Source organism: Cupriavidus sp. 10L43_2 (genome assembly GCF_056395265.1).
The window spans coordinates 227786-272715 of sequence record NZ_JBFTJE010000007.1 but is presented as its reverse complement, the minus strand read 5'-3'; the positions used below and the strand labels follow the sequence as shown (position 1 = coordinate 272715).

Genomic DNA, 44930 nt, shown 5'->3' with positions numbered 1-44930 from the left:
TGGATAGCGCTGGTGTCGAGAGACGCATCGAACCCTATCCTCAAGTGGTTCATGTCCCCATTCCACGTCTTCTTCTTTATTGGCCGTCTTGTCCACCGCGCCACAAGCAAAGTGCCACTCTGGCCCGCCGATGTCGAAGCCGCCTGCCGAATCATGCCAGGCGATCCGTACGTGCGTGATTCGAGCACGAATCCAGAGGGGTATCGCTGAAGACGTTCACAAGCGGCTGATTCAAGGGATGTCGAAGCAAGAATGGCGGCGTTCAGCACCGAAGACACAGAGTAAGGACTTTGCGAAATGAGTGGCAATGACTACAAGGCGGACAAAGAGATGAAGACTGACGAGACAAGACGCGATCCGAACGCGAGCGGGATTCAGGAGCGGGCGTCAGACGAGCGGCTGGCGAAGAAATCCGGCACAGCGTTTCGCATCGTCGCGCTTCTCTTCGCTGTGATGTCGGCGTGGTGGGGGGTGAAGAACTTTATGGATGCTGCGCGAACGATGTCGGGAGGGTGACGGGTATCACGGCACATGCCGTCGTTCCTCAATGCGAACGGTTCCTTCAACTGTCAAAGGAAGCAGCATGCCAAATGCAATCTATGTGGGTGACGACACCAGCCATGGCGGCAAGGTGCTCACGGGCTCGTCACGTGTTTCGTTTAACGGACGCCCTGTCGCGCGTCAGTCCGACAGGGTTTCCTGCCCTCGCTGCGGCGAGAATGCCATCGCGGAAGGCAACGGGAAGATGCTGGACGGCAACCTGCCGCTTGCCTTTCATGGGCACAAGACGCTGTGCGGCGCGATACTGCTTTCGTCCAGCGGGGCGATAGGAAGCCGCTGATGGCCTACGATCTGCGGCGCATTGCGCCTGAGCGCGAGGTCCGACCGCTCAAGCCTGCGTGGCTTCCCTGGCTGTTCCTGCTTGCCATGATCGGTGGCGGCGGTGCCTTGGTTGCCCTCCGCCTCTGGCCGGAGGGCGAGCCCACGCAAACGCTCTGGTTCTGGACTTGCGTTGCAGCGTTCCCGGTTATCGTGTGGGCGATGCTGTTCTTCAGCTATCTCGGGGTGCTGCAGACCCAGCGGACGCGCGCCGAAGACCCCGCGGCGCGGCGTGACTATCAGGACGCGGTGTGCCGCAAAGCCGGGGTCCCGCTGCACGTCCTGGGCGCCGGCTTCCTCTTTTCCGCGCAGGCGCACGAGAACACCGTCGCGGCGGTAGTGGAGCGGGCGCTGGAGCTCGCGCCGCGAAGCCGCTTTGCGGGCGATGGCGAGGCCATCGTCGCGCGCTGGATCGAGCCGGCCGGTTACGCGTGGCGGGCCGGCGATGACCAGGCTGATGTAGCGCGGCACCGCGACCTGTTGCCATACGTGTTCGGCTCGCTGCAGCGGCAGATTGCCCCGGAGGTCCGCGCGTTGCCTGAGCGTACCCGGCTGGTCATTCAGGTTTGCGTCGAGGCGCAGCTTGCGACTGCGGAAGTCGAAACCATCTGGCACGACACATGGCACACGCAAGGGCTCGGGGAGGCCGTGCGAACCGAGTTCAACGCAGGCGTTCCGGACCTGATCGCGGTCGACGGCTGGCTCGACGGCGCGCCCGATTTCGCGACGGACGCCGTCCACCTCCTTTGCGTGGTGCAACTGAATCCACTGCTCCACCCGCCGCCGGTTGCCGGCGCGGCGGAAGCCGGCGCCATCCTGATGTTCGCCGCCTCGCCGTTGGTTGCTCAGAAGCGGCTAGTGAGCCAGACCCTGCTCTACCGGCCGGAACGGCACGATGACAAGGATTTGGGACAGGGGCTCCGTCAGGTACTGCTGTGGAGCCGTTCGGACGGTGTCGACGTCAGGGACCAGTGGATGTCCGGTGGCTCGGCGGCGCCCATGCAGCGGGGATTGGCGGCCCATCTCGATCGCCAAGGGGTGGGTGTGCTCATGACGCCCGAACTGAAAGGCCAACATGACGTCGATCTTCGCATCGGGTCAGCGGGCGCGGCTGCGCCATGGTTATGCGTGGCCCTTGCCTCGGCTCACGCGCTGGCCTCCGGGCAGAAGCAATTGCTGAGCATCGCCGAGGCTGACGCCATGACGCTCGCGGTGGTTGGCCCACGAACTTGAGACCGGTTTCCTTATGCGATTGAATTACACGCTGGTTGCTCTTTTTGCATTGCTCGTCGCTGCCGGACTGTTCGTGCTTGGGAAAGGCGAGGTCCTGGGTCTGACGACTTCGGCGCAGCGGTTGCTTGCCATCTGCGGCCTCGTGATCTTTTTTCTGCTTGCGGCCCTTGCACATGTCACGCTGGTCAGGCGCGCTAGCCGGAAGGCTGCGATGCACGATATCGGCTCGGCTGAGCTCGGCCCGCCACCTGAGGATGTTGCGCCGGTTGGCGAGCCATTGAGCCGCTTGCGCAGTGAACTGCAGGCGATCCATGGCCGACGTTGGCGGTACCGTCAGCCCTGGCTGCTGGTGACCGGCGATGACACGACGATCGGTCGACTGCTGCCTGCACTGGTTGAGACCGGATGGATGTTCACGCAGGACGCCGTGCTGCTGTGGAGCAAGGTCGACAAGGACGGGCGTCCCGACGCGGCGTGGCTCAAACAACTGTCGACGTTACGCCGCCATCGACCGGTCGATGCGGTTGTGCTGACTATCGACGGCACTGCGGACCCGACTGCGCTACGCCTTGGCGCCCATGCGTACCGTGCCACCTTGATCCGTATCGCCGAGACACTACGCTGGTCCGCTCCGGTGTACCTGCTCGATGTCGCCCAGGACTGTGCCCATTCCCCGGTCAGCGGCTGCGACCTGGCAGCACCAGCAAACACAGCCGCCATCAGCCAGGCGCTCCAATCCCTGCGCAACCAGCTCTCGGATCGCAGCGTCGCACAACTGATCCACGACAACCGCGATCGCCACATGGGCGAACTGTCCGCCCGCCTCGACACCCGCGCCGAGATCCTTGCCGACTGGCTGGGCGGATTAGCGACCGGTCAGCGGCGGCGCATCCCGCTGCGCGGCATCATGTTCGCCTCCTATCCGAACGCCGATGCAGCCGAGGGTCCCGGCATCGAACTGCCGCTCTGGCAACACCTCGCCGAAACCGCCCGGCGGCATCCCGGCAGGCGTATCGGCTGGCACCCGGTCACGGTTTGCACCGTCGCGGTCCTGACGGCCATTGGCCTGTGGAGCGCCGGCATGCTGGTGTCCGGCGTGCAGAACGGGCGGGACGCGCACGCCGCACAGCGGGCCGTCGACAACCTCCGCTCGGCGCCCGACACGGCCGCCAGCCTGCGTGCGCTGCTTGTCCTGCAACGGCAGATCGAACGCTACGAACACCGCGCCAAGCATCACGCCGCACTGACGACACGTTTCGGCCTGAATCGCGATGCGACGATCCTCGAAGCGCTGTGGAAGCCCTACTCGCACGCCGCTCGCCAGTTGCTCACCCTGCCCGTGGAGCAGAATCTGGAAGCTTCGCTCGCCGACCTTGCGCAGATGCGCACGGACACGCTGGACGAACTGACCAGCCAGCGAGCACTGGATGGTCAGCAAGCACTCAAGGCCTATCTGATGCTGGCCCAAACCGATCGGGCCGAGCCGGGCTTCCTCGCCCCGCAGTTGGTGCGACACTGGTCCACCGATGCGCGGCTCACGCCGGGCGAACGGGACGATCTCGCCGAACGCCTGCTCGGGTTCTACGCCACGCAACTACCTGCCAAGCCGGACTGGCGCATCGATCCCCAGCCGGAACTGGTGAATGGCGCGCGTCAGACGCTGCTGGCGGTCATCGGGGAGCGCAACGCCGAAAGCACGATCTACCAGGGCATCCTGGACGCCTTCGGCACCCACAACGGCAACCGGTATCCTGACCAGACCCTGGCGTCGTTGACAACAGGCACTGATCCGCGCGGACTGGTCCGCACGACGGCCGTCGTGCCGGGCATCTTCACCCGACAGGCGTACGAGGGCCATATCGCCCCCGCCATCGCGGCCGCTGCCAGACGCACGGAGATTGCCCGCGATTGGGTGTTGACCGACAGCAAGCCGCAGGACGCCGAGCAGCCGGCGGGCCGCTCGGCCGATGCCCTGCAGGCCGCCCTGACCGCACAGTATTTCGCGGACTACGCAGAACACTGGCAGGGCTTCATGAACAGCCTGCAATGGGCGCCGGCGCCAACGCTTCCCGCCGCCATCGACCAACTCAAGCTGATGGCCGACGCACGCCAGTCGCCGGTGATCGCGCTGATGACATCGCTCGAATACCAGGGCGGCGCTGGCGCGCGCAAGCATTCCCTGTCGGACACGCTGGTGGCCAAGGCGCAGGATCTGCTCGGCAAGAAGGCGGCAGGCCCCGAGGCCGCCAGACCGGAGCCGGCGGGGCCGCTCCGCGCCGCCTTTGGCCCGGTCCTCCGGCTGATGGCGCAGGCGTCAGGCCAAAGCGCCAATGACGACCTGAGCCTGCAACGCTTCCTCGACCGCGCCACCGCGCTCCGGCTACGGCTGCAGCAGATCAGCCACAGCGCCGATGCCGATGCGCAGGCCCGGCAAATGGCGCAGGCGCTGTTCCAGGGCAAAGGCTCGGAACTGGCCGATACCCAGTCCTACGCGCAGCTGATGGCCGCCAGCCTTGGCAGCCAATGGGCGGGTATGGGGGAGGCGCTGTTCGTGCAGCCCATCGCCCAGGCCACGCAGACCGTGCTGCAGCCCGCCCAGGCGAGCCTGAACGATGCCTGGCGGCAAGGCATCGCGATGGCGTGGGGACGATCGTTCGCCGGGCGCTATCCGTTCGCCGACAGCGCCAACGATGCCTCGCTGCCGGAACTGACGCGCTTCCTGCGCCCGCAGACCGGGCTGATCGGCACGTTCCTCGGTACGCAGTTGGCGGGTGTGCTGGCGTTGCAGGGGGATCAATGGATCCCTACGGCTGGCAGAGGAGATGCCGGCGGGCAGTCCGCTCTAGCCTTCGATCCGGCCTTCCTCAAGGCAATCAATACCCTGCAGCGCGTTGCGGCGCATATGCTGGTGGACGGTGAGCCTGCGTATCGCTTCGAGATCAAGCCCATCCCGTCCCCGGGGCTCACCGACACCTTGCTGACCCTCGATAGCCAGACGCTGCATTACTACAACCAGCAGGAGCGCTGGCAGGCCATGCGCTGGCCGGCCAATCTCGCGCAGGAGCCGGGCACCCGGCTGCAATGGCAAGCCGAACGCGCGGGCACCAACAAGCACTATGAGTTCGGGGGCCGCTGGGGTTGGTTGCGGATGCTGGAGCGTGCGCAGATCGAGCCGCTGGACAGCGCGACCTATCAGCTGACCTGGCAAGGGATACCGGATACCCGCCCGGCCGGATTGCACGACCCCGCCGCGTCCGATCCGGACAGCCTGACGCCACGCGCAGCGAAGCAACCGCCGCCTGCCGACATGGTCTATCCGCTGCGCTATCTGATGCGTACGGAAGTCGGCCAGGGGCCGCTGGAGATGCTGGCGCTGCGCGACTTCGTCATGCCGTCGCGCATCTTCATGGGACGGCAGTGACCATCGGGGCCCGCAACGTAATCTCCAGCTTCTCCCGATGCCGCGCCACCGCCGCCTGCACGATGGGGATGAGCCCTTCGCCCCCATCCGTCGCGTCCACGTGTGCCAGCAGTGCGCGCCGCATGCGCGGCTCCCAGAAGCGCTTCAGGTGGCTGGCGATGTCGGCCAGCGCCTCGTCGCGGTCCGGCATGGCTTCGAAGAAGCCGCCGATCTGGTTAGCCATCTTGATCAGGTTGTCGATGTGCATGACAGGTCTAAGCCATCCGTAGTCGATGTGGATGCGCGTAGGCGACCAGGCCGCCCGCGCGCACGAATCCCGCCAGCGTGACGCCGGCCGTCCCGGCCAGGCGCACCGCCAGCGCGGTGGGGCCGGACACCGCTGCCAGCACCCCCGCCCCGATGGCGGCCGTCTTCAGCACCATCTCATAGCTCGCGCGGCTGGTCACGATGACCGCGCCGCGCCCGATATCCTCGTCCGAACGGGCCAGGGCGCCCGCCAGCTTGTCCAGCGCGTTGTGCCGGCCCACGTCCTCGCGCACCAGCGATACCTCGCCATCGGCGCGCAGCCAGCCCGCCGCGTGCGTGGCGCCGGTGTCGCGCAGCAGGGCCTGACGGCGCTGCAACTGGGCGAAGGCGGCGTGCAGCACGGCCGGGTCGAAGGACGCCTCGCTCTGCACCGCGTGCGGCGCCCGCATGACCTCGTCGAGCGATTCGGTGCCGCACAGCCCGCAGCCCGTACGGCCGGCCAGCGCGCGGCGCCGCGCCTTCAACGCCACGAAGGCCTCGCTGGCGATCTCGATCTCCACGGCCACGCCGTTCGGGCGCGTGACCACCTCGATGCCGTAGATGTCGCGCGGCGCCGCCACGATGCCCTCGCTCAGGCTGAAGCCCAGCGCGAAGTCCTCCAGATCGGCCGGCGTGGCCAGCATCACCGCGTGCGAGACGCCGTTGTACTCCAGCGCCACGGGCACTTCCTCGGCGATATGGTCGATCTCGGCTGTCGCCGCCATCGCTTCCCCGCCGCGCCAGCGCGTCACCGCCATCGACTGCTGGGTCGCTGGGAATTCCCCCGCCTCATCCGGCGCGGTCTCGTGTGGCGGCATGCAGCGCTTCATCGCCCTACTCCGCCGACGCCTGCACCGGCTCGCTGGCCGCGCGCAGGTGCGCCAGCTGCTCGCGGTTGAACGCCTCGTACTCGCGCTGCCAGGACGACGGCTGCGCCACCGGCATCACCTGCACCGCCGTCACCTTGTACTCGGGGCAGTTGGTGGCCCAGTCCGAGTTGTCCGTGGTGATCACGTTGGCGCCGGACTCGGGGAAGTGGAACGTGGTGTACACCACGCCCGGCTGCATCCGCTCGCTGACGATGGCGCGCAGCACCGTCTCGCCCGCGCGGCTCTGCACGCCCACCCAGTCGTCGTCCTTGATGCCACGCTCCTCGGCATCGTGCGGATGGATCTCCAGCCGGTCCTCGTCGTGCCAGTGCACGTTGTGGGTGCGCCGCGTCTGGGCGCCCACGTTGTATTGCGACAGGATGCGCCCCGTGGTCAGGATCAGCGGGTATTTGCGATTGACGCGCTCGTCGGTCGCCACGTACTTGGTGATGATGAACTTGCCCTTGCCGCGCACGAAGGCATCGACGTGCATGGTCGGCGTGCCGGTCGGCGCGTCGGCGTTGCACGGCCACTGGATGCTGCCCAGCGCGTCGAGCTTCTGGTAGCTCACGCCCGAGAAGGTCGGCGTGAGCCGCGCGATCTCGTCCATGATCTCGGACGGATGGTTGTAGTGCATCGGGTAGCCMAGCGCRTTGGCCAGCAGGATGGTGGCCTCCCAGTCRGCATAACCGCCCTTCGGGGGCATGACCTTGCGCACGCGCGAGATACGGCGCTCCGCGTTGGTGAACGTGCCGTCCTTCTCCAGGAACGACGAACCCGGCAGGAACACGTGGGCGTACTTGGCGGTCTCGTTCAGGAAGATGTCCTGCACGACGATGCATTCCATCGACGACAGCGCCTCGGACACGTGTTGCGTGTTCGGGTCCGACTGCACGATGTCCTCGCCCTGGCAGTACAGCCCCTTGAACGAACCGGTCAGCGCCGCCTCGAACATGTTCGGGATGCGCAGGCCCGGCTCCGGGTTGATCTCGACATTCCAGGCGGCCTCGAAGGCGCCGCGCACCGTCGAATCGGACACATGGCGATAGCCCGGCAGTTCATGCGGGAAGGAGCCGATGTCGCACGAACCCTGCACGTTGTTCTGCCCGCGCAGCGGGTTCACGCCCACGCCTTCGCGGCCGATGTTGCCGGTGGCCATGGCGAGGTTGGCGATGCCCATCACCGTGGTCGAGCCCTGCGCGTGCTCGGTCACGCCGAGCCCGTAGTAGATCGCCGCATTGCCGCCCGTGGCGTAGAGGCGGGCAGCGCCGCGCAGCGTCCCGGCCGGGACGCCGGTCACGGCTTCCATGGCCTCGGGCGAGTTCTCGGGCAGCGCCACGAAGTCGCGCCACTGCTGGAACGCGCGATCCTCGCAACGCTCGGCGATGAACGCCTCGGCCAGCAGCCCTTCGGTGACGATGACGTGCGCCATCGACGTGACCAGCGCCACGTTGGTGCCCGGGCGCAGTTGCAGGTGGAAGTCGGCGCGGATGTGCGGCGAATCGACCAGATCGATGCGGCGCGGATCGGCCACGATCAGCCTGGCGCCGGCGCGCAGGCGCTTCTTCATGCGCGAGGCGAACACCGGGTGGCCGTCGGTCGGATTGGCGCCGATGACCATGATCACATCAGCCTTGGCCACCGAGCGGAAGGTCTGCGTGCCGGCGGACTCGCCCAGCGTGGTCTTCAGGCCATAGCCGGTGGGCGAGTGGCAAACCCGGGCGCAGGTATCGACGTTGTTATTGCCGAAGGCCGCGCGCACGAGCTTCTGCACCAGATAGCCTTCCTCGTTGGTGCAGCGCGACGAGACGATACCGCCGATCGAATCCTTGCCGTGCTCGGCCTGGATACGCTTGAACTGCGAGGCCGCGTAGCCGATGGCTTCCTCCCACGACACTTCGCGCCACGGGTCGGTGATCTTCGCCCGGATCATCGGCTTGAGGATGCGGTCCTTGTGCGTGGCGTATCCCCAGGCGAAGCGGCCCTTCACGCAGGCGTGGCCCTCGTTGGCCTGGCCGTCCTTGTACGGCACCATGCGCACGACCTCGTTGCCCTTCATCTCGGCCTTGAACGAGCAGCCCACGCCGCAATAGGCGCAGGTGGTCACGGTGCTGTGCGATGCCTGCCCCAGCTTGATGACCGACGTCTCGGTCAGCGTGGCCGTCGGGCAGGCCTGCACGCAGGCGCCGCAGGACACGCAGTCAGACTCCATGAACGACTGGCTCGTGCCGGCCGCCACGCGGGACTCGAAGCCGCGCCCGCTGATGGTCAGCGCGAAGGTGCCCTGGGTTTCCTCGCAGGCGCGCACGCAGCGGTTGCAGACGATGCACTTCGAGGCATCGTAGGTGAAATACGGGTTCGATTCGTCCTTGGTCAGCGCCGTGTGCGTAGCCACCGGCACCGCGCTGGCGCCGTCGTTGTAGCGCACCTCGCGCAGGCCGACCACACCGGCCATGTCCTGCAATTCGCAGTTGCCGTTGGTCGGGCAGGTCAGGCAGTCGAGCGGATGATCGGAAATATAGAGTTCCATCACGCCGCGCCGCAGGTCGCCGAGCTTGTCGCTCTGGGTGCGGACCTTCATGCCCGCCTCCACCGGCGTGGTGCACGAGGCCGGGTAGCCGCGCCGTCCCTCGATCTCCACCAGGCAGAGCCGGCACGAGCCGAAGGACTTCAGCGAATCGGTGGCGCACAGCTTGGGTACGCCCACACCGGCCTCGGCCGCCGCCCGCATCACCGAGGTGCCGGCCGGCACCGTGACGGCCACGCCGTCAATTTCCAGCGTCACCTGCGTCTCGGACAGGCTGGCCGGGGTTCCAAAATCGAAATCGTCGCGTGCGTTCAAGGGATGTCTCCCGTCAAACTTCGTAGGGCTGCGCGCCCCTGAGGGGCGCGTCGTTCTTTGATCCGGCTCAGGCGGCCTTGGCGGACTTCGGCGCGAGGCCGAAATCCTCCGGAAACTCGTTCAGCGCGGAAAGCACCGGGTACGGCGTCATGCCACCCATCGCGCAAAGCGAGCCGTTGAGCATGGTGTCGCAGAGGTCGCGCACCAGCGCCACCTGTTTCACCGGCTGCTCGCCGGCAATGATCCGGTCGATGACCTCCACGCCGCGCGTGGAGCCGATGCGGCACGGCGTGCACTTGCCGCAGGACTCGATCGCGCAGAACTCCATGGCGTAGCGGGCCATTTTGGCCATGTCCACGGTCTCGTCGAACACGACAATGCCGCCGTGGCCGACCACCGCGCCGAAGACGGCGAAGGCCTCGTAGTCCATCGGCGTGTCGAAGCGCGACTCGGGCAGGTAGGCGCCCAGCGGCCCGCCGACCTGCACCGCGCGGATGGCCCGGCCGCTGCGCGTGCCGCCGCCGTAGTCCACCAGCAGTTCACGCAGCGTGATGCCGAACGCCTTCTCCACCAGCCCGCCTTGCAGGACGTTGCCGGCCAGCTGGAACGGCAGCGTGCCGCGCGAGCGGCCCATGCCGAAGTCCCGGTAGAACGTGGCGCCGCGCGCCAGGATCACCGGCACCGTGGCCAGCGAGATCACGTTGTTGATGACGGTGGGCTTGCCGAACAGCCCTTCGATGGCCGGCAGCGGCGGCTTGGCGCGCACCACGCCGCGCTTGCCCTCCAGGCTCTCCAGCAGCGCCGTTTCCTCGCCGCAGACATAGGCGCCAGCGCCCTTGCGCACTTCCAGATGGAAGCGCCGGCCGCTGCCGCGAATGTCATCGCCCAGCCAGCCGGCCCGCGTGGCCAGGGCGATGGCCGCCTCGGTCACGGCAATCGCGTGCGGGTATTCGGAGCGGGTATAGATATAGCCGCGCTCGGCGCCGACGGCGAGGCCGGCGATCGTCATGCCTTCGATCAGCATGAACGGATCGTCCTCCATGACCATGCGGTCGGAGAAGGTGCCGGAGTCGCCCTCGTCGGCATTGCAGACGATGTACTTGATGTCCGACGCCGCGCCCAGCACGGTCTTCCACTTGATGCCGGTGGGAAACGCGGCGCCGCCCCGGCCGCGCAGGCCCGAGTCGGTGACTTCCTGGACGATCTGGGCCGGCGCCATGGCCAGCGCGCGGATCAGCCCCGCGTAGCCCTCATGGGCGATGTAGTCGTCGAGCGAGAGCGGATCGGTGATGCCCACCCGCGCGAAGGTCAGCCGCTCCTGCTTCTTCAGGAACGGGATCTCGTCGGTCAGGCCGTGGGCCAGCGCGTGCGCGCCGCCGGTCAGGAAGTCGGCGTCGAACAGGCCGGGCACATCGCTGGCGGCCACCGGCCCGTAGGCCACGCGGCCCGCGTCGGTCTGCACCTCGACCAGCGGCTCAAGCCAGAACAGGCCGCGCGAGCCATTGCGCACGATGCGCACGTCCGCGCCGCGCTTGGCGGCTTCCTGTTCGATGGCGCGCGCCACATCGTCGGCGCCGAGGGCCAGCGCGGTGGAGTCGCGCGGGACGAAGATCGTCGTGCTCATGCCTGGACCTCCGCCTCGGTAGCCTCGGTAGCTTCAGGCAGTGCCGCCACCAGCGCGTCGAAGCGCTTCGCATCGACGCGTCCGTGGAGCTGTTCGCCGATCAGCATCGCCGGGCCGCATGCGCACTGGCCCAGGCAGTAGACCGGCTCCAGCGTGAAGCGGCCATCGGCCGTGGTCTCGTGGAAGCCGCAGCCCAGCGCCCGGCTGGCGTGCGCAGCAAGCGCGTCGGCGCCCACGGACTGGCACGCCTCGGCGCGGCAGACCTGCACCACGTGCCGGCCCGCCGGCTGCTCGCGGAAATGGTGATAGAACGTGATCACGCCGTGTACTTCGGCGCGCGAGAGATTCAACGCCTTGGCGATGACCGGCACCGCATCGGCGGGAATGAAGCCGTGGCTGTCCTGAATCTCGTGCAGGATGGGCAGCAGCGCGCCCGGCATGTTGCGCCGGGCATCGACGATGCGCGTAATGGAATTGGGGATGTCCGGCATGGTTGTCTCCGTGCTTGTCATCGTTCTGGCCCCGGGACCACATAGGCTATTTATTTCATATTCCGGGGTTTCGCAGCTGGCTCTTTGGGCCTTTTCGCGACTATAAGCCCGTGATTTCTGGCGTTCAATATGCTATTTTCTGCATATGCTACGTATCTCGATCGAGCCCCATCTCCAGATCCGCGACGACGCCGCCCCCGATGCCGCGCGGGCCGCGCCCAGCCTTGATGTGTCACGGCTGGTGGCCCTGCTTGGCCATATCGAGGCCACCGGCAACATCGCCCAGTCGGCCGAGGCCGTGTCGTTGTCTTACCGCTACGCCTGGGGCATCCTGCGCGACGCCGAAACGCTGTTCGGCGGCGCCCTGATCGCCAAGACACGTGGACGGGGATCCACCCTGACGCCGATGGCCCAGCAGTTGGTGTGGGCCAGCAAGCGCATCGCGGCGCGGCTCTCGCCCACGCTGGACAGCCTGGCGTCCGAACTGGAAATCGAACTGAAGAAGCTGATGGATGCCACCGACCCGGCCGTGCGGCTCTACGCCAGCCACGGTTTCGCGGTGGCGGCGCTGCGCGACTATCTCGACGAACAGAAGGTGCGGCACGACCTGAAGTACTGCGGCAGCCTGGAAGCCGCGGCGGCGCTGGCCGAGGGTGCGTGCGACGTGGCCGGCTTTCATGTGCCGATTGGGGCACTCGAACAGGATACCCTGCACCGCTTCGCCGCCTGGCTGCGGCCCGAGACGCATTGCCTGATCCATCTCGCCGTGCGCTCCCAGGGTCTCTTTGTGCGGCCCGGCAACCCGCTTTGCGTGGAAACGCTGGAAGACCTGGTCCGGCCGGACGTGCGATTCGTGAACCGGCAGGTCGGCTCGGGCACGCGGCTGCTGCTGGAGCTGATGCTGGCGCGGCGCGGTATCGACCCGAACCGGATCGAGGGCTTCAGCAATGGGGAGTTCACGCACGCGGCGGTGGCGGCCTATATCGGCAGCGGCATGGCCGATGTGGGCTTCGGCGTGGAGACGGCAGCGCGCCGCTTCGGGCTCGAATTCGTGCCCGTGCTCAAGGAGCRCTATTTCTTTGCGATCGGAAAGGCGGCGCTGCACAGTCCGGCGCTGGCTGGCGCGGTGTCGGCCATGCGCAGCGCGGCCTATCGAGAACGCGTCAACGCGCTGCCGGGCTACGACGGCGCGCTGACGGGAACCGTGCTGACCTTCGAAGAGGCGTTCCCGGGCATCCCGCTATAAGTCATAGGGGATGCCGGGAAGCGATCGGACCCGGCAGGACCGATCAGTAGGCCACGACGGACAGCGTCACGCCGGCCGGCAGGCGCACCTTGTCGCTGTAGACGCCATTGGTGGCCGTGCGCTTCAGCGGCAGCGTGCCGAGGCCCTGCAGGAAGGTCGGCACCGACGCCGGCAGCTTGCGCAGCGCGGCATTGGCGGTGGAGGCCGGGTCGATCTCCGGCAGCTCGAAGGTGCCGTCGGTCCAGCGCGGATAGCCGTAGCCGGTCGGCGCCTTGTCCGCCGGCATGCCGCTGCCGTTGGTCGCCGCCCAGCGCGTCAGCGCCAGGTTGAAGGACAGGCCCGGCTGGGCCGCCTGGATCGCCTGGTCGAGCACCGTCTTGGAGCCCACCACCTGGCGCGTCAGCAGATCCTTATAGAAGGGCAGCCCGAGCTGGCGGTCCAGGAAGCCGCCGAAGCTGCCGGAGACCGAGTAGCTCTCGCACGTGCCGCCGCCCGTGAAGGTCAGCAGCGGGCAGTTGAAGCCGCTGTAGCGGTAGAAGTCCGGGAAGCGCACATCGCGGATCGCGTTGTAGGTCGGGTCGATGCTGTAGCTGAGGAAGTCCTCCATCTGCATCGCCGTCATTTCCTCGAGCCAGTCGTCGTACGCGTAGGCGGTGCCCATCTTCACGGCGCGGCGGTAGAAGTTCTGCATGTGCGTCCCTTCGTGCGCCATGGTCATCTTCATCGCCTTCATGCCGGTGGCGCCGCCCAGGGCCAGCGTCTCGCTGTCCAGGTACAGCGAAATCGACTCGTTGCTGCGCGAATCCGCGGTCTTCAGCAGGTTGTGCAGGCCCCAGAAGTAGCCCACGGTGCCGCCCGGGGCGCCGTTGCCGTCGAAATTCAGGATGACGATGTCGATCGGCTGGCCGGCGGGCAGCACGGTGTCCGGATGCGTGTTTGCGCCCCAGACCGCGCCGCCGATGCCCGTCAGCAGGTCATAGATCTTGCCCGTGCCGGCGAAGGCGGCGCCCAGGTCGTCGACGATGGTCGAGTCGATGCCGTTGACGACGTTGTACTGGGAGTCTTCCACCCAGACGTTGACGAGGGTGCCGTCGGTGGCGGTCATCTGCTTGCGCAGCGTGGCCGGGCGCGTGGAGCCGTCGGTGTGGTACCAGGACTTCGTCGAACCCACGCCCGGCACGGCGACGGCATGTGGCGCCGGCACGCCCAGCGTCTGGCGCAGCGGTTGCGCGGCGGCAACCTTCTCGGCCCAGCCGGTGCGGTTGAATTCGGCGATCTCGCGGCGGCGGGCTTCGGCCTCGGCGTCAGCGGTCAGGGCCTGGGGCGACAGGCGGGTCACCGTGGTGGCATCGAGCATGCTGGCGGAGAGCCCGGCCGGCATCAGCGCCAGGGTGTCCTTCACGTTGGTCAGCAGCAGCGAGATCGAGGTGCCGAGCAGGCCCGAGATCGAAAACTGCACGTCCTCGGAGGTGCCGCCGGCGTTGGTGTGGCCCCAGATGCCGGTGCCCGCGCCCGAGAAGGTGGCGCTGGTGGCGGCGCTGCATTGGACGCCGCTGCAGGCCTGGTCGAGGCCGGTCACCAGCAGCGGCTGCGTCGGGACTACGGGCGTGTTGGTGTCGCCGGCCTGCTGCTGCGTCGTGGTGGTAGTGGCGGCATTGTCGTCACCGCCGCCGCCGCAGGCGGTGAGCGCAAGCGCCGCCAGGACGGTCAGCGCGGGGAGGCCGCGCGAAAACAGGGACAGATCAGGACCACGCACAGCAAGGCGACGCATCAGGACACTCCCAAGAAATAGGTGAGCCCCCGGCAGGGTGCCGGGGCGCGTCCTGTCTTAACGGCGGGCGTCACCCGTGCTTTAGGGATTTGTCAGAATTTGTCGCGTTCTGTCGTTTTTGCTGCTTTGGGGCCAGATCTGGCGGATCAGTAGACTTCCGGCACGATCATCGAGTCCGGCACCGGCTGGCGCRTGTAGTCGGCATGGCGCTCGCGCTCGGGCAGCACGATGACCGGCTGCGACGGCTCCACGTACGGCATCTGCGTCAGCAGGTGGCGGATGCAGTTCAGCCGCGCGCGCTTCTTGTCCACGGCCTGCACGATCCACCACGGCGCCTCCGGAATGTGGGTGCGCTCGAGCATGGTCTCCTTGGCCCGGGTGTAGTCTTCCCAGCGGCGGCGGGACTCCAGGTCCATCGGGCTCAGCTTCCACTGCTTGAGCGGATCGTGGATGCGGCTCAGGAAGCGCAGGTGCTGCTCCTCGTCCGAGATCGAGAACCAGTACTTGACGACCTGGATGCCCGAGCGCACGAGCATGCGCTCGAACTCCGGCACCGAGCGGAAGAACTCCTCGTACTGGTCGTCGGTACAGAAGCCCATCACGCGCTCCACGCCGGCGCGGTTGTACCAGCTGCGGTCGAACAGCACCATCTCGCCGGCGGCCGGCAGGTGCGACACATAGCGCTGGAAATACCACTGCGTGCGCTCGCGGTCGTTGGGCGCCGGCAGCGCGGCCACCCGGCACACGCGCGGGTTCAACCGCTGCGTGATGCGCTTGATCACCCCGCCCTTGCCGGCGGCGTCGCGGCCCTCGAACAGGATCACCACCTTGTGACCGGTGGCCACCACCCAGCTCTGGAGCTTCACCAGTTCGCCCTGCAGGCGGAACAGTTCGCGGAAGTACATGTGACGTTCCGCGCGCTCGGCCTCGCTGTCGGAGACGTCCGAGCTATCGCCGGGCCCCCCCGATTCGCGCGCCAGCAGGCTCTGGATCACCGAAGGATCCCGGTCCTCGAGCTCCAGTTCCAGTTCCTCGTCGTAGTAGTCCGCCACCTCGCGGTGGATGCGCCGGATCAGCGCTTCGTCGTTGTAATCCATGGCAAATCCTCCGTCATGTCCTGCATCGGCTATGGCGAAATATCGTACGCCTGACCCATGGCAATTGCATGAATGTGGGTGGTGCAGGTCACTCCGCCTGCTTCCGGAACGCCCATCGCCCGGCCAGCACCGAGAAGCTGCCCACCACCGCCACCAGCACCCAGAAGCCGTGCGGGTGGTCGGCCAGCGGAATGCCGCCCACGTTCATGCCGAAGAAGCCGGCCACGATGTTGATCGGCAGCGCCAGCACGGTCACCAGCGTCAGCGTGAACAGCGTGCGGTTGGTCTGCTCGTTGAGCTTGGCGGCGATCTCTTCCTGCAGCAGCTTGATCCGCTCCACCAGCGCGGCTAGGTCGTCGAGCACGAGCGAGAATTCCTCGGTCGACTCGCGCAGCGCCTGCAGGTCGGCCTCGCGCAGCCACGCCGGCGGGCGGTTCAGCAGCCGAAACAGCGCGCCGGGCTCGGGCGCCAGCAGGCGCTGCAGCCGCACCAGCCCGCGCCGCATGGCGCCCAGGTCGGCACGGTTGCCCTGCAGCCGCTGGGACAGCAGGCGGTCCTCGATCTGGTCCACGCTGACCCCGGTTTCACGCACGATCTGTACCAGCACATCGGCCTGATCGCGCAACAGGTGCACGACGAGATCCAGCGGCGAGCGGAAGTCCTCGCCCCGGCGCACGGCGGCGCGCAGCTTGTCCACGGAGCGCAGCGGGCGTGCCCGGGCGGTCACCAGCAGGCGGTGGTCGGCGTTGGCCCAGAGGGTGGAGATGTCGGTCGAGGTCACCCCGAAGTTGTAGATCACGTCGTTGACCACGGCCAGCAGCGCGTCTTCCTGGCGCTCGATGCGCGTGGAGTGCGACCCCTGCCGCAGCGCCTCGAAGAAATCGTCGGGCAGGCCGAGGTGCATCTTCATCCAGCGCTCGCAGGCGCTGTGCGACAGGTTGAAATGCAGCCACAGGAACGGCCCGTCATGGGGACGCGCCTGGGACGGATCGGCGTCCGCCGCATCCTGGCGCTGCAACCAGGCTACTGCCTCGGCGGATGGAATCTCGCGCGGCGGCTGCCCCGGCTCGAACAGGAACCCGTTGACGAGCCCCACCGGATCGGAACCATAGCCGGATTCGACAATGCCGGATTGCATGAAACCCCCTGTCCCTTCGTCGATGATCGACACGATGTGCGCCAGCGCGCGACGCTAGCACAACAGCGTGAAAAGTCGGTGACAGACCCCCCATCCCGCGCGAATCCGAACGCGCCGAATGCACTATAACTAACCCATCACCACAAAACCGGGCGCCCGACGCCCACCAGGAGGGGACATGTCGAGACAGATCAAGAACAAGGCCGAAGTCCGCGCGATGATCCGCGCCGAGCAGGAAAAGCTCCCGGCCTGCAAGGGATGCTGCTTCGGCGACGTCTGCTGGAATGCGCCCGATGGCGACGGCTGCAACTGGAGCGTCTCGAAGATGGAAGGCGAGAGCGGCGCGGCCTGCAGCGAGGCGCTGGCGCCGAAGATCCGCGCGCTGCAGGCGCAGTTCAATATCGCCGAGGAATCGCCGCGTGGGTGAGGCCCGGCAGCCATAAAGCGCGCCCGGGGCATCTTTCGGAAAGCCACGTGAAATAAACCCGGGGCGCGCCTGTTTTGGTGTGGAATTGCGCGTACAGTGGGCCCATCCACTTTCCCGGAGGCGGCCATGGACACATCACCGAGCGCCAGCTACAAAGGGTACGACATCTACCCGCTGGTCTACACACATGCCGCGACGCACGAATGGTACGAACGCCGCCCGGACCGCACCTACAGTGCCTCCGTGGTGATCTGCCGTGAAGGGACCGATCCGGTATCGGCCCTGGTCCGGGTCTTCCCGATGCTCGCCCGCCAGTGGGACAGCCTCGGCGGCGCACGCCGCGCGGCGGTACAGGCCGGCACTGAAATCATCGACGGGCAAGTGCCCGGGCAGTCAATCTCAGGGCTCTAGCCCTTCCCTCCCCCTTACGCCGTCACACCCGCCGCCTGCAAGGGGCGGCGAATCGGGCTACCCTGTCGGTCATCGCTTTTTTGCGCGCCGAACAGGATTGCCATGACCCAAGCCCAACCCCTCCGCATCGACTTCGTTTCCGACATCGCCTGCCCCTGGTGCGCGATCGGCCTGTCCTCGCTCCAGGTCGCACTCTCCCGCCTGGGCGACGCCGTGGCGGCCGAGATCGTCGTCCATCCGTTCGAACTGAACCCGCAGATGGGGCCCGAGGGCGAGGACATCGTCGGCTACATCAGCAAGAAGTACGGCCGCACGCCAGCGCAGATCGCCGAGACCCAGACGATGATCCGCGCGCGCGGCGCCGAGGTGGGCTTCACCTTCGGCCCGCGCGAGTGGGTCTACAACACCTTCGACGCCCATCGCCTGCTCGAATGGGCGGGCCAGCAGGCGCCGGCCAAGCAGCTGGCGCTGAAGGAAGCCCTGCTGCGCGCCTATCACGGCGAGGGCAAGGACCCGAGCAGCCACGCCGTGCTGGTGGAAGCGGCACAGTCGGCCGGGCTCGACGTCGCCGCGGCACGCGCCGTGTTGGACAGCGACGACTTTGCCGAGGAAGTCCGCACCGAGGAGCAGCAGTCCCAGGCCATGGGTATCACGTCCGTGCCGTCGATTATTTTCGACAACCGCTACCTCGTCACGGGCGGCCAGGCGCCCGAGGCATTCGAGCAGGCCATCCGGCAAATCCTTGCCGAGCGCGGCGAAGCGGCCTCCGCCTGATCTCCCTGTCCTCTTTAGGTACACGCTTATCGCGTTGGCGGTGTGACGCCAACGCGACACCCCTCTACGTCGCCCACACTTTCCCGTTCACATTTGCTAACTTTCACCCCCATTAAGTAGGGGCAGCCCTGCGCATGCATCATGCGACCAGGGCGCCGGGCCATGTCGATACATGACATTTGTCATGTACCTGTCATGAACCCAGCGATAAATACGAGCGGCACCGAAGAGTGACCGCCGGCAGTAACGGGAAGCTGTTCAACAAAAACGAAGGGGTCAAACCATGCAGGTCCTTACATCACGCCCTCGGCCGGGGCGCGACGGGCATCGCGCCACATCTCGCCTATCGCGCCTAACGAGCCTATCCGCCGCCCTATCGGTCTGTGTTGCCGCCACCCTGCTGCTGGCCGCCTGCGGCGGCGGCGGCGGTGACAGCGCGCCGCCCGCGAGTACGCCAGCCGGCGACACCCTCGGGTACACGCCGCTGTTCCCGGCAGGCACGCCGATGAACGAGCAGATCCAGTACCGTGAAGCCGACGGCACGCTGGTCACGATGATGGGCTCGCGCCCGACCGAGCGCCACGCGCGCGAGCGCGGCGAGGCGTGGGACGCCCCCGATGCGGGCCCGGGCCGCTACCTGACCTTCCCGACCTTCTACTTCCAGAACCGCACCTTCGGCCTGGAGATCCACGACCACGTGCCGGCCGGCATCTCGCGCGTGGACGTGTACCTGCGCGTCAACCAGGGCATCTTCGACGGCACTACGTTCAGCCTGTTCCGCAATATCCTGGACACCACCGTGCGCGACTACGGCTGGTCGCTGAACTACGGCTTCAACAATCCGAAACAGGGCGGCCTGCCGATCTGTAGCGAGGGCCAGCCGAAGGAGGACTGCATGATGTCCTTCGACTCGAACTGGCGGACCGATCCGCACAGCCCGCTCAAGATCGGCGACAAGGTCGAACTGGCGCCGGCGCCGCGCCTCAAGCGCGACCCGGTGGTGGACGGCGGCGGCAGCCGCTACTACTCGTTCGAGCAGCTCTACGTGGTGGGCGTGGGCATGCGCCCGTGGTACGGCATCGCCCCGAACCTCGACTCGGAGCCGCTGCCCGAAGAGACGCTGCTCGGCGGCCAGGCCAGCATCTCGTACAACTACTCCGAAGAGCCGATGCGCGTGTTCCAGCAGATGGCGAACAACATCGGCATCGTCAACACGCAGCGTTTCGTGGAAGGCCGCCGGCTGTTCCACACCTCGTTCCTCGACGGCAAGCACTCGGAGCACGACGCCGACAACCCGGTCTTCACGGCCCACATCGGCCAGCTCGGCCCGCGCTACAACCAGCCGCGCTGTATCGAGTGCCATACCAACAACGGCCGCAGCGTGGCCGCCGGCATCGGGGCGAAGCTCGACACCATGTCGATGCTGACCAACGGCGCCGATGGCCGCGCCGACCCGGCCTACGGCTACAACGTGCAGCAGCACGCCCAGGACCCGACGGCGACGCCGTTCGACGTCACGCTCCAGGCGCTCGACAAAACCGTGCGCACGCTGCCTGACGGCGAGCGCGTGGAACTGGTGAAGCCGGTGTTCGCCTTCAAGGGTCCCACGCCCGCGCAGTTCTCCGCGCGCCAGGCGCCGCAGGTGATCGGCATGGGCCTGATCGAGGCGCTGCCCGAGGCCACCATCCTGGCCCAGGCCGACCCGAACGACGCCAACGGCGACGGCGTGCGCGGCATCCCGAACTGGATCGTCGATCCGGAAACCGGCAAGACGCACCTCGGCCGCTTTGGCTGGAAGGCGTCGAAGGCCAGCCTGCGCCATCAGGTGGGCGATGCGCTGATCAAGGACATGGGCGTGACCTCGCCGACGTTCCCGACGCGCGGCTGCCAGCGCGGCGCGCCGGACTGCCGCACCACCTCGGCGGCCACCTCGGTCTCCGAGGGCGAACTGCAACGGCTCACGCACTACCTGTCGCTGATCGGCGTGCCGGCCCAGCGCAGCCTGCGCAGCGGCTTCCCGGACGGCATCCGCGTGTCGCCCGAGCATGACGTGGACCCGCCCCTGATCGCACGCGGCGCCGCGCTGTTCAACCAGGTCCGCTGCGTGGCCTGCCACACGGCGACGATGAAGACCGGCAACACGCACCCGTTCGCCGAGCTGCGCAACCAGACCATCCACCCGTACTCGGACCTGCTGCTGCACGACATGGGCCCGAACCTGGCCGACTCGCTGCGGGAAGCCAACGCCGCGCCGAACCTGTGGCGTACCGCGCCGCTGTGGGGCGTTGGCTCGCTGCGCTTCGTACAGGGCGGCGACGCGAACGTGCGCCTGCTGCACGACGGCCGCGCGCGCTCGATGCTGGAAGCCATCCTCTGGCACGGCGGCGAGGCCGACAGCAGCCGCACGCAGTTCGAAGCGCTGCCCAAGGCCGACCGCGACGCGGTGGTCGCGTTCCTGCAGTCGCTGTGATGTCGATGTAGTACCAAGCCTTGAAAAGAAAACCGGGGCCTTGTGCCCCGGTTTTTGCTTTCCTCCAAGCCAGTCTGGCTAATCCGTCTGCCGCGCCGGCACCGTGAACTGGACCACCGCCCCGCGCGGGGTGTTGGGGCTGGCCCAGAGCCGGCCGCCGTGTCCGTCGATGATCGACCGGCAGATCGACAACCCCATCCCCAGCCCGGTTTCCTTGGTGGTGTAGAACGGGGCGAACACGCGCTCGACGCTGCCGGCGCTGTCGGCGCTGTCGGCGCCGAAACCGGGCCCCGAGTCGCACACGGCCACGCTCACGCAGCCGTCCTCGGCGGGCGCGGTGCGGATCACCAGGTGCCGGCCGCCATCGCTGACGCCGCCCATCGCCTCCAGCGCATTGACGATCAGGTTGAGCAGCACTTGTTGCAGTTCGACACGATCTCCCTCGATGTGCGGCAAGCCGTCCGCCAGCGCCGTCTCCACCGTGGCAAGGCCCTTGGCGGCTTCGCCACGGGTCAGCTCCACCACCTCGCGGATCGCCGCGTTCATGTCGACCGGCTCCTTGCGGGGCGGCGATTTCTTGATCAACTGGCGGATGCGCCCGAGCACATCGCCCGCCCGGTTGGCGTCCTTGACGATGCGGGTCAGCGCCTCCCCCACCTCGTCGACATTGGGCGGCCGGGCCCCCAGCCAGCGCAGCGCGGCCTGCGCGTTGGTCACCGTCGCCGCAATCGGCTGGTTCACCTCGTGCGCGATCGATGCCGCCAGCTGCCCCATGGTCGCTACCCGGTTGGCGTGCGCCAGTTCGGTCTGCACCTCGCGGTAGCGCCGCTCGCCCTCGCGCACGCGCTCCTCGGCCTGCTTGCGCTCGGTCAGGTCGAGCACGAACGCCACGCCCTCCTGCCGGCCGTCGCCGAACGAGGCCAGGCCGACGATGACCGGCACCCGCGTGCCATCCTTGCGGATGTATTCCTTCTCGAACGGCGTGGCGTGCCCGGAGCGCTCGCTCTCGGCCAGCGCCAGCTCGCTCTCCGCGCGGATCTCCGGCGGGGTCAGGTCGCGCCAGCGCACCCGGCCGGAGATCAGATCCTCGCGCGCGTAGCCCACCATGCGCAGGAAGGCGTCATTGGCTTCCAGCACCTCGCCGGCCACGTTCCAGACGATGATGCCGATGATATTGGCCTCCACCAGCCGCCGGATCTTGGCCTCCCGCTCGGCCACGTCGCGGTACAGCCGGGCGTTCTCCAGCGAGATGGCGGCCTGCGACGCCACCAGCTTCAGCACCGCGATCCGCGTCGGACTGAACGCGCGCGCGGTGAGATTGTTCTCCAGATAGAGCGCGCCGGTCAGCCGGGCCTGGTTCATCAGCGGCAGGCACAGGATCGAGCGGGCGCGATGCTGGCGCACATAGGGGTCGGTGGCGAACGGCGAGTCGGCCGACGCATCGTCCAGCACCACGCTCTCCCGCGTGCGCAGCACGTGGAACAGCAGCGACTCGGGCAGCATTTCCGCGCTGACCGGGACGTCGCGCAACTGGAGCTGGGGCGCGTCCGTGCCAGTGGTGGCTTCCGCCGCCACCCGGTGCGCACCCGCGCCGGACAGCACCAGCAGGCCGCGTTCGGCGCCGGCCTGCTCGATGGCCGTGCGCATGACCATGTCGATCAGGTTTTCCAGCACGATGTCGCCCGAGGCGGCCTGAGACACCTTGAGAACCGTCGCCAGGTCGAGATGCTCCACCGGCGTGGCGATGGTGGTCGTCGGGCCCGGCGCGGGATCTTCGGTGCGCAGATACGGATACTCGGCCTCCAACTGCCGCACCTTGCCGTCGGCGCCCCAGCGCAGGTAGCCATAGCGCGCGTCATGCAGGTAGATCCGGGCGATCCTCTCCAGCCCGCGCGCCGCGTAGAAGCGCGCGGCCAGTTCGTTGGCGAGCGCCTCGATGTGCACGAAGCCGCTCGCCTGCGCCGCGTCGATGGCCCGCTCGTAGCCATGCTCGGCGTCCACCAGACGGCCTTCAAGCCGGGCGATCTCGGCGCCGACCAGCGTCGCGCGGTCCGCGAAGTTCTCCGGGCAGTGCTCGGCCCAGTGCGCGAGCTGCCCGTGATGTGCGGCCAGCGCGTCAAGATGCGGCTGGCGGCCGTCGGCCGGCGCGCTGTCACAGGTGGCGGCCTCGGCCAGCGCGGCGTAGAAGTGGTATTCCGCCTCCTCGAAGAATGAGGACGAGGTCGAGAGCAGCACCTGCGCACGCGCGGCCGCGGCCATGGCGGTGACGTAGTCGCCGCACAGGTAGCGCGACTGGAGCTTCCGGGTCCAGTACCAGCACTCGGCCAACACAAGGTCCGGGCTGGCCGCCAGATGCTGTTCGACGCGCGCCTCGTCGAATGGATCGCCGTCCAGGCTGCCGAAGACCGGCGTCAGGCCGCGCAGCATCCGCACCAGCGCCAGTTGCGTGCCGATAAAGTCGGTCACCAGCCCGAAGCGCACCTTTTCGGCGTAGGCCAGCCCGCGCTCGGCCTCCGCCTGCACCTCGGCCAGCGGCTCGCCCGCGAACAGCATGTCCGAGTTGCGGGCGTTGCCCGCGAAGGCGCCGTACGGCAGGTCGCCGATCCGGTTCGCCGCCGCAAACGCGCGGCGCAGCATCGGCTCGCACTCGCGCACCGGCCGCAGCCAGCGCATGACGAAGATCGAGAAACAGAGGAAGGTCTTGGCCTCGAAGCGCGTGAGGCCGCGCCGGTCCACCAGTTCGCAGCCCAGCTGGCCGAAGCGGAAGCCGGCCTGATAGTCGCCAAAACGCCGCCCGGCCACCCGCCCGACATTGGCGTAGAGCACGCAGGACGCATCGCAGTTACCCCGCTCGATGCTGAGGCTGACTGCCTTGCAGATGGTCAGGCCGGCCAGGTTGGCATCGGTCTGCACGGCCGGCGCGAACAGCTTGCTCAGCGCCTCCACGGTGCCCAGCGACGCCGCGTCGTCCATCAGCGGCAGGTCGATCAGGTCCTCGATGGCGCGGTCCCCGAGGTGGGTCCAGATCTCGTCGTACTCGCGTCGGACCGCGTCGTCGTCCGGGTGGGGCGTCCATTCGATGCCGACCTGCCGCAGGTACTCCAGGCACACCGCCACCGCGCGGTCGCTCTGGTCGAGCACGAGGCAGATGTCCATCTGGAGGCAGGCGATCAGGGCCTTCTCGACTGTGGTGGTGGCGCGCGCCGTCAGCGCGCCCAGGCGCGCGTCCGCGATATCCAGCTGGCCAGTCAGGAACTCGCATTCCACCCGGTGCTGCTCCAGCGCGAAGCGCAGCGCATGCCGATTCGCCCAGCCCCCGTCGCCCAGCAGCTCCGCGCCGGTGCTCAGGTAAGCCAGCGCCGAGGCATAGGCCGTGGAGGCCTTGGCGCGCTGCCCGGCCATCAGGTTCAGTTCCGCCAGACGCTCGCGTTCGGCCGGCTCATTGATCAGCGCCGCGCCGCGATTGAGCTGGCCGGCGATTTCGAAGATGGCCTCGTCGAGCATCTCCGGCGGCGTCTGCGCCGCCAGCATCCGGCCCACGCGCAGGTGGGCGGCGGGGCGCGACGCTTCCGGCGTCAGCAGGTAGGCGGCCTCGTGCACGCGGTCATGCGCGAAGGCATAGGCGCCGTCGGCGCGTTCGACCAGTTCCTGGCGGAAAGCCTCCCACAGCGCCGCATGGACCTGCGCCTCCGGCACGCCCAGCACCGTGGTCAAGGTCGTCATCTCGGCCACGTTACCGAGGCAGGCCAGCTGCTGCAACGCCTGCTGGGTCTCGGCCGGCAGGCGGGCCAGCTTGCCGACCATCAGGTCCACCACGTTGTCGGTGTAGCCCTTGGCGTGGATGCGGTCGGGGTCCCAGGTCCACTGCCGCGCGTCGTGGTCGAAGGTCAGCAGGTTCTCCTCGACCAGTGCCTGCAGGAACTGGATCACGAAGAACGGGTTGCCGGCGGTCTTGTCCTCCACCAGCTCTGCCAGCGGGGCGATGCGCGCCCGCTCGCAATGGAGCGAATCGGCAAACAGCTGCTCGATGTGGGCGCGGCTCAGCGGCGCCAGCTTGATGTCCTCGACCTTGACCCCGGCATTGCGGATGGCCAGCAGCTTGCCGGTCAGCGGATGGGTGGCATCGACCTCGTTGTCCCGGTAGGCGCCCACCAGCATCAGGTGGCGCAGGTCGGAGCGGACCAGCACGTCCTCGATCAGGTCGAGCGTGGCGGCGTCCAGCCACTGGAGGTCATCGAGAAACAGCGCCAGCGGATGCTCCGGCTGGGCAAACACGCCGATAAAGCGCCGAAACACCAGCAGGAAGCGTTGCTGGGCCTGCTGCGGCTCCATGTCCGGCACCGGTTCCGGCTCGCCGATGATCAGCTTCAACTCGGGAATCAGGTCCGTCACCAGCCGCGCGTTGGACTCCAGCGCCTCCAGCAGTGCGCCGCGCCAGCGCGCCAGTTCGGCATCGGGCTTGCCGAGCAGCGTGCGGACCAGGCTCTGGAACGCCTGCACCAGCGTCGAGTACGGGATATCGCGCTTGTACTGGTCGAACTTGCCGGCGGCGAACAGCCCGCGCGGCGGCACCAGCACCCGGTGCAACTCGTTGACCACCGAGGACTTGCCGATGCCCGAGTAACCGGACACCAGTACCAGTTCCGGCGTGCTCGTCCGGATGATGCGCGAGAAGGCCGAGAGCATGGTATCGACCTCATGCTCGCGCCCGTACAGCTTCTCGGGGATCATCAGGCGGTCGCGCGTGCCGTGTTCGTCGAGCGGAAAATCCTCGATGCGGCGCTGGCGCTCCCAGTCTTCCAGGCAGCGCCGCAGGTCGTGCTCGACCCCGGCGGCGGTCTGGTAGCGCTCCTCGGCCGTCTTGGCGAGCAGCTTCATGACGATGCGGGACAGCGCGGCCGGCACGGTGTCCACGCGCAGCCGGGGCGACTGCGGCATCCGGGCGATATGGCAGTGCACCCACTCCATGGCGTCCGTCGCCGCGAACGGCAGCGCGCCGGTCAGCATTTCGTAGAGGGTGATGCCGAAGGCGTAGAGGTCGCAGCGCGAGTCGATCGACCGGTTCATCCGCCCGGTCTGCTCGGGCGCCATATAGGCCAGCGTGCCGGCGATGGTCTCGGGCGGCTCCGGGGCCTGGCGCTCGCGCGGCAGGCGCGAGGCGAGGCCGAAGCCGGTCAGCCGGGCCTGGCCGTCGGCGCAGTTCACGAGGATATGGGTGGGCTTGAGGTCCTTGTGGACCAGGCCGCGCTGGTGCAGCTTGCAGAGCGCCAGCGCGATGCTGGTGGCGTGGCGCAGGAAGGTGCCGGTTTCCATCGGCGTGCCCAGCATCGTCGAGAGCGGCTCGCCGCCCGGATCGTCGAGCATCAGCACGGTTCGTCCGCCGTCGCGCGACAACTCCAGCGGGCGCAGGGCCCAGGCGCCGTCCAGTTCGTCCCGGAGGGCGAACTCGTGCGCGAGGCGGTCGAGCGTGGCGGGCAAAGGGTGTTCCGCGGCCGGGCGTGCCAGCAGCACGGCATGGCCGTCGCCCTCGCCCGGAAGCCGGTCTCGGCAGAACACGCGTTCGCCGTCGTCCCACAGGACGTGCAATCTGTTACCCATTGGTGCCGAGACCCGATATTGATCTGCGTCAGCATATACCAAGGCGAACGCGCCGCCATGAAACGTGCGTGATCGGGCACAGCAAGGTCAATGGGCATAAGTTGGGGAGCGGGGCCCGCAGTCGCCTGATATGACTTATTCGGCGCTTTTTCTTCAGGCCGCCATCCGCTCCGGCACGGCTTCGCTTTCGGCCACCTGAAGCAGGTCGAGCGCGCGGATCTGGTCGGTCATGAAATCGACGAACGCCCGGATGCGCGTGGGCAGGTGCTGGCGGCACAGGTAGCTGATGTAGTGGCCGCGGTCGCTCGGCACATGCTGGCGCAGGGCCATGACCAGTTCCCCGCGCGCGAGGTAGTCCTTCACCTGGTGCGCCGGCATCTGGGCGATGCCCCGGCCATCGCGCACGGCCTGGAGCACGAGGTCGGCGTCGTTGAAGGTCAGCCGGGCAGTCGGCAGCACCTTGCGCAGCTGGCCGTCCACCTTGAATTCCCACTCGGCCACCCGCCCGCTGGTGAAGCGCTGGTTGATGCAGTCGTGCTCGCCCAGTTCGTCCAGCGTGGCTGGCAGGCCCCGCTTCTGGACATAGGCCGGCGCGGCGCAGACCACCATCTGCATCGGAATGAGCTGTTTGGCGATGATGCTGGAGTCGTCGATATAGCCGTCGCGGAACGCCACGTCGACCTGATCGGCGGCGAAATTGGCGGGCCGGTCATCGAGCAGCAGTTCCACCGAGATGTCCGGGTAGGCCTCGGAGAACTTGAGCAGCAGCGGCGCCACCACATTGCGGCCGAAGCCCACGGTGGAGCAGACGCGCAGCATGCCCTGCGGCGGGCCGTTGCGCAGGTCCAGCATGTCGTTCATGGCGCCGACGATCTGGGTCACGCCGAGGTTGCAGTTCTCGAAGAAGCGCTCGCCCTCGCGGGTCAGGTTCGTGGTACGCGTGGTGCGGAGGAACAGGCGGGTACTTAGCTGCTCTTCCAGTTTCTGCACACTCCGGGAAACCGCCGAACGGCCGATGCCCAGTCGCTCCCCGGCGCGCACGAAGCTGCCCTCCGTGGCCACCGCCATGAACGCGATGATGCCGGCGTAGCTGGTGGAGAAGCAGCTGGACAGCGCGTCGGCGCGATTGGGCGTGCCCACACGAAAACCACACTGAGATGACACCGTCTGATGCATTTGATGGCCCCCCTATCAAGCGTGCCGGCAGTCTGCGGAGTGCACTGCGCACTTCGCACCGGCCATGACAGAAGGTTACGTGCCGGGGGGCCGTAAAACTATTCTGCACAGGGGTAGCGGGAGGTCCTACCTAGGATGCGCGAAGTCATACTGGGGTATTACCTGAGGGCCGCCAGGCGACGCGTAATACGTTTGTATAATGCTCCGCCGCAGGCATGCGCGCTACGCTGGAAACGTCTACACATTCACGCGATAGGTGCACGCCTGTCGCGTGCCATATCCATCCCCAAGGGTCGAGGTCGGTCTTTTGCCTTCTGATCAGATAGTGTCGATTGTCGACGATGAAGAGGCCGTTCGCCTCGCGACGGAGAGCCTGGTGCGCTCGTTCGGCAGGCAGACACGCCTGTTTGCCTCGGCGGAGGAGTTCCTGCAATCGGGCCTGCTCGCCGTCACCGCCTGCCTGATCTCCGACGTGATGATGCCCGGCATGTCCGGTGTGGCGATGCATGAACGCATCCTGTCGCTCGGCTATACGCCGCCGACGATCTTCATCACTGCGTTCCCCACCGCAGACCTCAAGGCCCGCGCGGCCGAGAACGGCGCGCTGGCCGTGCTCGACAAGCCGGTGGACCCGGACGCCATCGCCCACTGGCTCAGCGTGGCGCTGGACCTGCCATCGTAGATCGACGAATGCCGGAAGGTGGCGTCCGCTCAGGCCGGCTTGCGCGGCTGCGGCTGGACGCCCAGTGACTCGGCCTTGCGGACCAGATCGGCCACCGAGCGCGCGGCCATCTTCTTCATGACCCGGCCACGGTGGATCTTCACGGTGACTTCCGTGAGATCCATCTCATAGGCGATCTGCTTGTTCATCAGGCCGGCCACCACGAACACCAGCACCTCGCGCTCGCGCGGGGTCAGCGATTCGTAGGCCGTGCGCAGACCCGCCACCGACTGCTCGGCGGCCAGCCGCTCGCCGTCACGGGCCAGGGCGTTGGCCACTGCGTCCAGCATGTCCTGGTCGCGGAACGGCTTGGCGAAGAAATCGACCGCGCCGGCCTTCATCGCCTTCACCGTCATCGCAATATCGCCATAACCGGTCATGAACACGATCGGCATGCGCACGCCACTCTTGGCAATCTGCTCCTGGAACGCGAGGCCGCTCTCGCCGCGCAGGCGGACATCGAGAATCAGGCAGCTCGGCGCATCATGCTTGGGAAACGCCAGGAATTCCTGCGACGACTCGAAAGTCTCCACGCGCAGGCCGGTGGAGCGCAGCAGGCCGCTCAGGGCGAGCCGGACCGCCTCGTCGTCATCGACCACGTAGACCACTCGCTCCTTGCTGTCCTGCGGGCTTTTGGCCAACGTCGTTTGCGACCACGAACTCATCTCGCCTCCTGGGGGGGTTACTGCGTCGATCACCTTCGCTATTGTGGCTATTGTAGGTGATTTACTATGTGCAGGCGCTGCCGCACCACCGCCGGGCGCGGACACGAAAAAGGCCCCGTTCCGGGGCCTTTCCCTACCGCCTTCGTGACGAATTTGTCACGCTTGCGGAACCTGGATTCAGGCGAAGTTCTGCGACGCGAAGTCCCAGTTCACCACGTTCCAGAATGCCTCCACGTACTTCGGACGGGCATTGCGGTAGTCGATGTAGTAGGCGTGTTCCCACACGTCGCAGGTCAGCAGCGGCTTGGCGTCGGTGGTCAGCGGCGTGGCGGCGTTGGAGGTGGAGACCAGGTCCAGCGAACCGTCGGTCTTCTTCACCAGCCAGGCCCAGCCGGAGCCGAACGTGCCCACGGCGGTCTTGGTGAACTCTTCCTTGAACTTGTCGAACGAGCCCCACTTGGCGTTGATGGCATCTGCCAGCGCGCCGGTCGGCTGGCCGCCGCCGTTGGGCTTCATCGAATCCCAGTAGAACGTGTGGTTCCACACCTGGGCGGCGTTGTTGAAGATGCCGCCCGACGACTTCTTGACGATGGCTTCCAGCGTGTCGTTCTCGAACTCGGTACCCTTGATCAGGTTGTTCAGGTTCGTGACGTAGGTCTGGTGGTGCTTGTCATGATGGAACTCCAGGGTCTCCTTGGAGACGTGCGGAGCCAGGGCATCATGCGCGTAGGGGAGCGGGGGGAGCTTGTGTTCCATTGTTCTGTCTCTTGGTTTGGGGTGGGGAGTTGCCGATTGTAGGTGACTTGCCAGACCCGCGCAAACGCGGGCGGAATGCCCCCTGGACTCATGTTAGTTTGCGCGGAAGACAATGTCGGGTCGATTGAGAATCAGTCCCATCACGGCTCCAGAACGACTTCAGAACGCCGCCAGCTTGGCCTGCACCCCGGCGATTTCCAGGTCCGCCACGCCATCGGCCAGATGCGCCTCCACCACGCTGCCCGCGCGCAATTCGGCCGGCGAGCGCAGCGCCTTGCCACGCTGATCCAGCAGTACCRCATAGCCGCGTTCCAGCGTGCGCTGCGGCGCCAGCAATTCCAGCGCGCCGGCCACGCGGCCCAGCCGCTGGCTTTCGCGCTCGTGGCGGCGCACGGCGGCGGCGTCCAGGCGCGCGGCCAGCCGGCCCAAATCGGCCTGTGCGGCCGCCACGTCGGGGCGGCACGCGCGCCAGCGCATCGCCAATACGTCCTGCCGGTGGCGCTGCGCGGACACCGTATCGCGCAGGGCTGCACGCAAGTGCCGGGCCAGATTGTCGACCCGCGCGCGCCGCTCCTGCAGTTGCGCCTGCGGGCTGCGCAGCCGCCGCGCCAGCCATTCCAGGTGCTGCGCGCGGCGTTCCATCTGCCGGTCCAGGCTTTGCGCCAGCGCATCGCGCGCGCGGCGAACCGCCTGCAGCAGATGCGCGCGGTCCGCGCTGACCAGTTCCGCCGCGCCCGTGGGCGTGGGGGCGCGCACATCGGCGACGAAATCGGCAATCGTGAAATCGGTCTCGTGGCCCACGCCGGACACCACCGGCACGGCGCTGCGCGCAATCGCGTGCGCCACCACTTCCTCGTTGAACGACCAGAGATCCTCGATGCTGCCGCCGCCCCGGCACAGGATCAGCACGTCGCATTCGCGCCGCGCACTGGCGATATCGAGCATGGCGGCGATCTTCTCGGCCGCGCCGGCGCCCTGCACTGGCACTGGATAGACGATGACCGGCACATGTGGCGCACGCCGCTGGAGCGTAGTCAGCACGTCGCGCATCGCTGCCGCCTGTAGCGACGTCACCACGCCAATCGTGCGGGCGTGGCTCGGAATTGGTCGTTTGCGTTCGGGAGCGAACAGACCGGCCTGGGCAAGTTTTTCCTTGAGGCGCAGGAAAGCCTCGTAAAGATTGCCCATGCCGGCGCGGCGCATGGCCTCCACGCCCAGTTGCAGCTCGCCGCGCGCCTCGTACATCGACACCAGCGCGCGCACTTCCACCGCCTCGCCTTCGCGCGGGGCGAAATCCACGTGCTGGTTGCGCCCCCGGAACATCACGCAGCGGATCTGCGCGCGGGCGTCCTTGAGCGAGAAATACCAGTGACCGCTCGCCGCGCGCGTGAAGTTCGAGATTTCTCCGCGCACCCAGGCCAGCGGGAAGCTGCGCTCGAGCACGCCGGCAATCGCATGGTTCAGCTCACTGACGGGAATGACCTCCCGGGTCCGCGCGGACACGGCGGGCATCGCGGGCGGCAGGTTGCGCGGAACATTCTCAAAGTCGGGCATGGCGCACGGCCGCACAGGCGGCGTGGAATGGACATGTCCACAGCATACCCGCTGTGTCAAGTGGTACACCCCGGGCCGCGCCGATCGCTCGGATTGCCGCATCCATCCGTACAACCCTTTGATTCTTATGAGGAATCGGGTCGGACCAAAAAACAGGCAATGTAAGAGAAAACCTTACGCGTCAACCACTTACGGCCAGCGGCCGCATCTTGTTCACAAAGTTATCCACAGAAGTTCTGGATAATCGATTTGTCAAGCGTTTTGCCTGTGGAGAACTTCCGCCGATGCGCGGCGCTTGCGCTACAGCAACGGCTGGCGAGTTGCGATGTCGATCCCCGCTCACCGGGCACCGCAGTGCACCAAAAGTGCCTGATTTTTCAGCAATCAAACGGAAGTCCATATCGATCAATGACTTAACCCGCTTGTCCGGCGCTTATCCACAAGCGGTCCACAGTACTGTCCTGCTTTCATGTGGAAAGCGGTCGACTTTTTCCGGACAGGCGGCGCGAGGGGCCCCTTCGGCCACCTTCCTGCCCCCTTTCGCTCCCTTTGGCTCATTTGCCCGCTTTTTAGGCAGGGCACGGTTCCCCGTTATGGATCAACGGCTTAGGCGGCTTCTCAGAACGCTGTCCACAGCGGGTCCACAGTCCTGTCCCGCGCCACTGTGGACAGCGCTGGCGGTCGGACTCCGGCACCTGCGCCGCCAGGCCGCATCGCGCACCCGCCGCGTTTGCCTGTTTTTTGGGCAACGCCATGGACACCCTTTCCAATCAAAGGCTTAGCCCGCTTTTCAGGCAGCTTTCCACAACCCGTCCACAGCACTGTCCCGCGCCAATGTGGAAAGCCGCACAGACAGCCACGCAGACAGCCACACGAGCCGCCCGGGCCGGGCCGATGCGCGCCTGAGACAGCACGCGCGCGAGTGTCTTGCCGCGCGCCGAGGGGCGGGTTAGAGTGGCGCCTGCATTTTTCGAGCATTGCCGCGGCGCGCCGGGTCCATCGGTGCGCAACAAAGGCTGCCGCGCATTGGCGGTACCGCACCGGTACCTCGCTGTCCGTTTCGGGTCTGTTGGTTCTGTAGATTTCGGGGGTCCACGTGTTTTCCATCATTCAAGCGGCCGGCTGGCCGATCTGGCCACTGCTGCTCGCCTCGATCATTGCCCTCGCGCTGATCGTCGAACGTTTCCTCACCCTCAAGCGCAGCAAGGTGCTGCCGGCCCGTCTGTACGAGGAGGCCCTGTCGGCCGCCCAGCAGCGCAAGGCCACGCCCGAGGTGGTGAACAATCTCGAGAAGAATTCCCCGCTGGGCCGCGTGCTGGCCGCCGGCCTGCGCCATGTGGTGCTGCAGCCGCATACCTCGCGTGACGCCGCCAAGGATGTCGTCGAGGAAGCCGGCCGCGTCGTGGCGCATGAGCTGGAGCGCTACCTGAACGCGCTCGGCACGATTGCCTCGGTGGCCCCGCTGATGGGCCTGCTCGGTACTGTGATCGGCATGATCGAGATCTTCGGCAGCCAGGGCGGCACCGGCGCCAACCCGGAACAACTGGCGCACGGCATCTCGGTGGCGCTGTACAACACGGCTTTCGGCCTGATCGTGGCCATTCCGGCGCTGATCTTCTGGCGCTACTTCCGCCGCCGCGTGGACGACTACGTGGCCGAACTCGAATTCCGCGCCACCACGTTCCTCGACGCGATCCTGCCCCAGCGGCGGGCCTGAGCCGCGGGGACGCGCCATGCATTTCCGTTCCCGCCAGCGGCGCGAGGAGCCCGAGATCAACCTGATCCCGCTCATCGACGTCCTGCTCGTGATCCTGATCTTCCTGATGATCACGACCACCTATTCGCGCTACACCGAGCTGCAGATCCAGCTGCCGACCGCTGACGCCGAGCGCGCCCAGCAGCGGCCGAGCGAGATCGTCGTGTCGGTCTCGGCCCGTGGCGTCTACTCGGTCAACAAGCAGGTGCTCGAACAGAAGGACGTGACGAGCCTCGCCGATCAGCTACGCAACGCAGCCGGCCCCCTCGGCAACGGGCCGCCGCCCGTGGTCATCGTCAATGCCGATGCCCAGGCGAGCCATCAGGCCGTCATCAATGTGATGGAGGCCGCACGTGTGGCCGGCCTGTCGCGCCTGACCTTCGCCACGCAGAGCACGCAGCAACGCTGACCTGCCCCGGTATACCCGGCGGCCCACGCCAAAAGGGCGCCGGGCCGCTGGTGTACCATCCGCACCGGGCTTGCGGCGTGCGCCGCGCAATGCCCATAATGTCTGCATGCCGATCGATGGCGCGCCAGCCGGTGCGCCATCGCCGATTTCCGTCCGCCCTATCGTCGCCTCCGCCGCCCGCATGCCCGCTCCCCGACACGCCGTAGCCGACTTCGTCACCGCCCAGTGGCAGCGCCGCGGCTGGTTCGCGCGGCTGATGTGGCCGGCCTCGCTGCTGTTCGGCCTGATCGCCCGGGTGCGCCGGCACGGCTATCTCAACGGCTGGTTCAAATCGACCCGACTGCCGATGCCGGTGATCGTGGTCGGCAATGTCACCGTGGGCGGCACCGGCAAGACACCAGCCGTGATCGCGCTGGCGCGCGCGCTGACCGAAGCGGGGCTGCGGCCCGGCGTGGTCTCGCGCGGCTATGGCGTGTCGCTGAAGCATCCGCGCCGCGTGAAACCCACCTCGCAGGCCAGCCAGGTGGGCGACGAACCGCTGCTGATCGCGCGCGCCACCGACGTGCCGGTCTGGGTCTATCCGGACCGCGCGCTGTGCGCGCAGACCATGCTGGTGTCCCACCCCGGCGTGAACGTGCTGCTGCTCGACGATGGCCTGCAGCACTACAAGCTCCAGCGCGACTTCGAGATCGTGATGTTCGACACCCGCATGGGCGGCAACGGCATGCTGCTGCCGGCCGGCCCGCTGCGCGAACCGCTGACCCGTCCGCGCGACGCCACGCTGATCAACGACCCGCACTTCCGCGCCACGCCCGACAAACCCGATGTCTACGGCATGCGCCTGGAACTCGACGACGCGTGGCAACTGAACGACCCGACCATGGTGCGCCCGCTCTCCACCTTCGCGGGGCGGCGCGTGCTGGCCGCGGCAGGCATCGGCAATCCGGAACGGTTCTTCGCCAGCCTGCGCGGCGCCGGCCTCCAGCCCGCCACGCTGCCGCTGCCGGACCACTACGACTTTGCCGAGGACCCGTTCGCGGACCACCCGGCGGCGCTCGATGCCGACGTCATCCTGATCACCGAAAAGGATGCCGTAAAATGCGACCGCTTCGACGACCCGCGCATCTGGGTTGTCCCCACCACGCCCGTGATCGACGCGGGCCTGATCGACAAAATCCGCCGCGCCGTGCAGGCGCGCAACCCGGCCATCGCCACGCCCGTCACCGTGGGGCAAGCCGCCCCCGCAGCAAACGGGGCGACGACCGGGCTCGACAAGGAATCCCACGATGGACAACCGGCTGCTTGAAATCCTCGTCTGCCCGCTCTGCAAGGCCAAGCTCGAATACGACCGCGCCGCGCAGGAACTGATCTGCCACGCGGACAAGCTGGCCTACCCCATCCGCGATGGCATTCCGGTCATGCTGGCCGATGAAGCGCGCCAGACCGTGCCGGGCCGCGTGGTGCCCGTGGAGCCGTCCGCCCCGGCCGCCGGCAACTGAGTTTTCCCGCGATGCGTATTCCCGCCTTCACCGTCGTGATTCCGGCCCGGCTCGCCTCGACGCGCCTGCCGAACAAGCCGCTTGCCGATATTGGCGGGCACCCGATGATCGTGCGCGTGGCCGAACGCGCCCACGCCTCGTCCGCGCGCCGTACCGTGGTGGCCACCGATGCCGCCGCCGTGGCCGAAGCCTGTGCCGCGCACGGTGTGGAGGCGGTGATCACGCGCGCCGACCATCCGTCCGGCACCGACCGCCTCGCCGAAGTGGCCACCCTGCTGGGCCTGGCCGACGACGACATCGTGGTCAATGTGCAGGGCGACGAACCGCTGATCGACCCGAACCTGATCGACGAGGTGGCGCTGTATCTGGCCGCCCATCCCGATTGCGCGATCGCCACGGCGGCGCATCCGCTCGATGACGTGGCGGAGGTGTTCAATCCGAACGTGGTGAAGGTGGTGTGCGACAACCTCGGCCGGGCGCTGTATTTCTCGCGCGCGCCGATTCCGTGGGCGCGCGACGCCTGGACCGCCGTGCCCACGCAGCCGGCGGCCAGCGCCACCGTGCCGCTGCCGGCCATGCCGGTGCTGCGCCATATCGGCCTCTATGCCTACCGCGCGGGCTTCCTGCGCCGGTTTCCGACGCTGGCCGTCGCCCCGATCGAGCAGACCGAGGCCCTGGAGCAGCTACGCGCCATGTGGCACGGTGAGCGGATCGGCGTGCTGGTGACGGGGGCAGCACCTGCCCCCGGTGTGGACACCCAGGCCGACCTCGAACGCGTGCGCGCCCTGTGGGCCAGCAGCGTGGCGCAGGAAGGTCCGTGACAGCATTCCTGCACGGAAGTTCATACTGCTGCAACCTGAACGGAATCCGAACCGTACTGCCCGTGGCATAATGCTTGCCGATACAGAGCCCGTGGGCGCGTGCTACGCGTCCGCACAAGGCTCGGTGGGGAGATAGAGAAAGCGAGCCAGACCGTGAGCCCCGCTGCCTTCGGCAGCCGAGTGCGCCCGGGCGCCAACCATGACGTGACGTCGGCACGACTTGCCGGCGTAAGTCCTGCGTCAAGTTGCGGCGTTACCCTCCTTCGATACCCCCGCAAGACCGAATTCAAATTGTTCTGAGGACCCGTAAATGCGTTTGATCCTGTTGGGCGCACCTGGCGCCGGCAAAGGCACGCAAGCCAAGTTCATCTGCGAAAAGTTCGGCATTCCGCAAATCTCCACGGGCGACATGCTGCGCGCCGCGGTGAAGGCCGGTACGCCGCTGGGTATCGAAGCCAAGAAGGTGATGGACGCGGGCGGGCTGGTGTCCGATGACATCATTATCGGCCTGGTCAAGGACCGTCTTAAGGACTGCGACTGCGAAAAGGGCTATCTGTTCGATGGCTTCCCGCGCACCATTCCGCAGGCCGAGGCGATGAAGGAAGCCGGCGTGGCCATCGACTACGTGCTGGAGATCGACGTGCCGTTCGACGCCATCATCGAGCGCATGAGCGGCCGCCGCGTGCACGTGGCTTCGGGCCGCACCTATCACGTCAAGTTCAACCCGCCCAAGCAGGACATGCTGGACGACGTGACCGGCGAAGCGCTGATCCAGCGCGACGACGACAAGGAAGAAACCGTGCGCAAGCGCCTGGACGTGTACTCGCAGCAGACCCGTCCGCTGGTCGACTACTACTCGAACTGGGCCGCCAACGGTGACGCGTCGGCCAAGGTGTCGCCGCCCAAGTACCGCAAGATCGCGGGCGTGGGCGATGTGGACAAGATCACGGCCTCCGTGTTCGAAGCGCTGAAGTAAGCGCACCGCGCCGCTGTACCGAGAAAGGCGACCTCCGGGTCGCCTTTTTTTCGTCCGCGCGTTCGTTTTTTATCCGCAGGCTTTCCCATGACGGTCGATTTACGTTAACGTAAACGGCAATCTGACCACAGGAAACCAAGGAGACAGGCGGATGGACATCCAGAACAACGTATTCATCGTTACCGGCGGCGCATCGGGACTGGGCGCGGGCACCGCGCGGATGCTGGCGCAAGCCGGCGGCAAGGTCATCATCGCCGACCTGAACGAGGCGGCCGGGACCGCGCTGGCCGAGGAATTGGGCGGCCAGTTCGTGAAGTGCGATGTGGCGTCCGAGGTGGATGGCCAGGCGGCTGTCGACGCCGCGCTGAAGCTGGGCCGGCTGGCCGGGCTGGTCAACTGCGCGGGGATCGCCGTGGCGGCCAAGACCGTCGGCAAGGATGGCCCCCACCCGCTCGCTTCGTTCGAGAAGACCGTGCGCGTGAACCTGATCGGCACGTTCAATATGATCCGGCTGGCCGCTGCCGCCATGGTGCGCAACACGCCCGACGCCGATGGCGAGCGCGGCGTGGTCATCAATACCGCCTCGGTGGCGGCGTACGACGGGCAGATTGGCCAGGCGGCCTACGCGGCGTCCAAGGGCGGCGTGGTCGGCATGACGCTGGCCATCGCCCGCGACCTGGCGCGCGACGGCGTGCGCTGCATGACCATCGCCCCCGGCCTGTTCGAGACCCCGATGCTGATGGGCATGCCGCAGGAAGTGCAGGACGCGCTCGGCCGGATGGTGCCGTTCCCTCCGCGTCTGGGCCGTCCGGCCGAGTATGCGAAGCTGGTGCAGGCCATCGTCGTCAATACGATGATGAACGGCGAGGTGATCCGCCTCGATGGCGCGATCCGGATGCAGCCGAAGTAAGTACCGACGCTACCCGRCCGTCGGCAGCAGCATGCCGAGCATCAGGCCCGGCGCGGCCGGCGGCACCATCGTGATCTGTTCGAAGGCAAGCAGGCCGCGCGTCGGGTGATGAAACCCGCGCCGGCCGCCCTGGCGCTCCTCCACATCCTGCGAGGCCCAGGCCGCGCGAAACGCCGCGCTCTCCGCCCGCAATCCCTCCACCAGCGCCCGCGTCGGCGGGTCTTCGGCATGGCGCAGGCTGTGCACGCGGAACTCCGCCACCAGCCGCGCCGCCCGATGCGGCCAGTCCTCGACCAGTGCCTGCAAGGCCGGCGACAGGAACATCGCACGCATCAGGTTGCGCTCCGTACTGCCGGGATCGAGCCAGCCGACGAACAGGTCGGCCGCCGCCGCATTCCACGCCAGCGCATTCCATTGCCGATCAAGCAGATAGGCGGGGCCGGCGATCGCATGCACGCTGGCCAGCAGCGCGGGCGGCACGGCCGGCTCGGCGTCATCGCGCGGGGCGGGACGGCCCGCCAGCGCGAACAGGTAACCGTGCTCGGCGCGCGAGAGCCGCAGCGCCTGGGCCAGGCTGGTCAGCGCACGCGCGGACATCGACACCGGCCGGCCCTGCTCCAGCCACGTCACCCAGGTCGCGCTGAGCCCGGCCAGTTGCGCGACTTCCTCACGACGCAATCCAGGGGTGCGGCGCCGCCGGCCGGGCGGCAGGCCCACATCGGCAGGCGTGAGGCGCTCCCGGTGGGCGCGCAGGAAGGCGCCAAGTTCGGCTTCGCGCGATGAAGGGGCAGATGGCTCGGACATGGTGGTGCTTCTTATACCAGGATAAATCGGTCACTTGTACCGGGAAAACGTGCCGTCTACAGTACGTGAACCCTTGGGCCCAAGGCAAGTCTTCCCCCGTCCAAATAGAACAATGAGGCACCCCATGCAACAGCAGGAACTCGTCGCGGCGCAGTTTGGCGCCACCGCGCAGGCTTATCTCACCAGCGCGGTCCACGCCCAGGGCGCGGATCTCGATCAACTCAAAGCCGCCCTCGCCCACCTGAAGCCGGTGGGCCATAGCCGCGTGCTCGACCTGGGCTGCGGCGCCGGCCATGCCAGCTTCGCTGCGGCGACGCAGGCCAATGCGGTAGTCGCGTACGACCTCTCGCCGTCCATGCTCGACGTGGTGGCGGGCGCCGCGCGTGAGCGAGGACTGACGAACATCACCACGCAGCAGGGCGCGGCCGAGACGCTGCCGTTCGCCGATGCCAGCTTCTGCGCCGTGGTCTCGCGCATGAGCGCCCATCACTGGCGCGACGTGCCCGCCGCGCTGCGCGAAATCCGCCGCGTGGTAAAGCCGCAGGGCAAGCTGGTGATGATCGATATTGCCGGCGCCGACGATCCGCTCTGCGATACGTGGCTCCAGTCGGTGGAGTTGCTGCGCGATCCGTCACACATCCGCGACTTTTCGCCGACGCAATGGGCGGCGCTGTGCGAAGCGGCGGGATTCGATGTGACGGTGTCACCGACCTGGCGGATCGAACTCGATTTCGATACCTGGGTGGCGCGCATGCGCACGCCCGAGGTGGCGGTGGCCGCCATCCGCCATCTCTGGCAGCAGGCGCCCGCCGAGGTGCGCGAGCGCTACCGGGTGCAGCCAGACGGCAGCTTCTCGCTGGAGGCGACCATGGTGACCGCCACGCCGCGCATCGGATAAGGCTGTTAACTAATTAGTCAGGACCGCTTCGGCCGGAATCGGCAGCGTCTGGACCATCTGCCAGACCGCTGCCGCCGCCGGCGAGAGCGAGCGATCCTCGCGCCGGACCATGACGATGCTGCGCTCCTCGCGCGGCGTGAGCGGGCGCGACACCAGCGGCGACGCCTCCGGCAGCGGCAGTGAGAACGACGGCAGCACCGACGCCCCAATCCCCGCCTCCACCATTCCGAACACGCTGGCCGAATGGCCCAGCTCCTGCACCACATGCGGCGCCACGCCATGGCGCGCGAAGATCCGGTCGATCAGCGGCCGGCTGCCGGACGCGAAATCGAGCAGCACCAGCCGTTGACCGTGCAAGGCGGTCCATGAGACCGATTTGGCGTCCGCCAATGGGTGATCCCGGCGACACACGAAGCAGAAGGGATCGGTCGCCAGCGGGGCGATGGTCAGCCCTTCCCGCGCCATCGGATCGATCAGCACGCCGAAGTCCACCGCGCCGGCACGGATCTGTTCAAGGCCATCGGCCTGCACGTTGTCACGCACGAACAGGCGGATTTCCGGGTACTGGCGTGCGCATTCCGCCACATACATCGGCATCAGGCGGGCGGAGATGGTGGGTGCGCTGGCGATCACCACACGGCCCCGATAGCGCTCGCCCAGTTGGCGGGTTTCCTCGAGGGTGTCGTCCAGCTGGCCGAGCAGCCGCTCCAGCGCTGGCACCAGCGCCGTGCCGGCATCGGTCAGCACCACCTCGCGCGTGGTGCGATCCAGCAGCCGCACGCCAAGTGCTTCCTCAAGCTCTGCCACGCCCCGGCTCACCGCCGGCTGCGTGAGGCCGACGGCATCCGCCGCCCGGCTGAAACTGCCGTGCGCCGCCACCGCCAGAAAGACCCGCAACTGCCGCAATGTGTAATTCATGCAACGATCAGATGAATCAATACGATAAATGAATTTGCATTCTAGACGCCGTTGGCGTCCAATACCAAGCGGAAACCCTTAAGCACTATCCCCAATGCCTGCCATCCTGACTCCCTTCAAAAAGCTGTACGACCTGATCGACGGCTTCGTTTTGATCATGCTGACCGCGATTGCGGTGGCGCTGATCGCCCCCGAGGTCGGTACCGGTGACGGCCCGCTGCACCTTGGCATTGTCACCAACCTTGGCGTCGCGCTGGTGTTTTTCCTGCACGGCGCAGCGCTCTCGCGCGACAAACTCGTGGCCGGCGCGCGTCACTGGCGCCTGCACGTGTTCGTCCAGGCGTTCACCTACGTGGTGTTCCCGGTGGTGGGCGTGGTGCTGATGTTCGCACTGCGCGACGCGCTGCCGGCAGACCTGCTGCTCGGCGTGTTCTTCCTGTGCGTGCTGCCGTCCACGGTGTCCTCGTCGGTGGCCATGACGTCGATGGCGCGCGGCAACGTGCCGGGCGCCATCTTCAACGCCACCATCTCGGGCCTGATCGGCATGGCGCTCACGCCGCTGCTGATGGGCCTGGTGATCAGCGCCTCGGGCACCGGCAACATGCCGCTGGGCCGCGCGCTGACTGGCGTGGCGCTGCAACTGCTGCTGCCGTTCGCACTGGGCCAGCTGGCCCGTCCGCTGATCGGCAACTGGCTGGCAAAGAAGAAGCAGATCACCAGCAAGATCGACCGTGGCGTGATCGTGCTGATCGTCTACTCGTCGTTCTGCGATGCCACGGCCGCTGGCCTGTGGCACCAGTACCACTGGCAGACCATCGGCGCGGTGATGGGTATCGCGGCGATCCTGCTGATCGTGGTGCTCGGCGCCACCACCTTCGTCGCCCGCCGCCTCGGTTTCTCGGTGGAAGACGAGATCACGGCGGTGTTCTGCGGCTCGAAGAAGAGCCTGGCGAACGGCATTCCGATGGCCAAGATCCTGTTCGCGGGCCATCCCGCGCTGGGCCTGCTGGTGCTGCCGCTGATGGTCTACCACCAGCTGCAACTGATCGTCTGCTCGGTGATCGCCGGCCGCTACGCCAGCCGCGACGACGCCCCCGAGGCGCGCGGCACGGCGCGCGCCTGAGCCGCACCCCCCTCTCCCTCCCCGCATGACAAAAGCGGCGCCCTCGGGCGCCGCTTTTTGTTTCTGACCAGTACGAAAAGGGCTTACACCGACGGATTCTTCGCCAGCGGCGGGTTCTTCGCGAAGTACGCCTTGATGCCGCGCAGGATGGCGTTGGCCAGCTGCTCCTGGTGCGCGTCGTCGTTGAGCTTGCGCTCCTCTTCCGGGTTACTGATGAAGGCGGTCTCGATCAGGATCGACGGAATGTCCGGCGCCTTGAGCACGGCAAACCCGGCCTGCTCCACGCTGCCCTTGTGCAGCTTGTTGATGCCGCCGATCTCGCCCAGCACGGCCTTGCCGACCTGCATGCTGTCGTTGATCTGCGCCGTGGTGGACAGGTCCAGCAGCACGCGCGCCACCTGGGCATCCTTGTTACCCATATTGGTCCCGCCGATCAGATCGGCGTTGTTTTCCTTGTTGGCGAGCCAGCGGGCGGCAGTACTGGACGCGCCCCGCTCCGACAGCGCGAACACGGACGCCCCGCGCGCCTCCGGCGACAGGAAGGCATCGGCGTGGATCGACACGAACAGGTCGGCCTGCACGCGCCGCGCCTTCTGCACGCGCACGTTCAGCGGCACGAAGAAGTCCGAGTCGCGCGTCATCATCGCGCGCATATTGGGCTGGGCGTCGATCTTGGCGCGCAGCCGGTGCGCGATCTGCAGCACCACGTCCTTCTCGCGCGAACCCGCCGCGCCGATGGCGCCGGGGTCCTCGCCGCCATGACCGGGGTCCAGCGCCACCGTCAGCAGGCGGCGCATCTTGAACTGGCTCGGTGGCGGCACATTGGTCTGGGCCATCGGCGGCGGCACGGGCGGCGCCGAGGGGGCGGAAGGAGCGGAAGGCCTGGGCTTGACCTGCGCGACGGCCGGCGGCGGCGCCGTGGTGGCCGGCGGGAGCTGGTCCTTATCCTCGAACTTGCGCACCAGCGCGCCAATCGCATCTTCCTCGGCCCCGGGCGGCGCGCCGGACACGCCCTCGCTGCCGGCCGGCGGCGGGGTCTGGGCGAAGCGGCGCTGCTTGTCCTCGGTATCGCGCACCAGCTTCCAGAGCGGATCGGGCGGATTCACCGGGTAGAGGTCGAACACGAGCCGGTTGCGATAGTTGCCGATCGGGGCCAGCGTGAACACCTGCGGCGAGACGTCTTCCTTGAGGTCGAACACCATCCGCACCACGCGCGGCCGGTTCTGGCCCACGCGCACGGTCTGGATATAGGGGTCGTTGGTGCTGATCTTGGCCACCAGCTCGCGCAGCGTGGGCGAGAGGTCGAGGCCGTCGATATCGACCACCAGGCGGTCCGGGCTGCGGATCATCTGGTGTTGCGCGGCCAGCGGCGCGTCGGACTCGATGGTCACGCGCGTGTAATCCTCGGCGGGCCAGACGCGCACGGCCACGATGCCGGCGCCGCGTGCAATCTGCGGGCCGACGAGGGTCAGCACCACCGTGCCCGCGCCCAGCCGCGCAGCCTGCGCCATCCACTTGCGCCGGGCCTGCAGCAGTCCGTCGGGTCCATCGGGTCGGTCGGTGGCGAGTCGCTTGATCAGCATGCGTTCAGCAGGATAAGTCCAGTGGGAGTATAGGCCCGCAGCGTGGCCATGCGGGGATCGGCGCCTTCCGGATCGGCGCCCGCGGCCAATTCCAGCGCGCGGATGTCCGATTGGAGCAACACGTGGAGGTCCGGTTCCCCAAGCAGGCGGCCCGCCTTTTCCGGCCATTCGACGAGATTGAACGCCGGCTCGGCGAAACAGTCGCGGAATCCGGCGTCGATCCACTCCTCGGGGTCCGCGAAGCGGTACAGGTCGAAGTGGTAGACGGTGAGGGGCGAGCCATCGGCCCGGGCCACCTCGTAGGGCTCGCACAGCGTGTAGGTGGGGCTGCGGACCTTGCCCGCGTGGCCCAGCGCGCGCAGCACGGCGCGCGAGAGCGTGGTCTTGCCCGCGCCCAGGTCGCCCGAGAGCTGCACATGCACCGTGCGCGGCGGCATGGCCTGCACCGTGGCGGCCAGCGCGGCGCCGAAGCGGGCGGTGGCGGCCTCGTCCGGCAGCGTCAGGATGCGTTCTTCGAGCAGGGGCATTGCGTACAATTCAGGAATGATCGATGTCGCAGCACCCGCCCCCACTGAAATCTCGCCACAGGCGCCACCGGATCTGGCCGCCCTGGCGCAGTCCATGCGTGGCTGGGGCGCGGCGCTTGGCTTCGATGCGATCCGCATCGCCGATGTCGATCTGCGCCACGCGGAAGCGGGCCTGTTGGCGTGGTTGCAGGCGGGCTACCACGGCGACATGGATTATATGGCCAACCACGGCATGCGGCGCGCCCGGCCGGCCGAACTGGTGCCGGGCACGGTGCGGGCCATCGTCGCCCGCATGCCCTATTTGCCTGCCGGGGGGACCGACGACGGCCCCGACGACTGGCGCGGCCACGAACTCGCGCGGCTCGACGATCCGTCCACGGCCGTGCTCTCGCTCTACGCCCGGGGCCGCGACTATCACAAGGTGCTGCGCAACCGGCTCCAGCAGCTGGCGGCGCGCATCGAGCAGGCCATCGGCCCGTTCGGCTATCGCGTGTTCACGGATTCCGCGCCGGTGATGGAGGTGGCGCTGGCCAGCCAGGCCGGGCTGGGCTGGCGCGGCAAGCACACGCTGCTGCTGGACCGCGACGGCGGCTCGATGTTCTTCCTCGGCGAAATCCTCGTCGACCTGCCCCTGCCTGCGGACCCGCCCGAGGCCCCCCACTGCGGCAACTGCCGCCGCTGCATCGACATCTGCCCCACCGCCGCCATCCTGGAGCCGTACCGGCTCGACGCCCGGCGTTGCATTTCTTACCTGACTATCGAGCACAAGGGGCCGATTCCCGAGGAATTCCGCGCGCCGATGGGCAACCGCGTCTATGGCTGCGACGACTGCCAGCTCGCCTGCCCGTGGAACAAGTTCGCGCACCGGGCCACGCTGCCCGATTTCGATGTGCGCAACGGCTTCGACGCGCCCGACATGGTCGACCTGTTCGACTGGACCGAGGCCGAGTTCAACCAGCGGCTGGAAGGCAGCCCGATCCGCCGCATCGGCCATGAACGCTGGCTGCGCAACCTCGCCGTGGGGCTGGGCAACAGCCTGCGCGCCGCGGCCGGTACCGATCCGGCGCTGGCCGGGCGCATCCGCGCCGCGCTGCGGGCCCGGCAGGACGCCGCCACGCCGCTTGTGCGCGAGCATATCGACTGGGCACTGGCCCAGGACCCCTCCCCGGCCGCCCCCGCTCCCTAGCTGACCAGCGCCAGCCAGAACGGCGTGGTGACGATGGCGGCGATGGTCATCAGCGAGATCGTCGCCGCCACC

General features: G+C 67.6%; 38 protein-coding genes and 1 pseudogene (1 of these 39 cut by a window edge). 21 read left to right on the top strand and 18 right to left on the bottom strand.

Features of this window, described 5'->3' with window-relative positions; translation table 11 throughout:
• From AC1DEL_RS13335 to AC1DEL_RS13315, 5 genes and pseudogenes are all read left to right on the top strand, one after another.
• Positions 1 to 210: pseudogene (locus AC1DEL_RS13335) on the top strand (DUF6708 domain-containing protein); the annotation flags it as partial.
• 87 nt (positions 211 to 297) lie between these two features.
• Positions 298 to 516, top strand: coding sequence for a hypothetical protein (locus AC1DEL_RS13330; RefSeq protein ID WP_477125843.1), 219 nt, complete (start codon positions 298 to 300; stop codon positions 514 to 516).
• Between the two features lie 67 nt (positions 517 to 583).
• A complete protein-coding gene (locus AC1DEL_RS13325) occupies positions 584 to 841 on the top strand; it encodes a PAAR domain-containing protein (protein WP_454756841.1) in 258 nt (85 codons plus the stop codon).
• Positions 841 to 2112: a hypothetical protein gene (locus AC1DEL_RS13320; protein WP_477125842.1), complete on the top strand. Its 1272-nt coding sequence runs from the start codon at positions 841 to 843 to the stop codon at positions 2110 to 2112. The genes AC1DEL_RS13325 and AC1DEL_RS13320 overlap by 1 nt, the downstream gene beginning before the upstream one ends.
• Before the next feature lie 13 nt (positions 2113 to 2125).
• Positions 2126 to 5533 carry an ImcF-related family protein gene (locus tag AC1DEL_RS13315; RefSeq protein WP_477125841.1) on the top strand — a complete coding sequence of 1136 codons (3408 nt, stop codon included), beginning with the start codon at positions 2126 to 2128 and terminating at the stop codon, positions 5531 to 5533.
• Here the strand turns inward: AC1DEL_RS13315 and AC1DEL_RS13310 are convergent.
• From AC1DEL_RS13310 to AC1DEL_RS13290, 5 genes are all read right to left on the bottom strand, one after another.
• Positions 5517 to 5780, bottom strand: coding sequence for a formate dehydrogenase subunit delta (locus AC1DEL_RS13310; RefSeq protein ID WP_092298131.1), 264 nt, complete (start codon positions 5778 to 5780; stop codon positions 5517 to 5519). The two genes, AC1DEL_RS13315 and AC1DEL_RS13310, sit on opposite strands and share 17 nt — an antisense overlap.
• Positions 5781 to 5787: 7 nt before the next feature.
• Positions 5788 to 6648 (bottom strand): formate dehydrogenase accessory sulfurtransferase FdhD, encoded by an 861-nt coding sequence (gene fdhD, locus AC1DEL_RS13305; RefSeq protein ID WP_092298128.1) that lies wholly within the window; start codon positions 6646 to 6648, stop codon positions 5788 to 5790.
• A 4-nt stretch (positions 6649 to 6652) separates the two neighbouring features.
• Positions 6653 to 9529, bottom strand: coding sequence for a formate dehydrogenase subunit alpha (fdhF, locus tag AC1DEL_RS13300; RefSeq protein WP_092298125.1), 2877 nt, complete (start codon positions 9527 to 9529; stop codon positions 6653 to 6655).
• 67 nt (positions 9530 to 9596) lie between these two features.
• On the bottom strand, positions 9597 to 11153 hold the full coding sequence (locus AC1DEL_RS13295; protein WP_477125840.1) for a formate dehydrogenase beta subunit: 1557 nt from the start codon (positions 11151 to 11153) through the stop codon (positions 9597 to 9599).
• On the bottom strand, positions 11150 to 11644 hold the full coding sequence (locus AC1DEL_RS13290) for a formate dehydrogenase subunit gamma (RefSeq protein ID WP_092298119.1): 495 nt from the start codon (positions 11642 to 11644) through the stop codon (positions 11150 to 11152). The genes AC1DEL_RS13295 and AC1DEL_RS13290 overlap by 4 nt, the downstream gene beginning before the upstream one ends.
• A 145-nt stretch (positions 11645 to 11789) precedes the next feature.
• Here AC1DEL_RS13290 and AC1DEL_RS13285 point away from each other — a divergent pair, with 145 nt between their 5' ends.
• A complete protein-coding gene (locus AC1DEL_RS13285) occupies positions 11790 to 12890 on the top strand; it encodes a substrate-binding domain-containing protein (protein ID WP_477159098.1) in 1101 nt (366 codons plus the stop codon).
• 43 nt (positions 12891 to 12933) lie between these two features.
• Here AC1DEL_RS13285 and AC1DEL_RS13280 read toward each other — a convergent pair whose 3' ends face one another.
• From AC1DEL_RS13280 to AC1DEL_RS13270, 3 genes are all read right to left on the bottom strand, one after another.
• Positions 12934 to 14661 (bottom strand): M30 family zinc metallopeptidase, encoded by a 1728-nt coding sequence (locus AC1DEL_RS13280; RefSeq protein ID WP_477125839.1) that lies wholly within the window; start codon positions 14659 to 14661, stop codon positions 12934 to 12936.
• A gap of 146 nt (positions 14662 to 14807) precedes the next feature.
• Positions 14808 to 15758, bottom strand: a complete 951-nt coding sequence (gene ppk2 / locus AC1DEL_RS13275; RefSeq protein WP_477159097.1) for a polyphosphate kinase 2 — start codon at positions 15756 to 15758, stop codon at positions 14808 to 14810.
• An 88-nt stretch (positions 15759 to 15846) separates the two neighbouring features.
• The gene (locus AC1DEL_RS13270; RefSeq protein WP_092298439.1) at positions 15847 to 16896 is read right to left on the bottom strand and encodes a transporter; all 1050 of its coding nucleotides are present in this window, start codon (positions 16894 to 16896) and stop codon (positions 15847 to 15849) included.
• 178 nt (positions 16897 to 17074) lie between these two features.
• Here AC1DEL_RS13270 and AC1DEL_RS13265 point away from each other — a divergent pair, with 178 nt between their 5' ends.
• The 4 genes from AC1DEL_RS13265 (at position 17075) to AC1DEL_RS13250 (ending at position 20978) form a co-directional block, all read left to right on the top strand.
• Positions 17075 to 17323, top strand: coding sequence for a hypothetical protein (locus tag AC1DEL_RS13265; RefSeq protein WP_441591804.1), 249 nt, complete (start codon positions 17075 to 17077; stop codon positions 17321 to 17323).
• A gap of 126 nt (positions 17324 to 17449) precedes the next feature.
• Positions 17450 to 17734, top strand: a complete 285-nt coding sequence (locus AC1DEL_RS13260; protein ID WP_092298104.1) for a hypothetical protein — start codon at positions 17450 to 17452, stop codon at positions 17732 to 17734.
• A 102-nt stretch (positions 17735 to 17836) separates the two neighbouring features.
• Positions 17837 to 18508, top strand: coding sequence for a DsbA family oxidoreductase (locus AC1DEL_RS13255; protein WP_477125838.1), 672 nt, complete (start codon positions 17837 to 17839; stop codon positions 18506 to 18508).
• A 505-nt stretch (positions 18509 to 19013) separates the two neighbouring features.
• Complete coding sequence (locus tag AC1DEL_RS13250) at positions 19014 to 20978, top strand: di-heme oxidoreductase family protein (RefSeq protein ID WP_218158048.1); 1965 nt, start codon at positions 19014 to 19016, stop codon at positions 20976 to 20978.
• A gap of 78 nt (positions 20979 to 21056) precedes the next feature.
• On the opposite strand, the gene AC1DEL_RS13245 is transcribed toward AC1DEL_RS13250, so the two are convergent.
• Positions 21057 to 26576: a trifunctional serine/threonine-protein kinase/ATP-binding protein/sensor histidine kinase gene (locus AC1DEL_RS13245; protein WP_477125837.1), complete on the bottom strand. Its 5520-nt coding sequence runs from the start codon at positions 26574 to 26576 to the stop codon at positions 21057 to 21059.
• 153 nt (positions 26577 to 26729) lie between these two features.
• Positions 26730 to 27752: a LysR family transcriptional regulator gene (locus AC1DEL_RS13240; RefSeq protein ID WP_092298092.1), complete on the bottom strand. Its 1023-nt coding sequence runs from the start codon at positions 27750 to 27752 to the stop codon at positions 26730 to 26732.
• Between the two features lie 325 nt (positions 27753 to 28077).
• On the opposite strand from AC1DEL_RS13240, the gene AC1DEL_RS13235 reads away from it, so the two are divergent.
• Positions 28078 to 28434: a response regulator transcription factor gene (locus tag AC1DEL_RS13235; protein ID WP_369823513.1), complete on the top strand. Its 357-nt coding sequence runs from the start codon at positions 28078 to 28080 to the stop codon at positions 28432 to 28434.
• 29 nt (positions 28435 to 28463) lie between these two features.
• Here AC1DEL_RS13235 and AC1DEL_RS13230 read toward each other — a convergent pair whose 3' ends face one another.
• The 3 genes from AC1DEL_RS13230 to xseA form a co-directional block, all read right to left on the bottom strand.
• Complete coding sequence (locus tag AC1DEL_RS13230; RefSeq protein ID WP_092298086.1) at positions 28464 to 29138, bottom strand: response regulator transcription factor; 675 nt, start codon at positions 29136 to 29138, stop codon at positions 28464 to 28466.
• A gap of 177 nt (positions 29139 to 29315) precedes the next feature.
• Positions 29316 to 29894 carry a superoxide dismutase gene (locus tag AC1DEL_RS13225; protein ID WP_092298083.1) on the bottom strand — a complete coding sequence of 193 codons (579 nt, stop codon included), beginning with the start codon at positions 29892 to 29894 and terminating at the stop codon, positions 29316 to 29318.
• Positions 29895 to 30053: 159 nt separating this feature from the next.
• Positions 30054 to 31448, bottom strand: coding sequence for an exodeoxyribonuclease VII large subunit (gene xseA / locus AC1DEL_RS13220; protein WP_477159096.1), 1395 nt, complete (start codon positions 31446 to 31448; stop codon positions 30054 to 30056).
• A gap of 1096 nt (positions 31449 to 32544) precedes the next feature.
• On the opposite strand from xseA, the gene AC1DEL_RS13215 reads away from it, so the two are divergent.
• The 7 genes from AC1DEL_RS13215 to AC1DEL_RS13185 all read left to right on the top strand — a co-directional run bounded on the left by AC1DEL_RS13215 (position 32545) and on the right by AC1DEL_RS13185 (position 37819).
• Positions 32545 to 33165, top strand: coding sequence for a MotA/TolQ/ExbB proton channel family protein (locus AC1DEL_RS13215; RefSeq protein WP_092298078.1), 621 nt, complete (start codon positions 32545 to 32547; stop codon positions 33163 to 33165).
• Between the two features lie 16 nt (positions 33166 to 33181).
• Positions 33182 to 33613, top strand: coding sequence for an ExbD/TolR family protein (locus AC1DEL_RS13210; protein ID WP_092298076.1), 432 nt, complete (start codon positions 33182 to 33184; stop codon positions 33611 to 33613).
• 181 nt (positions 33614 to 33794) lie between these two features.
• Positions 33795 to 34919, top strand: a complete 1125-nt coding sequence (lpxK, locus tag AC1DEL_RS13205; RefSeq protein ID WP_441591796.1) for a tetraacyldisaccharide 4'-kinase — start codon at positions 33795 to 33797, stop codon at positions 34917 to 34919.
• Positions 34900 to 35112 carry a Trm112 family protein gene (locus AC1DEL_RS13200; protein ID WP_092298073.1) on the top strand — a complete coding sequence of 71 codons (213 nt, stop codon included), beginning with the start codon at positions 34900 to 34902 and terminating at the stop codon, positions 35110 to 35112. Before lpxK ends, AC1DEL_RS13200 begins: the two co-directional genes overlap by 20 nt.
• 11 nt (positions 35113 to 35123) lie before the next feature.
• Entirely contained in the window at positions 35124 to 35933 is an 810-nt protein-coding gene (kdsB, locus tag AC1DEL_RS13195; protein ID WP_441591794.1) for a 3-deoxy-manno-octulosonate cytidylyltransferase, read from the top strand.
• 310 nt (positions 35934 to 36243) lie between these two features.
• Positions 36244 to 36909 (top strand): adenylate kinase, encoded by a 666-nt coding sequence (gene adk / locus AC1DEL_RS13190; protein ID WP_092298067.1) that lies wholly within the window; start codon positions 36244 to 36246, stop codon positions 36907 to 36909.
• A 151-nt stretch (positions 36910 to 37060) separates the two neighbouring features.
• Entirely contained in the window at positions 37061 to 37819 is a 759-nt protein-coding gene (locus AC1DEL_RS13185) for a 3-hydroxyacyl-CoA dehydrogenase (RefSeq protein WP_477125836.1), read from the top strand.
• 9 nt (positions 37820 to 37828) lie between these two features.
• Here AC1DEL_RS13185 and AC1DEL_RS13180 read toward each other — a convergent pair whose 3' ends face one another.
• Complete coding sequence (locus tag AC1DEL_RS13180) at positions 37829 to 38623, bottom strand: helix-turn-helix transcriptional regulator (RefSeq protein ID WP_477159095.1); 795 nt, start codon at positions 38621 to 38623, stop codon at positions 37829 to 37831.
• A 124-nt stretch (positions 38624 to 38747) separates the two neighbouring features.
• Between AC1DEL_RS13180 and AC1DEL_RS13175 the strand changes: the two genes are divergently transcribed.
• Positions 38748 to 39521 carry a class I SAM-dependent methyltransferase gene (locus AC1DEL_RS13175; protein ID WP_092298058.1) on the top strand — a complete coding sequence of 258 codons (774 nt, stop codon included), beginning with the start codon at positions 38748 to 38750 and terminating at the stop codon, positions 39519 to 39521.
• 9 nt (positions 39522 to 39530) lie between these two features.
• Here AC1DEL_RS13175 and AC1DEL_RS13170 read toward each other — a convergent pair whose 3' ends face one another.
• Positions 39531 to 40439: a LysR family transcriptional regulator gene (locus tag AC1DEL_RS13170; protein WP_441591788.1), complete on the bottom strand. Its 909-nt coding sequence runs from the start codon at positions 40437 to 40439 to the stop codon at positions 39531 to 39533.
• 94 nt (positions 40440 to 40533) lie between these two features.
• Between AC1DEL_RS13170 and AC1DEL_RS13165 the strand changes: the two genes are divergently transcribed.
• Positions 40534 to 41562, top strand: a complete 1029-nt coding sequence (locus tag AC1DEL_RS13165) for a bile acid:sodium symporter family protein (protein WP_477125835.1) — start codon at positions 40534 to 40536, stop codon at positions 41560 to 41562.
• 83 nt (positions 41563 to 41645) lie between these two features.
• Here AC1DEL_RS13165 and AC1DEL_RS13160 read toward each other — a convergent pair whose 3' ends face one another.
• Complete coding sequence (locus tag AC1DEL_RS13160; protein ID WP_454756832.1) at positions 41646 to 43145, bottom strand: N-acetylmuramoyl-L-alanine amidase; 1500 nt, start codon at positions 43143 to 43145, stop codon at positions 41646 to 41648.
• Complete coding sequence (tsaE, locus tag AC1DEL_RS13155; RefSeq protein WP_092298433.1) at positions 43139 to 43672, bottom strand: tRNA (adenosine(37)-N6)-threonylcarbamoyltransferase complex ATPase subunit type 1 TsaE; 534 nt, start codon at positions 43670 to 43672, stop codon at positions 43139 to 43141. The genes AC1DEL_RS13160 and tsaE overlap by 7 nt, the downstream gene beginning before the upstream one ends.
• 16 nt (positions 43673 to 43688) lie before the next feature.
• On the opposite strand from tsaE, the gene queG reads away from it, so the two are divergent.
• Positions 43689 to 44858 (top strand): tRNA epoxyqueuosine(34) reductase QueG, encoded by a 1170-nt coding sequence (gene queG / locus AC1DEL_RS13150; protein WP_477125834.1) that lies wholly within the window; start codon positions 43689 to 43691, stop codon positions 44856 to 44858.
• Here the strand turns inward: queG and AC1DEL_RS13145 are convergent.
• Positions 44855 to 44930: the final stretch of an AEC family transporter gene (locus AC1DEL_RS13145; protein WP_092298043.1), read on the bottom strand. 818 nt of this gene lie beyond the right edge of the window; only the last 76 of its 894 coding nucleotides appear in the window; its start codon lies beyond the right edge, outside the window — the gene reads right to left on this strand; its stop codon occupies positions 44855 to 44857. The genes queG and AC1DEL_RS13145 overlap by 4 nt on opposite strands.

Bases quoted from the DNA above. Each gene is read 5' to 3' on its own strand.
- AC1DEL_RS13320 (WP_477125842.1), top strand. From the start codon at position 841: ATGGCCTACGATCTGCGGCGCATTGCGCCTGAGCGCGAGGTCCGACCG.
- adk (WP_092298067.1), top strand. From the start codon at position 36,244: ATGCGTTTGATCCTGTTGGGCGCACCTGGCGCCGGCAAAGGCACGCAA.
- kdsB (WP_441591794.1), top strand. From the start codon at position 35,124: ATGCGTATTCCCGCCTTCACCGTCGTGATTCCGGCCCGGCTCGCCTCG.
- AC1DEL_RS13315 (WP_477125841.1), top strand. From the start codon at position 2,126: ATGCGATTGAATTACACGCTGGTTGCTCTTTTTGCATTGCTCGTCGCT.
- AC1DEL_RS13165 (WP_477125835.1), top strand. From the start codon at position 40,534: ATGCCTGCCATCCTGACTCCCTTCAAAAAGCTGTACGACCTGATCGAC.
- fdhD (WP_092298128.1), bottom strand. From the start codon at position 6,648: ATGAAGCGCTGCATGCCGCCACACGAGACCGCGCCGGATGAGGCGGGG.
- AC1DEL_RS13280 (WP_477125839.1), bottom strand. From the start codon at position 14,661: ATGCGTCGCCTTGCTGTGCGTGGTCCTGATCTGTCCCTGTTTTCGCGC.
- AC1DEL_RS13330 (WP_477125843.1), top strand. From the start codon at position 298: ATGAGTGGCAATGACTACAAGGCGGACAAAGAGATGAAGACTGACGAG.
- AC1DEL_RS13310 (WP_092298131.1), bottom strand. From the start codon at position 5,780: ATGCACATCGACAACCTGATCAAGATGGCTAACCAGATCGGCGGCTTC.
- tsaE (WP_092298433.1), bottom strand. From the start codon at position 43,672: ATGCCCCTGCTCGAAGAACGCATCCTGACGCTGCCGGACGAGGCCGCC.
- AC1DEL_RS13200 (WP_092298073.1), top strand. From the start codon at position 34,900: ATGGACAACCGGCTGCTTGAAATCCTCGTCTGCCCGCTCTGCAAGGCC.
- AC1DEL_RS13260 (WP_092298104.1), top strand. From the start codon at position 17,450: ATGGACACATCACCGAGCGCCAGCTACAAAGGGTACGACATCTACCCG.
- AC1DEL_RS13160 (WP_454756832.1), bottom strand. From the start codon at position 43,145: ATGCTGATCAAGCGACTCGCCACCGACCGACCCGATGGACCCGACGGA.
- AC1DEL_RS13225 (WP_092298083.1), bottom strand. From the start codon at position 29,894: ATGGAACACAAGCTCCCCCCGCTCCCCTACGCGCATGATGCCCTGGCT.
- AC1DEL_RS13230 (WP_092298086.1), bottom strand. From the start codon at position 29,138: ATGAGTTCGTGGTCGCAAACGACGTTGGCCAAAAGCCCGCAGGACAGC.
- AC1DEL_RS13295 (WP_477125840.1), bottom strand. From the start codon at position 11,153: ATGAGCACGACGATCTTCGTCCCGCGCGACTCCACCGCGCTGGCCCTC.
- AC1DEL_RS13185 (WP_477125836.1), top strand. From the start codon at position 37,061: ATGGACATCCAGAACAACGTATTCATCGTTACCGGCGGCGCATCGGGA.
- AC1DEL_RS13245 (WP_477125837.1), bottom strand. From the start codon at position 26,576: ATGGGTAACAGATTGCACGTCCTGTGGGACGACGGCGAACGCGTGTTC.
- AC1DEL_RS13325 (WP_454756841.1), top strand. From the start codon at position 584: ATGCCAAATGCAATCTATGTGGGTGACGACACCAGCCATGGCGGCAAG.
- AC1DEL_RS13170 (WP_441591788.1), bottom strand. From the start codon at position 40,439: ATGAATTACACATTGCGGCAGTTGCGGGTCTTTCTGGCGGTGGCGGCG.
- queG (WP_477125834.1), top strand. From the start codon at position 43,689: ATGATCGATGTCGCAGCACCCGCCCCCACTGAAATCTCGCCACAGGCG.
- AC1DEL_RS13175 (WP_092298058.1), top strand. From the start codon at position 38,748: ATGCAACAGCAGGAACTCGTCGCGGCGCAGTTTGGCGCCACCGCGCAG.
- AC1DEL_RS13290 (WP_092298119.1), bottom strand. From the start codon at position 11,644: ATGCCGGACATCCCCAATTCCATTACGCGCATCGTCGATGCCCGGCGC.
- AC1DEL_RS13210 (WP_092298076.1), top strand. From the start codon at position 33,182: ATGCATTTCCGTTCCCGCCAGCGGCGCGAGGAGCCCGAGATCAACCTG.
- AC1DEL_RS13270 (WP_092298439.1), bottom strand. From the start codon at position 16,896: ATGCAATCCGGCATTGTCGAATCCGGCTATGGTTCCGATCCGGTGGGG.
- AC1DEL_RS13265 (WP_441591804.1), top strand. From the start codon at position 17,075: ATGTCGAGACAGATCAAGAACAAGGCCGAAGTCCGCGCGATGATCCGC.
- AC1DEL_RS13240 (WP_092298092.1), bottom strand. From the start codon at position 27,752: ATGCATCAGACGGTGTCATCTCAGTGTGGTTTTCGTGTGGGCACGCCC.
- lpxK (WP_441591796.1), top strand. From the start codon at position 33,795: ATGCCCGCTCCCCGACACGCCGTAGCCGACTTCGTCACCGCCCAGTGG.
- AC1DEL_RS13255 (WP_477125838.1), top strand. From the start codon at position 17,837: ATGACCCAAGCCCAACCCCTCCGCATCGACTTCGTTTCCGACATCGCC.
- AC1DEL_RS13250 (WP_218158048.1), top strand. From the start codon at position 19,014: ATGAACGAGCAGATCCAGTACCGTGAAGCCGACGGCACGCTGGTCACG.